The following is a 48,778-nucleotide window of genomic DNA, read 5'->3' as shown; positions in this document are numbered from 1 at the left end:
ATGGAAGCATCTTATCACGGCTGCATTCGTCAGATTTGGTAACCACATGCGGCGCAAGGCGTGAGAAGGTCCTTCGCTGTGCTCAGGATGACACATAATCCCTTTATGACTTCCGTAACCACCTCCAACCTCATCGACGGCAAGCAGACCGCCGAGGACATCAAAGCCGAAATTGCCATCGAAGTGGCTGCCCGCAAAGCCGCAGGCCATAAGGTGCCGCACCTCGCGGCCATCCTCGTGGGCCACGACGGTGGCTCCGAAACCTACGTGCGCAACAAGGTGCTGGCCTGCGAACGGGTCGGCTTCGCCTCCACGCTGCTGCGCTACGAGGACGACATCACCGAAGCCGATTTGCTGGCCAAAGTCGACGAGCTGAACCGCGACCCGGAGATTGACGGCTTCATCGTGCAGCTCCCGCTGCCGGCCCACATCAACCCCGAAAAGGTCATCGAAGCCATCCGTCCGGAGAAGGATGTCGACGGTTTTCACCCCATGAACATCGGCCGGATGGTGGCCGGTTTGCCGGCCCTGCTGCCCGCCACACCGTCAGGAATCGTGGAGTTGCTGAGCCGCCAGGGCATCAAAACCAGCGGCAAGCACGCTGTGGTTATCGGCCGTTCCAATATCGTTGGTACGCCGGTTAGCATATTGTTGGCCAAGAATTTGGATACGGCTAACTGCACGGTTACTTTATGCCATTCGCGCACTCAGAATCTGGCCGAAATCTGCCGGACGGCCGACATCGTGGTCGCCGCCATCGGCCGTCCCGAGTTCGTGACCGCCGACATGGTGCGGCCCGGCGCGGTGGTAATTGACGTTGGCACAACCCGCGTACCTGACGCCTCCAAGAAGAGCGGTTACACCCTGAAAGGCGACGTGAATTTTGCCGAGGTAGCACCCTTAGCTTCGGCCATTACGCCGGTGCCCGGCGGTGTCGGCCCCATGACCATCGCCATGCTATTGCTGAACACGCTACGGGCGGCGAAGGGCGAAATATACCCGCACCCAGCCGGCTGATTTTTAGGAATATTTGGTTATACTTAGCTCATACCGTACTTTTAAAGTCCGGCCTTGGGAACGGCGTGTCCTATGGTTGGTGTTCAGGCTGCTTCGCTTCCTGAGGCTTTTTTGTGATGATACCCGTGACGTTACTTACCCCCGAATTAATTGCATCTTCCGATGATGTGACGGCTGCCCCCGCCGGTACCTTTTTGCCCGTAATGGAGCAGTTCTATACCATTCAGGGCGAAGGGTATAACACCGGCCGCGCGGCCTATTTCATCCGGTTGGGCGGCTGCGATGTGGGCTGCGTGTGGTGCGACGTGAAAGAGTCGTGGGATGCCGACGCGCACCCTCGCCAATCTGTAGCCCAATTGGTAGAAGCCGTGCTGGCCTATCCCGGCCGCGACGTAGTCATCACCGGCGGCGAGCCGCTGATGCACAACCTAGGCCCGCTCACGGCCGCTTTGCAGGCCGCCGGCTGCCGCACTTGGCTCGAAACCTCGGGCGCACACCCACTCTCCGGTACCTGGGATTGGGTGTGCCTATCGCCCAAAAAATTCAAAGCCCCGCTGCCCGAAGTGCTGGCGGCCGCCCACGAATTGAAGGTGGTCGTCTTTAACGGGCACGATTTTGACTGGGCCGAAGAGCATGCGGCATTGGTTCCGGCTACTACGCGCTTATACTTGCAACCCGAGTGGAGCCGTGCCGCGCGCATGACGCCCGAGTTGGTAGACTACGTGAAGCAGCACCCGCGCTGGCAGGTGTCGCTCCAAACCCACAAATACCTCGACATTCCCTAGCTTACCGTATGCGTTGCAGTTCAGTGTTGGGGGCCCTGCGCCTCGGAATGATGTGTCTGCTGGGGCTGGCCTCTGCCGAAACGGCCTGGGCCCAGCTACCGCCCAAAGTGCAGACGCCCACCAACACCAAGGCCCGCAGCCTGCTCGAAAAAGCGCAGCAGCAAACCAAGGACCGGGATTTTATCAAGGCCGTTGAGACGCTGAACCAGCTCAACCAGAAGTTTCCCTCCTTCGGCGAAGCCTTCCTGCTGAAGGGCTCCCTGCTGAAGGCGATGGGCGACAACCGCGGCGCGCTGGCCGCCTACCGCGACGGCTTGGCCAAAGTTGCCGTCGAGCCCGTTCACGCCTCCGAATACCAGTTGCTGGGCGACCTAGCCCTGAGCTACGGCGAATATCAAACTGCCCTCGATGCTTACCAAAAGCTGATGAAGGTGGCCCCCAAAACCCAGAAAAACCTGGCCAAATCGCAGCGGCAGCTTCTCACCTGCGAGTTTGCCATTGATGCCATGAAGCACCCGGTGGGTGAAGCACCGGTGCCGCTGCCCGCCCCGCTGAACAGCTTCAAATTTCAATACTTTCCGGCCCTCACGGCCGACAATCGATTCCTGCTCTTCACGGGCCGGCCAGCGGCCAGCAGCGGCGAAGACCTGTACATAAGCCGCCAGAACAAGGACGGCTCTATGGGCGAGCCAGTGCCAATTTCGCCGGCCATCAATTCCAGCTACAACGAAGGCGCGGGCTCGATTTCGGGCGATGGCAAAACGCTGGTTTTCGCTTCCTGCGACCGGCCTAAGGCTATTGGCAACTGCGACTTATACATCTCGCGGCGCACCGGCAACAACTGGAGCCCACCCGTAAACCTGGGCCTCAACGTCAACTCCACGGAGTGGGATTCGCAGCCCTCGCTCTCGGCCGATGGCCGCACGCTGTACTTCACTTCGACCCGGCGCGGTGGTCAGGGCCAGGAAGACATCTATGTAACCACCTTGCAGCCCGACGGCAACTGGAGCCCCGCCCAAAACGTGGGTAAGCCGGTGAACACGGCTGGCAAGGACATGGCTCCGTTCATCCACGCCAGCGGCACCACGCTTTACTACGTCACCGATGGCCTGGTCGGCATGGGCGGGCTCGATGTATTCCGGTGCGAAAAGCAGCCGGGTGGCAACTGGAGCGAGCCCCGCAACCTGGGTTACCCGCTCAATACCTTCGAAAACGAAGCCTCGCTGTTCATCAGCTCCGATAACCAGAAGGGCTTTTGCTCACGCAGCCGCGCTTCGGAGGAGCCGCCCGGGGGCTACCGGCTATCGCGCGAGCGGCCGGTTGAACTGTTTGGGTTTACAGTGCCGCCGCCCGTGAAAGCCCGCGAAACCAGCACCTACACCCAGGGCCGTGTGTTCGATGCCAACACCAAAAAGCCGCTCAAGGCCGAGGTGAAGCTTTATGACCTGGATACCGACGTGCTCACGCAATTCGTGACTTCTGACCCCGAATACGGCGATTATACAGTGGTACTCAACGAAGGCCATCACTACGCCATGTACGCGGCGGCCGACAAATACCTGCTTAAAAGCCTCAGCTTCGACTATTCCAGCCAGCGTCCGTTCAACCCCACGGCATTGGATATCTACCTGGAGCCCGTGCGCTCTGGGCGCAGCGTGGTGCTGAACAACCTGTTTTTCGACACCAATAAGTACGATTTGAAGCCGCAGTCCCGCACTGAACTCAACCGCCTTATTGAGTTCCTGCGGCAGTACCGCGACGTGCAGATTGAAGTATCTGGCTACACCGACAACGTGGGCGCTCCCGATGCCAATTTGCAGCTCTCGCAGCGTCGCGCCCAGGCGGTGGTTGAATACCTGTCCGGCCACGGCATTTCCGTTACCCGGCTGCGCTCCAAAGGCTACGGCGAAGGTCACCCTTTGGCGGCTAATGATACCGAAGGGCACCGCCAACTCAACCGCCGCATCGAGCTGCATATTCTGTAATAGCTGGACTGCTCCATTTTTGGCAGCAGAGCCATAATGATTGATTGCGGGCTGCTGGCTTTTTAGCCGGGAGCCCGTTTTCGTTGATGGACTGGGCGATTCCCTCAGATTTGCCTTGAGCGAATAGCAGGTAGAAAAAATGGTAGTCTGCTCGGTTCAACAACCTAAAGGTGGTTGTGCGAATTAGTAAAAGGCAGCAAAATTGATTATGTTAGGCACTTTGCAGTATCAGTAATGCCCTGTAATCGGTTGCCGCAACTGCATCGACTGGCGTTTCGGGCACTTAAATCAATAATTGAGAGAATAGCTCATGAGAGCCTTTTTACTTAAAGCAAGGCTTTAAGTGAGGCGAAATATAATTGCACTCGCCAGGAAAAATATATGGTTCGCCCACTGGCGGACTTTTTTTTTGCCTCAGCAGCCAATTTTTTTAATTAAATCAAATATTTATAAATCAGTTGTTTATGCAACGATGCAAAAACCTTGAAATTAAAAAAGTGACAGAAAAAATATTTTTCGTTCAAATTAATTATTTGTCTATGTTTGATGAGCCCAATTGCACTCCAGCAGGGCACTTGACTTATCTCATCACCCATAACCCCACATCCATGAAAAATTTGTTTCTGGCTACTTGCTTTGCTGCGGGTGTTACTGTTGCCCCGGTGGCCGTGGCCGGCCCCGGCGACGGCGCTTACTCGCACGCTATGATGGCGCGGGCCACCACGCTCACCCGGGCGCTGGCGCAACACGTGCATTTCAACGAGGCCCAGTACCTCGCCGTGAAGCAGCTGCATCTGAATATGCTCACCGAGCGGCGCGACTTGGAAATCATCCTCAACGGTGCCAGTGCCGAAGAGCGTGATACCCAGCTTGCCCAGGCCCAGCAGCGTTACGAAACGGAGCTAGCTGGCATCCTGCAGCCCCAGCAGCTGATTGCGTATCAGAACCTTCGCACCAACTTTACCGCGCACCGCCTGAAATAGGGGAGGGCAACCTTCCCGGCCGGACACGAAAAAGCCCGCTCCATAGAGCGGGCTTTTTGTTTTTTAGTCTAATTGAGCAGCGGCGACTAGCGGGCGTCGATTGCCGTGTAGTCGCGCTCCAGCTCGCCGGTGTAAATCTGGCGGGGACGGCCGATGGGCTCTTTGTTCTCGCGCATCTCTTTCCACTGGGCAATCCAGCCGGGGAGGCGGCCCAAGGCGAACATTACCGTGAACATCTCGGTGGGGATGCCCAGGGCTTTGTAGATGATGCCCGAGTAGAAGTCCACGTTCGGGTACAGCTTGCGCTCGATGAAGTACTGGTCGGTGAGGGCGGCTTGCTCCAACTCCTGCGCTATTTTCAGCAGCGGGCTGTCCTGCATGCCGAGGGCTTGCAGCACTTCGTCGGCGGCTACTTTGATGATTTTGGCGCGCGGGTCGAAGTTCTTGTACACGCGGTGGCCGAAGCCCATGAGGCGGAACGGGTCGTTCTTGTCCTTTGCCTTGTTGATGAACTTGCTGGTGTCGCCGCCGTCTTTTTCGATGGCTTCCAGCATTTCGATAACTTCCTGGTTGGCACCGCCGTGCAGGGGGCCCCACAGGGCGTTGATGCCGGCCGAAACCGAGCCGTAGAGGCTGGCGTTGGCCGAGCCCACGAGGCGCACGGTGCTGGTGGAGCAGTTCTGCTCGTGGTCGGCGTGCAGGATGAGGAGCTTGTTGAGGGCGCTAACCACTACGGGGTTGATTTCATACTTCTCGGTGGGGAAGCTGAACATCATGTAGAGGAAGTTGGCGCAATAGTCCATGTCGTTGCGCGGGTAGTTCAACGGATGGCCCATGTTGTTCTTATAGGTCCAAGCCGCGATGGTCGGCATCTTCGCCAGCAGGCGAATGATGTTGAGTTCCATCTCCTCGGGGCTGAGGTCGGGCGACACACTCTGCGGATAGAAGCCGGTGAGGGCGCAGATGAGCGACGACAGGATGGCCATGGGGTGCGTAGCCGACGGAAAACCGTCGAAAATCTTCCGCATGTCCTCGTGCACCAGCGTGTGCTTGGTGATTTGGCCGCTGAAGTGGCTCAGCTCGGCCTCGGTGGGCAGGGTGCCGTAAATCAGCAGGTAGGCTACTTCCAGGAAGCTCGACTTTTCGGCCAGCTGCTCAATGGGATAGCCGCGGTAGCGGAGGATGCCTTCCTCACCGTCGAGAAAGGTGATGGCGCTTTTGGTGGCGCCGGTGTTTTTATAACCCGAATCGAGGGTGACGTAGCCGGTCTGGTCGCGCAGCTTACCGATGTCAAATGCCTTTTCGTGTTCGGTGCCTTCGATTACGGGCAAGGTGATGGACTTGCCGTCGAGGATGAGTTCAGCAGTTTCTGCCATGGGCGGGAGGGGTGTGAGGGAAATAGAGTGCGAAACTAAGCCATAGGCCGTAAGCCGGGAAATTTTAACCAGACTTTAACCCGGGGTATTACAATCCAAGGCGCACTAAGTTTGGTAAAAACGGCTTAAAAAGCTAAAATACGCCGCTTGGCAACGTTTGCGTCGATTTACCCGAGAAGTTGAGAATGCAGTTTTAAGGACGGGTTATTTGCCGATGCAGAACTGGGTGAAAATGCTCGTGAGCAAATCTTCGGAGGAAATTTCACCGGTGATTTCACCCAGCGCGGATAGGGCGTGGCGGAGGTCGGCGGCCAAAAGCTCAGTGCCGAAGCCGGTATCGAGGCCGGTTTGGACGGCGGCGAGGTGGGCAGCGGCGGTTTCGAGGGCGCGGGCGTGGCGCACGTTGGTCACGATGGTGGCGGAGGCGTTGTTTTTGAGCGCCGAGCCACGCACTTGCTTTACTAAAGCCGTTTGTAGGGCTTCGATGCCTTGATTCTGGCCGGCAGCCAGTAGTACCAACGGAATTTCGTTGGCGTTGCTGGTGGGATTGTCCCGAAACTCAGTTTCAAAAGCGGCAATAGATTCAGCGGAAGCTAGGTCCGTCTTATTGCCCACGGCCAGCACGGGAAGCTTTAGCCCAGTGGTCAGCGCCAGGATTTCGGCACGTACTTCCGCTGGCGTCAGTTCGGCTAAATCGAACAAATAGAGCAATAATGAAGCCTTGCGCACCCGCTCCCGTGTACGGGCCACGCCAATGGCTTCCACTTCATCGGCGGTATCCTCGCGTAGGCCGGCCGTGTCCACGAAGCGGAAACGGAGGCCGTCGATGCTCACTTCATCCTCGATAAAGTCGCGGGTGGTGCCGGGAATGGCCGATACTATGGCGCGCTCCTCGCGCAATAGGGCATTGAGCAGGGTGGACTTGCCGGCATTGGGCCGGCCGGCGATGACGGTGGTGATGCCGTTTTTGATGACGTTGCCCAGCTCAAAGGAGCGGAGCAGGCCCCGCACCACGCCGCGCACCTCGGCCAGCAGCGCGGCCAGGCCGGTGCGGTCGGCAAACTCCACGTCTTCCTCGCCGAAATCCAGCTCCAATTCCAGCAGCGCCGCGAATTTGATGAGACGGGTGCGGAGCTCTCGCAATTCCTGTGAGAAGCCACCGCGTAGCTGGTTTAGCGCTACTCTATGACTCAACGCGGAGTCGGCGGCGATGAGGTCGGCCACGGCTTCGGCCTGGGCCAGGTCCATCGCGCCGCTCAGGAAAGCGCGCTTGGTGAACTCGCCGGCTTCGGCCAGGCGCGCGCCGTGGCGAAGGAGCAGGGCCAGCACCTGGCGCACCACGTAGTCGGAGCCGTGGCAACTGATTTCGACCACGTCTTCGCGGGTGAATGACTTCGGAGCGCGGAAGAGGCCGACCACCACTTCGTCGAGAATTTCGCCGCTGTTGGGGTCGCGCAGGGTGCCGTAGTGCAGGGTGTTGCCGGCGGCTTCGGCGAAGCTTTTTTTGGAGAATACGGACGCGGTGATGGCCACGGCGGCGGGGCCGGAAAGCCGGATAACAGCCAGCGCGCCCGCGCCCGGCGGGGTTGAAAGCGCGACGATAGTATCGGAGAAAAGTGTGGTCATGCCGTTACAAACAAGTTGCGGCTCACTTCGGCCGAGATGAGGGCGGTGCGCTCACGGTTTATTCTGAGCTCGAAGGAATTATCAAAAGCTACCTTGTCCAGGACTTCAACTAACGCGCCCAGCTGCAAACCTACTTTGTCGAGGTATTGGAGGAAGGGCGCGGAAGTGTTTTTGACGGCCGCCAGGGTGCCGGATTCGCCGGTGCAGAGGTCGGCCAGCAGGCGGTGAGCCGGGCGGCGGATGGCCCCGTCCTCGGCGGGAATGGGGTCGCCGTGCGGGTCGAGCGCCGGGTGGCCCAGGAAGGCATCGAGCCGACGCATGAGCAGCGGCGACTGCACGTGCTCCAACTCCTCGGCCACCTCGTGCACTTCATCCCAGTTGAAACCGAGCTGCTGCACTAGGAAAACCTCCCACAGCCGGTGCTTGCGAATGGTGAGCAGCGCCAGGCGCTGGCCTTCGGCAGTTAGCCGCACGCCGCGGTATTTCTCGTAGTTCAGCAGGCCTTTTTCGGCCAGGCGGCGCAGCATGTCCGTCACGGAGGCCGCGCGGGTATCCAGAGCGGCGGCGATGCGGTTGGTGCTCACGCCGGCGGTGTCGGGCTCAGCCTCAGCCAGCTTGAAAATGGCTTTGAGGTAATTCTCCTCGGTATGGCTGGGCAGTTTGGCGGATGGGAGACTGGAGGGAGATTCGCTCATTCAGAACAGGGGTGGAACAGGAGGGCCAGTGCAAAGCTGCATGTAAAAATGCGCGCTTCACACCGGCCCAAACTGCTCAACCTAAAAGTTAGCTACTTAAAATTTCAACAGCGCCGAGGCCCAGGTGAAACCCGAGCCGAAAGCGGCCAGACACACGAGGTCACCGCGCTTGATTTTGCCTTCCTGCACGGCTTCGCTGAAGGCCAGGGGCACCGAGGCAGCGGTGGTGTTGCCGTAGCGCTGGATGTTGCTGAACACCTTGTCGTCGCCGAGGCCCATTTTCTGCTGCACGTACTGGGTGATGCGCAGGTTGGCCTGGTGCGGGATGAGCATGTCGATGTCGGAGGGCTGCATGCCGTTCTGGTCCAGCGCCTCCTTTATGACCTGCGGGAAACGTACCACGGCGTGCTTGAATACGTTCTGGCCGTTCATGTAGGGGTAGAGCTCGGCTTTGTTGGCCATGATGTACTCCACGCGGTTGTCGCGGTTCGAGCTGGGCTCTTTCACGATGAGCTCCTCGGCGTGCTCGCCCTGGGCGTGCAGGTGGGTGCTGAGGATGGCGTGCTCGGGCGAAGTGCTGGGGCGAAGGACCATCGCACCCGCGCCATCGCCGAAAATGACGGAAACGCCGCGGCCTTCGGGCGACTTATCGAGGCCGGAGGAGTGGATTTCGGAGCCTACTACCAGCACCGTGTCGTACATGCCGGTGCGGATGAACTGGTCGGCCACGGAGAGGGCGTAGATGAAGCCCGAACACTGATTGCGCACGTCGAGGGCGGGGCAGTTGTTGGTCATGCCCAGCTCGCGCTGCATGAGCACGCCGGAGCCGGGGAAGAAGTAGTCGGGGGAGAGCGTGGCAAACACAATCATTTGCACGTCATTGGGCTGCAGACCGGCCATTTCCAGGGCCTTGCGGGCGGCGTTGGCGCCCATGTTGGCGGTGGTATCGGTGCCTTCCTCAAACCAGCGGCGCTCCTGAATGCCGGTGCGCTCCTGAATCCAGGCATCGGAGGTGTTCATCATCGGCTCCAGCTCGGCGTTTTTAACCACGCGGCTCGGAACGTAGTGGCCGACCCCGGCGATGAATGAGTGACGTAAAGTTGCCATGGATGGGAGAGGGAAAAGTGGGCTAGGGGAGTGAGAACCGCCGCAGGGGCCGGAATAAAATCGATGAAGTAACTACGTGCTACGGGCAAATTGGGGCGCAAAGGTGGCAGGTTAAATCACAGTATCCAGCAAATGCCACAATTTTTTGCCTTCGCCGTCCCAGAGTACGTCGGTGGGAATGCCGTGGGGATAGAAGGAGTGTCTTTGCAGCCGGACTACCAACGCGGCGGCATCAATTGGCTGTCCGAAGTCAACCGACAGCCCCGCGCTGTAGGCATCCAGCACTTCCTGCCACAGCGGATTGGGCGAGGCCAGAACCGGCAGCCCGTGGGCCAGGTACTCAAACAGCTTGGTAGGCCGGCAGCGTTCCGAGCTGGGGTGCGGCCGGTAGGCCAGCAGGCCCAGGTGGCTTTGGCCGATTTCCGCCACGATGTCGGCGTGGGCCACCGGCTGCACGCCGCCGATGAGCGTGAGCCAGTCAGAATTCCGGGCGGCTGTTTCCTGTAGCTGCCGCAGCAGCTCGGGTTGCTGGCAGAAGCCGATGATGGTGAGCCGCACCCCGCCGGGCCACGCGGCGCGGAGCTGTTCGGCCAGGGCAATGGCTTCCCACACGCCATTGAGCTCCGAAATAGTGCCGGAGTAGAGCAGGCGTAGCGGTTCGGTGGGGGACGGCAGCTTTATCGGTTGCTGGCGTAGTATTTCGCCTAACTGGGGCTGGTACTTGTTTTCGAGCACGACCACGCGGGACGGCGGCAATTCATTCAGAAACGGCAGCTCGTCCGCGTAGCTAGCTTCGGCCAGAATGACGCCCGCCGCCCGCCGCACCGTCCGCGCCTCCACCCAGCGCAGCCCGGCGGCCAGCCAGCGCCGCGTGAAACCTTGGTACACCCGCTGTGTCGAAACGTTGAGGGCGTAGTTTTCGCGGATGTCGTATACGAACTTGCGTCCCTTCTTCAGCCAATGCCAGAGCAGCGTGAGCGGCAACAGTTCCGGGGCGTGGACGATAACCAAATCAGGCTTCAACCGGCGCAGTAGCTGCCAGTAGCGCAATTGCGTCGCCAGGCGCTCCAGGCTCAGCCGGGAGCCCTTGAAAATGCCGTGTTGGAAAACGCCGGGCGCGGCTAGAGAAACTGACGGCCCCGCCGCGTTGCGTCCCGCTACGTGAACCTGAACCTGCGGCCGGCCCGCGAGGGTTTCGGCAAACTTGCCCCGCATACGGGTATCGTCCACCGGCTTCAATACCGAAGCCAGCAAAACCACCAAATGAGAAGAACCGGAGCCAAGCACGGCCCAAAGATGGTAGTTTTGCAGCTTCTAAAGTAACTGCGGCCCCAACGGGGCGCTTTTCATATCTCTTCTTCGCCTTCTCAAATGGCTGACCTGCAAACCCAAATCGAAGCCGCCTGGGCCGACCGCGCCCTGCTCCAAACGCCCGAAACCAAAGCCGCCATCGAGCACGTCATCGAAGAGCTGGATAAAGGCCGCCTGCGCGTGGCCACCCCGCCCGCCGAAGACGGCGGCGAATGGACCATCAACGAATGGGTGAAAAAGGCCGTGATTCTGTACTTCCCCATCCGCCAGATGAGTACGCAGGAAGTGGGCCCCTTCGAGTACCACGACAAAATGCTGCTCAAAACCGACTACGCCGGCCAGCAGGTGCGCGTGGTGCCACCCGCCGTGGCCCGCTACGGTGCGTTTCTGGCCCCCGGCGTCATCCTCATGCCCAGCTACACCAACATCGGCGCCTACGTGGGCGAGGGCACAATGGTGGACACCTGGGCCACCGTGGGCAGCTGCGCGCAGGTGGGTAAAGGCGTGCACTTGAGCGGCGGCGTAGGCCTCGGCGGCGTGCTGGAACCCGTGCAGGCGGCCCCCGTCATCATCGAAGACGGCGCGTTCATCGGCTCGCGCAGCATCCTGGTCGAAGGCTGCCGCATCGGCAAAGAGGCAGTGATTGGCGCGGGCGTCACCATCACCGGCAGCACCAAAATCATCGACGTAACCGGCCCCGAACCTAAGGAGTACCGTGGCTATGTGCCGCCGCGCTCAGTGGTTATTCCTGGCTCCATCGCCAAGCAGTTTCCGGCCGGCGAATACCAGGTGCCCTGCGCCCTCATCATTGGCCAGCGCAAGCCCAGCACGGATTTGAAAACGTCGCTGAATGACGCGCTGCGCGATTTTGGGGTGAGTGTATGATTTTGGGGTGAGTGTATAATGTAGGGGCGGGGCTTGTCCCCGCCCGGACGTTTGTACCGCCTGAACGATTCCGTTCAACGTCCGGGCGGGGGCAAGCCCCGCCCCTACAAAAAAGGCCGCTTCCCACGAAGCGGCCTTTTTTATTCCTAAGATTCCTCGCTGCGCTCGGAATGACGGTTACACCCCCGCCTTCAACTTCTCGCCGAACAAGGCCTTCACCTTGTCCACCTTCGGCCGGGCCACAAACTGGCAGTAGGGCTCATGGCCGTGCAGGTTGAAATAGTTCTGGTGGTAGTCCTCGGCGGGGTAGAAGGTGGGGGCGGGCAGAATCTCCGTCACCACGGGGTTGGGGAAGGCGTGGTTGTCGTTGAGCTTTTTTTTATACTCCTCCGCGAGTTGCTTTTGCTCCTCGTTGTGGTAGTAGATGCCCGAGCGGTACTGCGTGCCCACGTCGTTGCCCTGGCGGTTGAGGGTGGTGGGGTCGTGGGTTTTCCAGAAGATTTCGAGCAGCTCCTTATAGCTGATAACGGCCGGGTCGAAGGTGATGTCGATAACCTCGTTGTGGCCCGTGAGGCCACTGCACACTTCCTTATAAGTCGGGTTGGCGATGCGGCCCCCGGCGTAGCCGGACACCACTTTCTCCACGCCCTTCAGGTTTTGAAATACGGCCTCGACGCACCAGAAGCAGCCGGCGCCAAATGTTGCTTTTTGCATGGGTAGGATATTGATTCGTTGTGTTTGATAACAACGCGGTAGACGTAGCGGAGGTTATTTCCTTACAGCTTACCAAAGGGTGGGCCGGGGCCGTACCGAGGTACGATGCCCTTGCTGACCATCCGAAAGTGCGTCGTACCTCGGTCCGATGCACTTTCGCATTACCCGGAATGGCCTCGGACCACGGTAGGGTCCACTTCCGGTATTGCAAAAAAGCCTCGTACCTCGGTACGGTCGGCTTTGGGGATTGCGGAAGGGCATCGTACCTCGGTACGGTCCACTTCGGGCAAACAAAAAGCGGCCCATACCGAGGTACGGGCCGCTTTAGCAATTTCAAAACCAGGCCAGCCGGCTTCTATTTCCGGAACCGCTCCGCCACCACCAACTCCTTCGAGCCGGCCGTGTGCTGGTAGAAGCCCTCGCCCGATTTCACGCCCAGGCGGCCGGCCATCACCATGTTCACCAGCAGGGGGCAGGGGGCGTATTTGGGGTTGCCCAGGCCCTCGTGCAGTACCTTGAGGATGGCCAGGCACACATCCAAGCCAATAAAATCGGCCAGCTGGAGCGGCCCCATCGGGTGGGCCATGCCCAGCTTCATCACTGTGTCAATCTCCTCCACGCCCGCCACGCCCTCAAACAGCGTGATGATTGCCTCGTTAATCATCGGCATCAGAATGCGGTTGGCCACGAAGCCGGGGTAGTCGTTCACCTCCGTGGGCGTTTTGCCCAGCTGGCGCGAGAGGTCCATCACCTGCTGCGTCACCGCATCGGAAGTAGCGTAGCCCCGAATCACCTCCACCAGCTTCATCACCGGCACGGGGTTCATGAAGTGCATGCCAATCACCTGCTGGGGCCGCTTGGTCACGGCCGCGATTTTGGTGATAGAAATCGACGACGTATTCGAAGCCAAAATGGCATCGGCGGGCGCGTACTGGTCCAGGTCGCGGAAGATTTGCAGCTTGAGGTCCACGTTTTCGGTGGCCGCTTCCACCACCAGGCCCACGCCGGCCACGCCGTCGGCGATGGAGGTAAACGTCTTCAGGCGGCCCAGGGTGGCCGTTTTATCCTCTTCGCTCAGGGTGGCTTTGGCCACTTGGCGGTCGAGGTTTTTGGTGATGGTGCCCAGGGCACGGTCCAGCGCCGGCTGGTTGATATCAATCAGGGAAACCGAAAAACCGTGCTGGGCAAATACGTGGGCAATGCCATTGCCCATGGTGCCGGAGCCAATAACGGCGACGTTCATAAGTAGCGGAAAAAGAGTGGGTGGGAAGAGAATAACGGCCTATCAAGCCGCCGTCACAAAGCTACGGTAGCATTGGTAAGCGGCGTTTTTGTTTGCGGGAAATGAAATATTTTTTCGTTTAGGATATCTTTTTAATAAACACCCCGTACAAAGCCCCAGAGACACTTCTCTAACATTTTTTCACCTCCCCTTCATTCTTCTTAACACCTCCAAGCCATGGGCAACCTTCTGTATATCATCGCCGTCATTTTGGTCCTCATCTGGGCAGTAAGCTTCTTCGGCGGCTTCTTCACGGGCGGCATCATTCACGTCCTGCTGGTTATTGCCATCATCGCCATCCTGCTGCGTGTCATTAGCGGCCGAAGCGCTGTCTAGCGCACCCCGCAAGGGTTAACTTAAAACCACAAAAAAGCCGCGCTGGTACATCCAGCGCGGCTTTTTTGTGGTTGTTCGGTTCCGCTATTTCCCAATGTTGAATAGCAGGCTGAAGCGCAGATTGAAACCGGGATAGAGCGAAAAAACGGAGTTGCCGAAATTGTACAGGCCCAATACATCAACGGCCGCATTCTCGCCCAAATACGAGCGGTAGCCAATGCCTGCCAGCGGCGAGCTCACGGTGCGGTTAATTTTTGCCAGATAACCATTGCCATCATAGCCCGCCAATTGTGCGTTGGTTACCTCATATTCGCCGTGAATAAAGAATTCTTTGTACACGATGTACTGCGCAAAAACCTTAAAGCCCAGGCTGCTGCTCGAAAGGCTATTGGCCCCAGCGGCCGTCAGGGAGCCGTTTGGGGTAGGGTAAGTGAAGCCGTAGGTCCGATAAAAGTTGTCGGGCGAAAGCGAGTAGTTGTTGTAGGCATATGAAATGCCCGGGCCGATGGCAAACTTATCCGTAATCCGAAAGCCAATGGCGGGGGCCAGGCTGGCGTTGAAATTGCTGATTCCATCCACCGAACTGTAGCCCAGGCCCAGGTTGGTGTACAGGAATTTCCTCGTTGGTGGCTTGTCTTCCGCGCCGCCGGCTTTGGTGTTCTTCCGGTTGGGGAAATCCAGGCCCGACGGCGCATCGGGTGTCGACTGCACCGGGGCGTTGTACGTCGGCTCGGGAGTGGGTTCAGGGGCCGGGGTGGCGGGCACCGGCGTGGGCTCCACGGGCCGGGGCGGGGCCGGCTGCGGTGCGGGCGGGGCCGTGTTCAGCACGGGCTTGTCTTGGGCCTGCGCCCGGAAAGTGGGCAGCCCAGCCGCCGCAACCAACAGCAGTACCGGAAGCAAATGACGTTTCATGCGAAGGATATATGAAGGAGGAAGGAGAGAGTTGACGCAGTCTGCAATCAACGAAAGCGGCCGGAAAATTATTCATTTTCCGGCCGCCATTCGTCGATTACTTAAGCCACTTGGTACATTTTCTGGCGCTGGGCTTTCAGCGTTTCATCGGCCAGGTATTCCTCGTAGTTCATGCGCCGGTCGATGATGCCGTCGGGCGTGAGTTCAATGATGCGGTTGGCCACGGTTTCAATGAACTGCAAGTCGTGCGAGGCAAAGATGAGCGAGCCCGTGAACTCCTTCAGGCCGTTGTTCAGGGCCTGAATGCTTTCCAGGTCCAGGTGGTTCGTCGGGTCGTCCAGCACCAGCACGTTGCCGCTTTCCAGCATCATTTTCGAGAGCATGCAGCGCACTTTCTCGCCGCCGCTCAGCACGTTGGGCTTCTTCTGCGATTCCTCGCCCGAAAACAGCATCCGGCCCAGCCAGCCGCGCACGAAGCTCTCGTCCTTCTCCACCGAGTACTGCCGCAGCCAGTCCACCAGGTTCATGTTATCGGCCTGGAAGAAGGAGCTGTTTTCCTTCGGGAAATAGCTTGGCGTAATGGTGGTGCCCCACTTATACTCGCCCTTGTCGGGCGTAGCCTCGCCAAAAATAATATCGAACAGGAGGGAAGCCGCCCGGTCGTCGCGGCCCACAATGGCCACCTTATCGCCCTTATCAAGCGTGAAAGTCACATTTTTCAGCACCGACTGGCCGTCCACTTTCTTGCTCACGCCTTCCACGGCCAGCAGCTGGTTGCCGGCTTCGCGCTCCGGCTTGAAGGCGATGTAGGGGTAGCGGCGCGACGAAGGCTTGATTTCCTCCAGCGTCAGCTTTTGCAGCAGCTTCTGGCGGCTGGTGGCCTGCTTCGATTTCGAGGCGTTGGCCGAGAAGCGGCGCACAAACTCTTCGAGCTCCTTGCGCTTGTCTTCCGTTTTCTTGTTCACGTCCTGGCGCTGGCGCAGGGCCAGCTGGCTGCTCTCGTACCAGAACGAGTAGTTGCCGGGGTACATCGTGATTTTCGAGAAGTCCAAATCAGCCATGTAGTTACACACGGCGTCGAGGAAGTGGCGGTCGTGGCTCACCACAATCACCGTGTTCTGGAACGAGTCGAGGAAGTTTTCCAGCCAGAGCACGCTCTCCGCGTCCAGGTTGTTGGTCGGTTCGTCGAGCAGCAGCACGTCGGGGTTGCCAAAAAGGGCCTGAGCCAACAGCACGCGCACTTTTTCGCTCGCACCGAGGTCCGACATCAGCGCGTAGTGCTTGTCCTCCGTGATACCGAGGCCAGAGAGAAGCTCAGCAGCTTCGTAGTCCGCGTTCCAGCCCTCCAGGTCGGCAAACTCGCCTTCCAGCACGGCGGCGCGCTCGCCGTCGGCATCCGTGAAATCAGCCTTGGCGTAGAGCGCATCCTTCTCCTGCATCACCGCAAACAGGCGCTGGTGGCCCTGAATCACGGTTTGGAGCACGGGCTGGTTGTCGTAGGCAAACTGGTTCTGCTTCAGCACGGCCAGGCGCTGGCCGGCGGGCATTTCCACCGAGCCGGTGTTCGGCTCCAATTCGCCCGACAGGATTTTCAGGAACGTGGATTTGCCCGCGCCGTTGGCCCCAATGAGGCCGTAGCAGTTGCCCGGCAGAAATTTAACGGTAACGTCTTCAAACAGCACGCGCTTCCCGTAGCGCAGGCTCACATTGGTGGTCGAAATCATTCAGTCAGAAAATAGTAACTCACAAAAACCGCGCATTTGGCGCGCGGCAGCCCGGCAAAATTACGCAACAGGACCCCCGCTGGAATCGTTGCGAAAAAAGTAGTTGACAAGCCTGCCGAAAATAACTAACTAGCAGGGCAATTAGTGCCCGGAGCCACCCACCACGTCGCCTCCCGCACCCCGACCATTTTGGATACAACCCTCGGCTACCGGGGCAAGTATAGCTAGCGTAGCAGTAGTTGCCGGCGAGCCGGCCGAGTCTTCACCTTTTACCACTTACGGGCATGGCAGACAATCAATTGACTTCCGAAAGCAATGGCTTCCGCATGGGCGCGCTCACGGCCGCCGTGCTGGTAGCCTACACCGGCATTGCCGCTTTAGCCGGATTCCTGGGTAAAATCGAAGCTGGCACGCTCGATATCTTTATTCTGGCGGGGGGCGTGGTGCTAGCCATTCGCCGCCTCCGGCAGGCCAAGGGGCGGCATATGACCTATTTTCAGGGCTTTGGCACCGGCATCATTGCGGCCCTGGTGGCCTCATTGCTGCTGGGCGCTTTCTTCTGGCTGTTGGGCGGCGTTAGCCAGGCCGCCATTCGGCAAATCCAGGCGCGGGACTTGTTCGGGGCCGACCTCGGCGTGCTCATCAGCGGCCTGGGCATCATCCTTCTGGGCACAATGACCGGCGTGGTAACGGCGCTCATTGCCATGCAGTATTATAAAGTGCCTGAACATCAGCCGATAATGGGTGTGGAGTAGCTGGCTTTTATGTGGATTTGAAACATGAAAAGGCCCTTTTAAGGGCCTTTTTTTTGAGCTCAACAGCATTACATTTTTCGGATTTTATAAGAAAAATTAGACAAAACAGAAACTAAATAATAACTTGCAACTGTTTGAGAAAAACTCAGCTCGTGGTTGCTGACAAAAAGATGTTTTTTATGTCCAAGTATTCTCTCATAATCGTTTTTGCACTGGCTTCTTTTTCAGCCCGTGCTCAGATGTCGGACCGGCTCTCCGAACACCCAAGTGCAAGAATTACCGTAGTCCGGAAATCCTCCGCCGAACAAGCCGCCGTAGCCGAAACCCGGGAGATGACCAATCGGCTTCATCTCAACGAGGGCCAGTTTCTGAAGCTGTTGCCCCTGAATCGGACCAAGCTGGCCGGCCTGCACAGCATCGACCAGCAATACAAAGCCGATGAGGCCACCCGCGCCGCCAAAGCCGCCGAGCTGGAAGCGCAGTTTGAGCAGGAGTGCAGCCGCATTCTCACGCCTTCGCAGCTCAGCCAGCTCCAGCAGCAAAACGGCCAGCCCAACAACACCCCTGCCAACACCGGCAACGGCCTCGGTTAAAATTTCCACCGCTAATACAAGAAAGGCCCGCCAATATTTTGGCGGGCCTTTTTTTGTCTAAACAGCTTCATTTTGTTGACAGCGGGTCGGTCAGCACTTCGGTGACGGTGCCCAGCGGGCCGAAGCGCAGGCTGATGCAGGCTGCGCCCGAGCGGGCATGGCCGGGATTGCACTGCGAGCCGGGCTCTAGGTAGTAGTAGTACACTTTTTCGGTGCCGGCCCGCAGCTCTTCCTCATCGGGCGGGCCGAGCAGGGCGTTCACGTCATCGGCGCGCGCTTCGTAGAGCTGCTCTTTGGCTTTGGTGAGGGCGGGTAGGGCCGCGCGGCGCTGGTTTTTGCAGGCGTAAGGGTCAGCGCGCCAGGCGGTGGCATCGAAGCCGGGCACCTGGGGCAGGGCGTGCCCGCAGCCAAATAAGAGGGCGCTGCCAAGGGCCACACCGGCCAGCTGCTTAAAAAAAGGAGAAAAAAAAGCGGCTGACATCAGAAAAAAGCGAAATAAACGTTTGGGGATGGTAGGGACTTAGCGAAACTAAGCACTATTTTTGGCTTGGCTGTGTATAGGGGCTTGTATAAAAATTATTCAAATCTCATATAGCTTTAATTATTTGATGACCAGAAAGTTTTTTTCCACTATTGCGGTATTGGGTCTGTTTGCGGCTGCCAACCCGGCGGCGGCCCAGAGCCAAAAGGCGGTTGTAGGGGCACTGCCGGTACCAGCCCGGCGGGCCTACTACCAGGTAGCCTTTATGCAGCAGGCCGTGGCAATGTATGCCAAAATGGGCCTGGGTGCATCCGGATTGTCATTGCCGGTGTTTCGGGAAGGGCTGGCGGGCTACTACAACCTGCGCTCATCGGGCAACTACGCGGCGGCCCCGCCGGTGCTCACCCTGATTGACTTTAGCCAATCCAGCCAGCAAAAGCGGCTGTGGGTTATCAACGTAGAAAAATGCAAAGTGCTGTTTCATACGCTGGTGGCCCACGGCAAAGCCAGCGGGGAGGACCGGCCGCTGGCGTTTTCCAACAAGGACGGCTCAGAGATGAGCAGCCTGGGGTTTTATCGCACGGCTCCAACTACTTACGTAGGCAAACACGGCCTGTCGCTGAAAATTGAAGGCATGGACCCAGGCTTCAATTCCAACGCCGAAAGCCGGGCCGTGGTGGTGCACGGGGCCGAGTACGTGTGCGAGGATTTTGTGAAAGCCCACGGCCGCCTGGGGCGCAGCCAAGGTTGCCCGGCGCTGCCAGTGGCTGAGACGGAAGCCATTGTGAAAACCATTCGGGGCGGGAGCGTGATATACCTGCACGGGCCGGCGGGCGCGGGCTACCGCTCGCAGTGGCTGAACGTGGACACGGCGGCTTCGGCATTTGCCAGCCAGCGCGGCGGCACTGGGCGAATGCAATAATTAAATAACCAGAAGTTGAAAGGTGCGTTTAAAGCGCATCGGGCGCAGCCCGTAGCAGTGAGCTATGGCTGCGCCCGTTTCTTTTTCACCCTTTTTCTTCCCCCTGTCATGCGCTTAAATCTCCGTTTCATCATTGCCATCATTGTGGCGGCGGTGTCTCTGTTCGGCTACTATTTCAATACCTCTAAGAATGAGGTGACCGGCGAAACCCAACACGTTAACATGAGCGCCGACCAGGAAATTGCCCTGGGCGTGCAGGCGGCCCCCGAAATGGCCGCCCAGTACGGCGGCGAAAGCCCCGATGCCCGCGCCACGGCCGCCGTGCAGGCGGTGGGCCAGAAAATCATCAGCAGCACGAAGGCGGGTCAGACGCCTTACAAGTTCCAGTTTCACCTGCTGGCTGATGACCATACCATCAATGCCTTCGCGCTGCCCGGTGGGCAGGTGTTCATTACCCAGGGTTTGCTGAAAAACCTGACCTCGGAAGGGCAGCTGGCGGGCGTATTGGCGCACGAAATTGGCCATGTGGTGGGCCGGCACTCGGCGGCGCAGGTGGCTAAATCGAACCTGACGCAGGGCCTGGCCGGGGCTGCCACCATTGCCTCGTATGACCCCAACAGCCCCGGCAGCTCAGTGGCTAAAGCGGCTGTAGCCGCCGCCATTGCCAAGGTTATCAGCCTGCGTTTCGGCCGCAACGACGAGCTGGAGGCCGATAAGCTGGCCGTGGATTTCACGCCTAAAGCTGGCTACGACCCTCGTGCCATGATAAAAGTGATGGAAATGCTGCAAAGCCAGGAAGGCCGCAGCAGCACGCCCGAATTCCTGAGCACGCACCCCGACCCAGGCAACCGGATTGGCGAGCTGCAAAAGGAAATTGCGGCCGAATACCCGCAGGGCGTACCGGCCGGGTTGAAGCAGTAGCGGCCGTTTGTCATTGCGAGTGGAGCGCAGCGCAACGCGGCAACCGAAGGTCAGCGTAGCTAATCCGTCCTCTCATAAGCGACTAGCCTTGTGATGTGACAACGCCTTTTTTAACAACAGAAAGCCCCGATACTTCGCAGTATTGGGGCTTTCTGCTAAAAGAAAGTGTCTGGTTTTGACAGGACGGATTAGCTACGCTGACCTTCGGTTGCCGCGTTCCGCTGCGCTCCACTCGCAATGACAGACGGCTAGAAGTTAGGCGGCGTCAGGTTTTTGAAGTGGCCATTGAGCCGCACCCGGTCCTTGAGGCGCTCGGTTTCGAGCACGACGGGCAGGATGGTGTCGAGGTGCTCGCGGACCATTTCCTGGCGCTCCTGCTCGCTGGTGGTGGCCAGGAGCTGGTATTCCTGCTCGGTGCTGAAGCCGATGTGGTGGGCCACGTCGAAGATGCAGTAGTCGGGGGCCAGCTCCAGCAGCAGCTTGCGCAGGCCGAGGGCTTCGTAGAGCTGGCGGACCTGCTTGGTGATGATTTCGCGCAGTACCGGGTCGGGCACGTCGTCCTGCACCACGTCTTCGACGAGGCCACCGGCGTAGAGCTTGCCGGGGGCCTGGCGGTAAAATTTGTTGATGCGAAACACGCCCACGGCCTTGGTGCGGATGTCGAGCTCGCCGCTGGCGTAGGTTTGCTCCACGCTGATGAGGCGCATTTCGGTGCCTAGCTCGCTCAGGGAATTGTCGAGGTAGGGCGGGATGCCGAAAGTGGTATTTTGCTCAATGCACTCGCGCACCAGCTGCCGATAGCGGGGCTCGAAGATGTGCAGGTTCAGTTTTTCGCCCGGAAAAACGACCAGATTTAGTGGGAACAGCGGAATCAGGCGGGCCATGGGCAGCGGAACGAAAAGGGATGTAACTACCGGCTTAACAACGGGAGGCAGCAGTTGGGTTTTGGGCGGCCGGATGGCACCCGTGGCGGGTGAAGCCGGCGGCAAGGTAGGCGCGAAAGCCAAAACCCCGCCGGCCCCGCTACTTTTGCGCTCCATGCCATCTGCCAAGCTGATTCCCGACGTTTCCATACTGCTCAAAAGAACCGGCCGCCTGCTGCTGCAAGTGGCGGCCGCGCTGTTTCTGACTTCCATTGCCTGGGTGCTGATTTACCGTTGGGTATCGCCCCCAGCCACCTGGCTGATGCTGGACCGCCGCGCCCACGCGCCGGTGGGCCTGGGCTACTACGGCATTCAGGAGGAGCCCCGGCACATTCGCTACCGGTTCCGCAGCCTCGACGAAGTGGCGCCCAGCGTGCCCCTGGCCTTGGTGGCGGCCGAAGACCAGCGCTTCCTCATCCACCACGGCTTCGACCTGGATGCGCTGACCAACGCCGCCAAACGCAACTGGAACGGCGACGGCAAGCACATCGTGGGCGGCAGCACCATCTCGCAACAGGTGGCCAAAAATGTGTTTCTGTGGCAGGGCCGCAGCTACATACGCAAGGCCGCCGAGGCGTATTTCACGGTACTCATTGAGACACTCTGGAGCAAGCGCCGCATCATGGAAATGTACCTCAGCGTGGCCGAGATGGGGGATTGTACCTTCGGCGTGGAGGCCGCCAGCCAGCGCTACTTTGGCAAGCCCGCCAGCCAGGTGAGCCCGGCTGAGGCGGCGCTATTGGCCGGGGTGCTGCCCAATCCGCTCCGCTTCCGGGCCTCGAACCCCGGGCCGGTGGCGCGGGCCAAGCAACTGCGGGTGCTGCGGAATATGCGCCGGCTGGGCGGCACCCGCTACGTGGCCGAGATGCTGAAGTAGAGACGCGACCCATCGCGTCTCGGCGGTCGCGCCGCCTGGGTGTCGTTTCAATCAACCGTTCAACGCCGAGACGCGATGGGTCGCGTCTCTACAATCGTTCAAATTATGCGGCAGACTTTGTACCTAATATGCCTGTGCTGCCTGAGCCTTGCCGGCTGCACCACGGCACGTTCAGCAGCCACCGATAACCCCACCGCGGCCCGCCGGGCCATCGTGCAGGTGCTCACGACCCAAACGGCGGCCTGGAACCGGGGCGACATTCCCGGTTTCATGCAGGGCTACTGGAAGTCCGATTCGCTGGTGTTCATCGGGCGGAAGGGGCCGACTTATGGCTGGCAGCCCACGCTAGCCAACTATCAAAAGAATTACCCTGACGCGGCCGCTATGGGCCAACTGGATTTCAGCGGGCTGCGCGTGACGCTGGTGGCCCCCACGGCGGCGCAGGTGGTGGGGCGCTGGCACCTGGCGCGGCCGGCGGCGCTGGGCGATTTGCAGGGGTATTTCCTGCTGGTGCTGCGGCAGGTGGAAGGCAAGTGGGTGGTGGTGGCCGACCACACCAACAGCAGCCAGTAGCGCGACCCTGTCGTCTGTCATCCTGAGCTTGCGAAGGACCTTCTCACCATTGAATAATTTTGCCGTAATCGAAACGATGGCAAGCGTGATAAGGTCCTTCGCAAGCTCAGGATGACAGAATAAAAAAAGCCCGCTCCAAACCGGAACGGGCTTTTTCGATGGAAATAACAGCGTTTGCCTATATTTTGTCGCGGCGGGCCGTCACGGCGGCCACGAAGGTATCGAGCGTGGCAATGCCGTCGGTAAGGGTATCGCGGTCCAACTCTTTTTCGAGCAGGGCGGTGGTTCCGTAGTTCTCCACTTTGCTGGTGAGGTTGTTGGCGCGGGTTTCGTAGCGGTTGAGCATGTTCTGGTTGCGGCGCTTGTCGTCGCCGTCGGCCAGGGCGGCTACTACGGGCGTGAGGCCGGCAATCAGGGCCTGGGTGGCAGTTAGCTCGGTGGTAGCGCTGGTAGAATCGTCCCAGTTGTCGAGCTGAAACTGGAGGTTGTTGAGGCGGTTCGCCAGGCCGGTGCGCTCGCGCTGTTTGGTGGCGAGCAGGGCGTCGCACTCGGCGATGGTAGTGAGCAGATTTACGGAAAAAGCCATAAGTGTAAACAGTGAAAAGGGTAGTTGAAACTGCCGGCTCGCTCCCGCGCTCCGTTGGCCCCTAAACCACTATCAACCAATCTATATTGTGCAGTAAATCACACAATCTTTTCATGACGTTTCCGTTGCGGCCAGCTCCTGCGCGGCCGCCTCAGCTTCGGCCCGCAGCCCGGCAATGCGTACCCGCAGCCGGGCCTGGGCGGTGCTCCCGCTACGGTCCAACTCGGTGCGGGCTTCAGCCACGAAGCCTGCCAGCCACGCCGGGGCTGCGGTGCCCGCCGGGGCCAGCGCGGCCGTGAGCACGGGCAGGGTCGCCAGCCGCCTTCTGGCCCAAGTGGCGCGGGGCGGTATCTGGCTTAGCTCGTAGGTGAGCTGGTCGGCGCGGTGCTGGCAGGCGCGCTGGTGCTTTTGTAGGGCGGCGGTGTCGGGGGCTTCGGGGGCGGGCTCGGCCTGGGTGCTTTGCCGGGCCAGCGTGAGGGCGGCCTGGGGCAGAGCGGCGGGGAGGGGCAGGGGGCGCAGGCCGCGCTCAACCTGGGATATTACTTCTCTGCTCAAATTGAAGTAATTGCCCAATTCAGTTTGGCTGAGGCCAAAAAATGCGCGCAATTGAGCCAATAACACGGTAGGGGTGGGCATTGTGTAAGAGTTGTGTTGCTTCCGGTTTTTAGGTAACGTTAAAAAGCGGAAGCAATTATGGGCCGGCTTTGCTTCCGCTTTTTGGCAAGAGGTGGAAAGCGGAAGCAAAAGGGCTGCTCATTAAAAGAAATACAGCCGACGGCACGCTTTTTTTGCCTAGCTTGCGCCCCCCTTTATCCACACAATTCACTGGCTGCCGCTGCGCAAGCTGCTGAATCTAATCAGGCTGCTCTCAGCCCCCCAAACTACCATGAGTGACACGCTCGAAGTCCAGATTATGCCCACCACCGGCTCGTTGTATCAACGAGGGTTCGACATCGACACGATGGAAGTGGAGCCGGGCGAGACGTTTAAAATCAATAACAAATACCAGGGGACCGTCAGCTGCGAGGAAGAGGAATACATATTCTGGGACAGGGACGAATTCACTAACCGGAAGGAGCAGGCCGACCCCAACGATACCTACCTGCTGCGCCCCGGCAGCTACCTGTTCCATGAAGACGGCATCACCATCGAAAAACTCAAATAGACCCCTGGTATGATTCACGTAATGGTAGTGCCCGAAACCGAAGAGTTCAAAGACTTCGTGAAACACGATGACTTGATTTTCATCAACCTGAATTTGGGCGTGCCCAACTTTGCGGGCTGGCAGGCGCGGTACGCCGCTCCCTATTGGATATCGGGCGAGCGCGGTGTAAAAAGAATTTATCACATTAAATCGGTCACCAACGACGGGCAGAGCACCGTACTCGCGCTGGGCAACTCTTTCGTGCTGGACGAAGCCTGGGACGAGATGGAGCAGGCCCGCCGCTTTGCCTACTTCCCGCTGAAAAACTTCGGCTTTGTGGAAGTGCAGGAGGGCGTGCTGATGAAGTATAAAGTCTAACGGCCGAACTTGTGACAATGGATAGGCAGCGGGCGCAGGCTCGCCGCAGGAATGAATAAATAAAAATGGCCAAGACCAAGAAAGAAACCGCCGAGGAGCCGCTGGAAAAGCAACTCTGGAAAACCGCCGACAAGCTCCGCAAAAACATTGATGCCGCCGAGTACAAGCACATTGTGCTGGGCCTCATCTTCCTCAAATACATTTCCGATTCCTTCGAGGAGCACTACGCCAAACTGCTGGCCGGCGAGGGCGAATACGCCGGGGCCGACCCCGAAGACAAGGACGAATACAAGGCTGAAAACGTGTTTTTCGTGCCCGAGTATGCCCGCTGGCAGTTCCTGCAAAACCACGCCAAGGCCAGCCAGATTCTCATCAAAGACACTGAAGGCAAGGACATCACCGTGGGCATTGGCGGGGCAGTGGACAATGCCATGGACTGGATTGAAAAAGATAACGCCCCGCTGAAGGGCGTGCTGCCCAAGGTATTTGCCCGCCAGAACCTGGACCCCACCAGCCTGGGCGAGTTAATTGACCTGGTGGGCAACATTGCGCTGGGCGACGCTAAGGCCCGCAGCGCCGACGTGCTGGGCCGCGTCTTCGAATATTTCCTGGGCGAGTTTGCGCTGGCCGAGGGCAAGAAGGGCGGGCAGTTCTACACCCCGCGCAGCGTGGTAGAACTGCTAGTGGAAATGCTGGAGCCCTACGAGGGCCGCGTGTACGACCCCTGCTGCGGCTCGGGCGGCATGTTTGTGCACTCCGAGAAGTTCGTGACCGGGCACCAGGGGCGCCTGAACGACATTTCCATCTACGGGTAGGAAAGCAACCAGACCACCTGGCGGCTGGCCAAGATGAACCTGGCCATCCGGGGCATCGACAGCTCGCAGGTGAAGTGGAACAGCGAGGGCTCCTTCCTTAACGACGCGCACCGCGACCTGAAGGCCGACTACATCATCGCCAACCCGCCCTTCAACGTGAGCGACTGGGGCGGCGAGCTGCTGCGCGCCGACGGCCGCTGGAAGTACGGCGTGCCGCCCGCCGGCAACGCCAACTTCGGCTGGATGCAGCACTTCATCCACCACCTGGCCCCCACGGGGCAGGCGGGCGTGGTGCTGGCCAAGGGGGCGCTCACCTCCAAAAGCTCGGGCGAGGGCGACATTCGCCGGGCGCTGGTGGAGGCCGGCCTCATCGACTGCATCGTGAACCTGCCGGCCAAGCTGTTTCTGAACACCCAGATTCCGGCCGGCCTGTGGTTTATGAACCGCAACCGCCGGGGCGATGCCCGCTTCCGCGACCGCAGCGGCGAGATTCTCTTCATCGACGCCCGCAACCTGGGCTTCTTGGTGAACCGCCGCACCCGCGAGCTGAGCGACGACGACATCAAACGAATTGCCGACACCTACCACCAGTGGCGCACCACCGGCGGCAGCTACGAGGACGTGCCCGGCTTCTGCATGGCCGCCCCCCTGGCGCGGGTGCAGGAGCTGGACTACGTGCTGACCCCCGGCCGCTACGTGGGCCTGCCCGACGACGACGACGAGTTTGACTTCACCGAGCGCTTCACCACGCTACGGGCGGAACTGGAGGCGCAGCTAAGCGAGGAAAGCGTGCTGAACAAGCTGATTGCGGATAACCTGGCGAAGATTTTAACGGCGTAGAGATATGAGCGGGCAGACGGAAATAATGTGGGGGGAAGTAGCAGAAATCGCTAGCGCCAATGAGTGGAAAGATACACTGCTAGATGAGGTCGCTGATATTATCCCTGGCTTTGCGTTCAAAAGCCAAGAATTTGGTAGTCGTGGCGAGGTCGTAATCAAGATAAAAGACATAAACCAAGGCTTTGTTGATTTTAACAACACAGACAGAGTTGTTACTTTAAATTACGCTAAAGGCAAGCTTGATAAATATCGTATTTCTTTCGGCGATTACGTGGTTGCAATGACGGGTGCGACTATTGGGAAAGTTGGACGAGTTAAGCTTAATAAAACGGCGTTGATAAATCAGCGCGTTGCTAAAATCAAGTCAAAACCGGGTATTAGCAATGATTTTGTTTACTACTGTCTTTCTGGGGAGGACTTTCAATTGTTCATTCAGAATAATATCGACAGTAATAGCGCCCAAGAAAATATCAGTGGAGGTAGCATAGGACGGTATCCAATATTACTGCCACCGTTGGCGGAACAACGAGCCATTGCCGGTGTCTTATGCAGCCTAGATGACAAAATAGACCTGCTGCATCGGCAAAATGCCACCTTGGAAGCCTTGGCGGAAACGCTGTTTCGGCAGTGGTTTGTGGAGGAGGCAAAGGATGAGTGGGAAGAGCGCAAAGTGGGAGACATTGCTACTCATCTTAAAGTGGGCATAAATCCTGTTGCTAATCCCACGGTGATGTACCACCAATACAGTTTGCCAGCCTATGATAATGGGCAAGTTCCAACTCGGGAATTGGGACTAGAAATATTGAGCAATAAGTACGAGGTTTCACCCAACACCATTTTGATTTCAAAGTTGAATCCTCGCTTTCCCAGAATATGGGCAATCGGTAATAGTATAGAGGATAATTCGGTCTGTTCAACTGAATTTCAGGTTTTCAAACCTAAAAAGCAGAGCCTGTATGCGTACTTCTATTTCCTTATTAAATCGGAAGATGTTGTTGGCGAAATGACAATGGCTGCTTCTGGTACAAGCGGAAGCCACCAGCGAATAAGACCAGAAGACATTCTGAATATTAAAGTGAGAATCCCATCTATTGAAAAGGCTGAAGAATTCTCCTCGATAACCCAAGGATTTATTGATAAAGCCGATAAAGACCGGCGCGTGATTCAAACCCTTTCCACCCTGCGCGACACGCTGCTCCCTAAGCTGATGAGCGGGGAGGTGCGCGTCGCCTACTAACCCCCATTCCCGCCCCTCTACCCATGGCGAAACTCACCGAAAACGCAATCGAAGAATACGCCATCGAGCTGCTGGAGCAGCTAGGGTATCAGTACGGCTACGGGCCGGCGCTGGCCCCCGGCGAGCCCACCGCCGAGCGGGCCAGCTGGGCCGATGTGCTGCTGCTGGAGCGGCTGCGCACCGCCATCGCGCGCCTCAACCCCACCGTGCCGGCCGAGGCCCGCGAAGATGCCCTGCGGCAGGTGCGCGACATTGCCTCGCCCGAGCTGCTGGCCAACAACGAAACGTTTCACCGCCTGCTCACCGAGGGCGTGAAAGTGGGCCGGCAGCAGGACGGGCAGGAGCGGGGCGAGGTGGTGTGGCTGGTCGATTTCCAGCACCCCGACCGCAACGAGTTCCTGGCCGTGAACCAGCTCACGATAGTGGAAAACGGCCACACCAAGCGCCCCGACCTGGTGCTGTTCGTGAACGGCCTGCCGCTGGTGGTGCTGGAGCTGAAAAATGCCGCCGACGAGAAAGCCACCCTCCAGACCGCCTACAAGCAGCTCGAAACCTACAAGGCCCTCATTCCGGGCCTGTTCACCTACAACGGCCTGCTGGTCATCTCCGACGGCCACGAAGCCCGGGCCGGCTCGCTGTCGGCGGGCCTGAGCCGCTACATGGCCTGGAAGTCGGCCGACGGCCTGGCCGAAGCCTCGCCGCTGGTGGGCCAGCTCGAAACCCTGATTCGGGGCATGCTGGGCCCGGCCACGCTGCTGGATTTGCTGCGCCACTTCGTGGTGTTCGAGAAGTCGAAAAAGGAAGACCCCAAGACGGGGGTAATTGCCATTACCACGGTGAAGAAGGTGGCGGCCTACCACCAGTACTATGCGGTGAACGCGGCGGTGGCTTCCACCCTGCGGGCGGCCGGGCACACGCCGGAGACAGGCGAATTAACAGAACGTCATGCTGAGCGCAGCCGAAGCATCTCGCGTGCAGCAGTAAATCAATCGAGCGACGAAGCGGTAGAGATGCTTCGACAAGCTCAGCATGACGTTCAGAAAGCCCCCGACGCCCAGGAAGACCCTGTCCGCTACGGCCTGCCCACCGTGAAAGCCCAGCCCTTCGGCGACCAGAAGGCCGGTGTGGTGTGGCACACCCAGGGCAGCGGCAAAAGCCTGAGCATGGTGTTCTACACCGGCAAAATCGTGCTGGCCCTCGACAACCCCACCGTGCTGGTCATCACCGACCGCAACGACCTCGACGACCAGCTGTTCGATACCTTCGCCGGCTCGACGCAGCTGCTGCGCCAGGAGCCCCGGCAGGTGGAAGACCGACAGGAGCTGAAAACCCTGCTGCGCGTGGGCTCGGGCGGGGTGGTGTTCACCACCATCCAGAAGTTTCAGCCCGAGGAAGGCAACGTGTACGAGGAGTTGTCGGCGCGGCGCAACATCGTCGTCATTGCCGACGAGGCCCACCGCACGCAGTACGGCTTCAAGGCCAAAACCGTGGACGTGAAAAACGAGGCCGGCGACGTGGTGGGCAAAAAAGTGGTGTACGGCTTTGCCAAGTACCTGCGCGACGCCCTGCCCAACGCCACCTACCTGGGCTTCACGGGTACGCCGGTCGAGAAAACCGACGTGAACACCCCGGCTGTGTTCGGCAACTACATCGACATCTACGACATCGCCCAGGCCGTGGAAGACGGTGCCACAGTGCGCATCTACTACGAAAGCCGCCTGGCCAAAGTGAGCCTGAGCGAGGAAGGCAAAAAGCTGGTGGCCGACCTCGACAAAAGCCTGGACCAGGAAGGGCTGAGCGACCCCCAGAAGGCCAAAGCCAAGTGGACGCAGCTCGAATCCCTGATTGGCAGCGAGCAGCGCATCGGCAGAATCGCGGCCGACATCGTGGCCCACTTCGAGCAGCGGCAGGAAGTATTTGAGGGTAAGGGGATGATAGTGGCCATGTCGCGGCGCATCGCGGCCGAGCTGTACGCGGCCATTGTGGCCCTGCGGCCCGACTGGCACACCGACGACCTGACAACAGGACGCCTGAAAGTGGTGATGACCTCGGCCTCGTCGGACGGGCCCGACATTGCGAAGCACCACACCCACAAGGCCCAGCGCCGCGCCCTGGCCGAGCGCATGAAAGACCCCGCCGACCCGCTGCAACTAGTGATAGTGCGCGACATGTGGCTTACGGGCTTCGACGCCCCGAGCATGCACACGCTCTACATCGATAAGCCTATGCAGGGCCACAACCTGATGCAGGCCATTGCCCGCGTCAACCGCGTGTACAAGGACAAACCCGGCGGACTGGTGGTGGACTACCTGGGCATCGCCTCCGACCTAAAAAAGGCGCTGGCCTTCTATTCCGATGCCGGCGGCAAAGGCGACCCGGCCGAAACCCAAATACAGGCCGTGGCCCTGATGGCGGAGAAGCTGGAAGTGGTGCAAGCCATGTACCATGGCTTTGCTTACGACCACTACTACGACGCCGGCACCGCTCAAAAGCTGTCGATGATATTGGCCGCCGAGGACCACGTCCTGGGGCTGCCCGATGGGAAGAAGCGCTACATCTACGAGGTAACGGCGCTGTCGCAAGCATTTGCCATTGCCATTCCGCACGAGCTGGCCATGGCTGTGAAGGAAGAAATCGGCTTTTTTCAGGCCGTGAAGGCCCGGCTGGCTAAATTCACCACCGGCAGCTCGGGCCGCAGCGACGAAGACATCGAAACCACCATCCGGCAGGTGATTGACAAGGCGCTGGTGTCGGAGCAGGTAATTGACGTGTTCGACGCGGCCGGCATCAAGAAGCCCGATATTTCCATCCTCTCGGAGGAATTCCTGCTGGAGCTGAAGGGCATGCAGCACAAGAATATTGCGCTGGAAGTGCTGCAGAAGCTGTTGCGCGACGAGATAAAAGCCCGCGCCAAATACAACCTGGTGAAAAGCAAGTCGCTGATGGAAATGCTGGAAAGCGCCATCAAGCGCTACCACGCCAAGATTATCACCGCTGCCGAGGTTATCGACTACCTCATCAAGTTGGGCCGGGAAGAAGTAGCCGGCATGGACAGCGAAGCCGCCGCCATGGGCCTCACCGACTATGAGTACGCCTTCTACTCGGCCGTGGCCAACAACGACAGCGCCCAGGAGTTGATGCAAAAAGACAAGCTGCGCGAACTGGCCGTGGTGCTCACCGAGCGGGTGCGCAGCAATGCCTCTATCGACTGGACCATCAAGGAAAGCGTGCGGGCCAAGCTGAAAGTCATTGTGAAGCGCACCCTGCGCCAGTTCGGCTACCCGCCCGATATGGAGCTGCTGGCGACGGAAACGGTGCTGAAGCAGGCGGAGTTGATTGCGAATGAACTGACAAAGAAGTAGGAATATCTCGGTATAAGCCAGTGTGAGGTGAAGAAGTATTTACATTTGATATGTTAAAAATTCACTCTCTTGCTTCCTCGTGCCTAAACCTAACTCTACCCAGCACGTCCTAAATTTCGATGGCCCGAAGTGGCCGCCGCAACACCTCCTTCCCATTAACTGGTTGCCCAGGCAGCAGCGGGTAGGGCCTTGGTTTTTGCGCGACCTGAAGGCTTCGACCGAATATGGCATCATTACGGGCTTCACTTCACTGAGCGAGCTGGTAACCCTGTTCGGAGGGAATAAGCATCAGTTGCCGCCATTTCAGGCGGTGCGGGTGATGCTGGGTTTTGAGCAGGAACCCAGGGCCCGCGATAAAAAAGGGTGGCCGGTGCACCAGCCGCTGGCCAATGAAATCCGGGATTACTGGCTGCGGCGCGGCATTTCCATTGTGCACGGCGGCGCCATTCTGCGCACCATTGCCCTGCTGGAAGCGCCACAAGGTTGGCTGCAAATGCGGCTGTTGGATGGACTGCACGCCAAGCTCTACGTGGGCAACACCCACGCCATGCTGGGGTCGAGCAATTTCAGCCCCTACGGCCTGGGCATGAACCGGCAGATTGAAGCCAACGTGCGCTATAAGCGCCAAAGTCGCAGCCGCGCTATTGCCAAACGTTATGAGTACGTGCGGCAGCTAGGGCAAAATTTCTGGGACGAGGGCGTTGATTATAATGCCCGAGCAGTAGAACTGCTCAAGTCCCTGTTGCAAGTCGTGACTTGGCCCGAAGCCCTGGCCCGTGCCATTGCCGAAATTCTGGAGGGCGACTCGCTATTTGAAGCCGGTGGCCTGCTGGCCGATGCGCCCAGGCTGTGGCCGCACCAGCGGCAAGGCGTAGCGCAGGCGCTTTACGTGCTCGACCATCTCGGCAACGTGCTAGTGGCTGACCCCACCGGCTCGGGCAAAACCAAGTTGGTCGGCACCTTACTGGTGGCTTTGGAACGACGCAAACAAGCCCGGCAGCCCCGGCCGCTCAATCTGGCTGTGGTTGCGCCGCCATCCATCTTGGATGACTGGCAGGATTGCTGCCTGAAACTGGGCCGGGCCGGGGTAGAACGCATTTCAGGCGGACAACTCAGTAAGAAGGAAGGTGCACCCGACCCGTACCGCATCCGCGAAAAGCTGCAATTGGTCGATGTGTTGGTGCTGGATGAAGCACACCGCTACCTCAATGCGCGCAGCCTGCGCACCCAGCAGCTAGTGCAGCACAGCTACCAGCATTTGCTCCTGACCACGGCTACGCCCCTGAACCGGCATGCTACCGACTTGCTTCGGCTAATCGAATTGCTGGACGTAGATAACCTGTCCGATAACGACTTGCTCACGCTGGAACGGCTGCGTGGCAAGCCCCTGCGCAGGTTCGATGAAGCTGATGTGGAACAGCTGCGCCAGTTTGTGGGCCAGTTTCTGTTGCGTCGTACTCGCTACGAATTAACCAGCCAGATAAAACGCCAGCCAAAAGAGTATGAGCGGCCGGTCCCGTTGCGTGGCTGCAATTATCCTGATCACAAGCCGCATCCTTATAAAACCGAGGAAACCTCCGCAGACCAGAAAATTGCTGAGCGAATGCGTGAGGTAGCCGAGCAATTAGTTGGTATTCGCTATTTGCTTGACCTGAACCCCAAGCAAAGCCATTACCTGACCGACGAAGAAAAGCGTCGGTACCTGGAGAAGCGAGTGGAGTTAGCGCCATATCTGGCCCGGTTCACTTTGCGCCAGGCATTACGTTCTTCCAATGCGGCTTTATATGAGCACTTAGCCGGTGCTCAAGCTGCGGCTGATGCTTTTGGCCTTGTAGAATTGCCTGCCACCAGGCTTAAAACACAGGGAGTAATTCAGCAATTGGAAGCTGTGCTGAGTGCTGGCAGCTTACCTAAACGTGACCCGGAAAAGCTGCCAACCGCGCTAATCCCCCAGCCCTGGCTGCACGACGCGGCTGCATGGCAGGTTCATTGCGCAGCTGAAATTGCTATTTACCGGGAGCTATTGGAATTACTCAGTCAACTTACGGAGTCGCGTGAGCGCGGCAAGGTGCAACTCATTGCCAAATTATTGGGCGAGGGTAATCATAAGCTGGTGCTGGCATTCGACCATTCGCTCATTACACTGGAGCGGTTGCGGATGCTTTTTGAGGAGCAGCAACTGACAGGCCTCGAAAGTTTCACGGTAACCGGTGCCCAACAAAAAGCCCGTAGGCGGCTGGAAGGGGATTTTAAGCTGGGTTCATCCGCCAGTGGGATAGTTGCCTTTTGCTCAGATGTGGTATCAGAGTCGCTCAACTTGCAGCAAACCTCGGACCTTGTCCAACTCGATATGCCCACGGTATTGCGCGTGGCTGAGCAGCGCCTGGGACGACTAGACCGCCTCGATAGTCCTCACGAAACCATTGCTTCTTACTGGCCTAAAGACAGCCCGGCCTTCTCGCTAAAAGCGGACGAACACCTGATTCAAGCCCTGCGACATGCTGGTCAATTAATCGGCAACAACCTAGTGCTACCTGATGAGCATTTGGCGGATTATGTTGATAAGCTGGAGCACAATAGCATTACCAAATCGTTGAATCCCTTTCGTCAGGCTGGGCGCGACGAAGCTCGTTGGACCGGCTTGCAGGACGCGCTGCAACCAGTGCGCGAGCTTAAAACAGGACCTAATCAACTGGTACCCCAAGCGACGTATGAAAAAATATGGACTTCCCGCGAGTCTGTAAAGTGCCGGGTGAGTTACGTTGCTGCTGAGCAGGCATGGGCCTTTTTCGCGCTACGCAGTAGCACTACCCGCAGTGGCAACTGGTATATGTTGGTTGACGATGAGTCACCCGAGTCGGATTTAGGCCGCATTTGTCAAGCCTTGCAGCTACGTTTAGCTGGTCAGCCGGCCAAATCGTTGGCTTGGGAAGACGGCGATAATTACCTGAACCATTTCCTGCAAAAACTGCAAGCTGCCGAACGGCAGCTTTTGCCCAACCGTGCCCGGCGAGCTCTGGAAGTAGGCGAAGCCATTGTGCGGGTGCACCTGAAAAGTATTGGAAAGGACAAGGCATCAACCTCTGACCCTCGCGCCGTTTTATTGCGCCAAGTCCTGAGTTTATTTCAGCCAGCAAAAACGCTGAGTGGACCAGAATCCAGCCGCGACGAAGTCATGGTTGACTTCGGGAAGCTGGCGGCTCATTGGCTGCAGTTGTTATTACCTCATGTAAGAAAATTGCGTCAGGCCAATAAGAACCATCGGCACATAATCAGCCTCAAAACCTTGAAAAAGCACGGTGCTGAAATACTGTTACCGATTGAGGTACTTCAGCATTTATTGGATGAAGCCGGAGTATTGCCGACTGTAGATTATCGCATTGCTGCTTGCATTATTGGAGTAGCCAAGCAATCTGAATTAGTGGATTAGAAATTTTACACTACCAGCCCCAGCGTGGCCGCGTGCGCGGCGGCCGTCGCATAATCTGCTACCAGTAGCATGGGCACGTCTTCGCGGTCCAGCTCCTCGATAATTGGCCCGACCAGGGCGGCCCGTTCCGGCACCTGCACGTCGCGGATGTAGATGGCGCGGATGCGGCCGGGGTGGCGGCGCACCACTTCGCGGTAGATGCGGGCGTCTTCCTGGCCGCTGTCGCCGAGCAGGACGAAGGGGAGCGTGGGGTAGGTGGTGAGCAGGTCGTCGATTTCGTGCAGCTTGTGGGCGAAGTGGATGGCGGCCGAGCCCGTGACGCCGGGCGGGGGCGTGGTTTTGGGGCGGGCAATGCTGAGGTCGCGCAGCAGGAGCGGGCCGGTGGGGATGTCGTGCAGCTTCAGGAATTCCGCGAGCAGGTCGTAGAGGTTCCAAGGGCTGCTGCTGACGAAGAAAAACGGGTTGTCGGGCCGGCCGGTGCGGCCGTGCTGGAGGCGGCGGTAGAACTCGGCCACGCCCTCAAAGGGCTGTTTCGACTGGGCATTGCTGAACAGCACGCGGCCCAGCATCTTGAAAATATTGGTGGCGCTGGTTTCAAATACCGTGTCGTCGAGGTCGGAAATCACGCCGAACTCGGCACTGGCGGGTGGCACCAGCACGGCGGCTTCGGTGGCAATAGCTTTAGTGGGCGGCCGGAGGAAGGAGGGCAGCCGGGCTACGCGCACTGGCACCGGGTACCAGAGGTAGGCCACGGGCGCGGGCAGTTGGTGCGGCTCGATAACGAGGGTGAAATAGCCTTCGTCGTCGGTGGTGACGAGGTGCTGGCTGCCGTCGGGCAGCTCGGCGATGAGGTCGGCCCCGGCCACTTCGCGGCTGTTGAAGCGGCGCACCATGCTGCGGAAATTGCGCCAGCCGGAGTCGGTGGCGGTGGCGGCGGTCAGGCCGGGGTCGGCCAGCAGGCGGCCTTTGATGTAGAACTTTTCGGCCGTGCCGTAGCTGCGGTAAGCATCGATTTGCAGGGGGCGCAACCAGCCGCGGCGGGCCGAGAAACGGGTGTAGAGGTGGTCGCTCCACTCGGAGAGATTGGAAAGAGCAGCAGGCAGCTTCATGGGGCAAACCTACGGCTGAGGGATGGCAATGGCTGATGTAGGGCGGACTTTTAGTCTGCGAGAGAAGGGTGTTGAAGTGATGTGCAGTCGTTTGAACTCGCGGACTAAAAGTCCGCGCTACAGTGGTACGGCCTCTGCTGGCCTTTTTCCGTAAAACCCCGACGCCCAAATTCAAGGCTACTTCTACTCTATCCATGCCCACCACCGCCACCGCTCACCCCAAAACCCGTAAAAAGTCGCTTCCGCCCCAGGATGAGGCGCATATCGTGTACAAAGACCCCGCCCGGCAGGCCGAAATGGCCGGGCTGCGCTACGCCACCGACCAGGGTCCCGGCCTGACCCGCAAGCCCACGCGCACCGGAAACTTCGTGTACCACGACCCCAAAGGCCAGAAAATAACCGACCCAAAAACGCTGGCTCGTATTAGCAGCTTCGTGATTCCGCCGGCCTGGACGGAGGTGTGGATTTCGCCCTCGGCCACCACGCATTTGCAGGTAACGGGCAAAGACAACCTCGGCCGCAAGCAGTACCGCTACCACCCGGCTTGGGACGAAGTGCGCAGCCTCACCAAGTTTTCGCGCCTGCGCACCTTCGGCGAAAAGCTGGGGCCCTTGCGCGAGCAACTCCGCAAAGACCTGCGCCGCGCCGCCCTCGACCGCGAAAAAGTGGTGGCCCTGGTGCTCACGCTCATGGACCAGTCGTTTATCCGCGTCGGCAATAAGGAGTACGCGAAGAAAAACGGCAAATCGAAACCCAGCTACGGCCTGAGCACCTTGCAGGACAAGCACGTGGCCATCGAAGGGGCCAAGGTCAATTTCAGCTTCGTGGGCAAAAAAGGCGTGCCGCACGACGTGACCCTGCACGATGCCAAACTGGCCCGGCTGGTGCGCAAGTGCAAGGAAATTCCGGGCCAGCACTTGTTCCAGTTTTACTCTGCCGATGGGCAGCGCCACGCCCTAGAATCGGGCGATGTGAACGACTACCTGCACCGCCACACCGGCTTGCAGCTCTCGGCCAAGGACTTCCGCACTTGGGGCGGCACCGTGAAAATGGTGAGCTGCCTGGAGGCCGTGCTGAACGAAGAGCCGCAGCTGGCCCCCGAAAAAGTCATCAAAAAAGCCGTGAAGGAAGTGGCTACCGGCCTGGGCAACACGCCCACGGTGTGCTCAAAATATTACATCCACCCGCAGGTGGTGGAGCTGTTCAAATCGGGCCAGCTGATTGAGTTCTTGCGCAAGCACGACGCCGAAACCCACGCTGATGACCCGCTAACACCAGTGGAGCGGCTGGTGCTGAAGATGCTGGCGCAAGCCTGAAAAGGAGGTAGGGTGCGGGGCTTGCCCCCGCCCGTCGTTGAACGATTGATGTTCGACGACGGGCGGGGGCAAGCCCCGCACCCTATCTCATGCAGCTTCTTATTCCTCCGGCAGCTTGTCGTAAGCCCGTTTAACGGGCGCACTTTCCTGTGAGAATCGGATACCCTGGCCACCGTTGCCCGCGCGAAACTCATCATTGCCCGCGCCGCCGTAAATGCGAATAGCAGGCTTGCTGGCCGCATTCGCGCCATGGTTCTCAACCGTGAAAACATCATCACCCGCCAATCCTTCCAGTTGAATAAGCCGCGTCTCAGCCGGCAAAAAGGCACGGTGCAACAGCGGTACACTCATAGCACCGGCCGCCAGTGACCGGACCGTTACCACCGTCGAATCGGCATAGCGCTCGATGATGAACTGCTCGGCTTGAGCCGTGCCGCCGATGCGCGGGCGCCTGGCTAATCCAAGATAAAAGCCATCAGCCAAAGTCGGTAGGGCGGCGCGGCGGGCCTGCAGGGAAGCGATGGTGCGCGGGCCTTCCAAGGCGAAGGCAGCCGGGGGCAGGTGGTGAACCGCTCGGGTAATGAGCGTGTCGGACAGGCGCTGCTGCATGGCCATGGCGGCGGCCCGGAACTGGGCGCGGCTCAGACCATTGAGAATGCGTTGGTCGAGGTAGTGGCCGGAGGACATCAGGCCCGATGGATTTTTATAGCGCGGGCCAAACGTGGCCCAGTGGCGCAGAAATACGTGGCCGATGAGCCAGCCCAATGCGCCATCATCGAGGCGATAGAGGACCATGTCGCGGTCCTTGGGCAGTGGCACGAGGGCGGCGGGGCCGGCCTCGGTAGGGCGGGTCACGGCCCAGCTCCACTGGCCGGGGTGGCGGTCCCAATCGCCCAGCCAGCCATCCAGCAGACGGGCTCGGAGCAGGTCGGTGGGGGCAAAGCGCTGCTCGGGGCTGGCGAAAGCGGCGGCAAAAGCCTTGGTGCTATTTATAATGGCGGCGGGCGGCGGGGTGGTGGGGGCGGCTTTTTCCTCCAGGTAAGCCAGCTGGCCCCGGAAGTGCCGCAGCGAATCGGTCTGAAAAGCCGGGTCGTCGGCTCGAACGTAGAACAGGCGCGGGGAGGCGTGGGGCACGCCGGCGGCGGCGGCCAGCGGCGGCACCACCAGCGCGGCGTAGGGGTTGGTGGAGGAAATATTATCGCGCAGCACATTCACCAGGAAGGTGCCCCGCACCAGCTCCGGTGTGGCCCGAATGGGGTCTTTGTCAACGGTGCGCACCACGTAGGCGCGGCCATCGGCGCTCGACAGACTCAGGCTGGTGCTGTTGAAGCCGCCTCCCACTTTGCCGGGCGTGAGGCCGCCGGGGTGGGCGGTGGCCAGGTGCAGCACCGGCGCGGCTACCGGGGCCGCCCAGGTGGGGCGGTGGTGCCGGCCCACCAGCGCGTTATACAACCCGCCGTGCCGGGCGTATTGCCGGCCGGCGGTGGCCCGGTGCACGCTATCGGCTGTGGCGGGCGGGGGGGCGGTGGCATCGAGCCGGGCATCGGGCTGAAAAAACTGCCTGCGCACGCAGCCGGTGCCGAGCAGCCCAGCCAGTGCGCCTACCATCAATGTATAAAAGCGCAAACGGACGGGTATCAAAAGCAAGCGGCGTAATAGGGTTGGGCTTTGAACGGCTGGGGGCTGAAAAAGGCTGGCCGATTTTGGGAGGCGTCCCGATTAATCATCGTTTAGCCGGTTGAAGGCGCGGTGTTTCTTTCTGGGCAGGCTGGGGCGGAGGCTGCCGGCGGCCGTCACGTCGGAGGCTTCATCGAAGAGCTTGAGCCGCCGGCTGCTGCCTTGCAGTAGCAGCTGGTCGTGGCCCTCGCCGCCGTAGAGCAGCACGGGCATGGGCCGGTGGGTGGCGGCGGTGGTTACTTCAAACACGTCGTCGCCGCCCAGGCCGTCGAGGCTCAGCTCCTGGGTTTCGGCAGTGAAATACGTGCGCCGGAACCGGAGTGAGTCGCCAGCCGAGAGCTGGCTGAGGGCTTTGCAAAAGATGCGGACGGTGGTGGAGTCGGCGTAGCGGTGCACCACGAATCGCTCGGCCTCGGCCGTGCCGCCCAGCGTGGGCTCATGGGCCAGGGTGAGGTAATATTCATCGGCGGCCTGCGGCAGGGTTTCGCGCCGGGCCCTGAGGGTGGTGCCGAGGCGCGTGCCTTCCAGCGCGTACACGGCGGGCGGCAGGCGGTGCAGGGCGCGGTCGATAACGGAGTCGGGCAGGCGGCGCTGCAAGTCGTGGGCGGTGCGCTGGAAGTCGGCCCGCGTCATGGCCGAGAGGCCGCGCTGGTCGATAAACTTCGCTTGATACACCAGGCCGGCCATGTTGTTGTACTCGTTGCGAAACGTCTGGAACTGCGGCGCGATGAACGGCCGGGCCGCCAGCCAGGGAATCACCCCGTCATCGAACCGAAAATACACCTGGTCGCGGTCCTTCGGAATGCCGACGTAGCGCACGCGGCCCCCGGTTTCTTTGAACTGGGCCCAGGTCCACTGCGCCTCGTGCCGGTCCCAGTCGCCGAGCCACACATCGAGCAGGCGGGCGCGCAGGAAGGCGGGCTGGTCGATGAAGTAGGAGGGGTGGTGGTACACCTTTTTCAGCATGGCCTCGCCACCGTCAAAATCGATGGCATTGGCCAGGTCGGGCGTGCGGGCGTCGGGGTTGTTATACTTTTCTTCGAGCAGCGCCAGCTTGCCCTGAAACCGGGCGGAGGACTCGCCCAGGCCGGTTTCATCGGGCCGCACGTACACTAGGCGCGGGCGGGTGTGGGGCACACCGGCCGCCTGCGCCAGCGGCGGCACGGTGAGGGCTCCGTAGGGAATGGCCGCCGAAGTGGCATCGCGCACCACGTTGAGCACGAAGGTGTGGCGCAGCACCAGCGGCAGGGTTTTGTAGGGCTCTTTGTCGAGGGCGCGCAGGGCGTATTCGCGCTGCTGTCGTCCCTCTAGGGTCATGCTGATGCTTTGGTAGCCACCGCCGGCCTTGCCCGCCGTGAGGCCGCCGGGGGCGGCGGTGGCCAGGTTCAGCACCGGCACTTTGACGGGGGCGGCCCACACGCGGCGGTAGTGGCGGCCCAGAAAAAACTGGTAGAACCCCGAGTGGCGGTTGTATTGGCGGCCGGCGGTGGCCAGCACCGAATCGGCGGAGGCCGGCAGGGCGGCGGTGCTGCCGGGGCCCACGCGGGCATCGGGCTGGAAATAATTGTGGCGGGCGCAGCCGCCGGCGGCCAGTCCCAGGCCCAGCAGCACCAACAGGCGCGGGCAAAAGCTGGGGCAGCGAACAAAAGGATAAGGCATTCGGTGAAGGCGGCAAGCGCGAATGAGCCTTTAACGCAACTTCCCCGTAAAGGTGGGCAGCGGCTAGCCTCAACTATGCGTTGGACGGCTTCTTTTGCCGGGAAATACTTGCTTTTTAGCCCCGATGAGTGCTCCGCGTTTTGGAAAATTGCTGCTTATGCCGGGCTTAACTACTGAATGGGGACCGTGGGCGCGGGGCTGCTGCGCCGGCGCGGCGGCCATGGTGTTGGGGGGCTGCGCCGAGCACAAAGCCTCAGGCGCGGCAGCGCCGCAATGGAGCGCCGACTCGGCCACGGTGCGGCTGGCGGCCGGGCCGCAATATGCCCGTGGTGCCGTTTGGAAGTTCTTTTTTGGCAAGCACTACCGCAGCGTGTGGGCTACTCCGGTCACGGTGCCGGTGCTGCGGCTGGCCACCGCCGTACCCGGCGGCCTGGTGCCCCTGCAGGCCGGCGGCAGCTACCAGAGCCACACCCTGCGCCTGTGTGCGCCCGATGGCCGCGAGTACGTGCTGCGCTCCGTGGACAAGGACATGAGCGCCGCGCTCAGCCCCGGCTGGAAACGCAACCTGCTGCGCGGCCTGCTCAAGGACCAGACCAGCGCCACGCAGCCCTTTGGGGCCTACCCGGCCGCCTACCTGGCCGAGGCGGCCGGGGTGCTGCACGCCAACCCCCGGCTGGTATTCGTGGGGGCGGATGCCGGCCTGGGCAAGTTCAAAGCCAGCTACGCCAATGCGCTGTACCTGCTTGAGGAGCGGGCCGACGGCGACCAGCGCCTGGTGGCCAGCTTCGGCCACGCGCCGCAGGTGGTGAATTCGCACCACATGCTGGCGGCGTTGCGGCGCTGGCCCAGCGCCCACGTTTCCGCCCGGGCCTTCCTGCGCGCCCGCCTGCTCGATATGCTGGTGGGCGACTGGAGTCGCCGCGAAGACCAGTGGCGCTGGGCCACGTTTCCGCAGGCCGGCCGGCTGGCCTTCCGGCCTGTGCCGCGCGACCGTGACCAGGCATTTTTCCTGTTTGATGATGGCCTGGTGACGCGGTTGGTGTCATGGTTTGCGCCTAAGTACCAGACGTTCCGGGCCACCATCCGGCTGGAAAACGTGGACGGCCTCACCACCACCGCCCGCGCTCTCGACCGCACGCTGCTCACCAGCCTCAGTGCGAATGATTTTCGGGAGGTGGCTGATTCTGTGCGGGCCAGCCTGAGCGATGCCGTGTTGGTTCAGGCATTCAACTCCGGCCCGGCCGAAATGCGGGCCAGCCTGGCGGCGAAATTCGTGCCCATGCTGCGCACCCGGCGCGAGCAGCTGCCCGCCGTGGCCCAGCAGTATTACGCGCTACTAAATAAGCAGGCCTGGCTGATTGGCACCGACCAGGCCGAACGATTTATCCTGAGCGAAGTGGGCGGCAGCCTGCGCGTGCAGCTGCTGGCCCAGCGTCCCGGCCAGCCCGATAGCCTTGTGACAGACCGCACCTTCAACCGAAAAATCACCCCCCAGCTTGACCTGTACGGCCTGGGCGGCGACGACGTATTTGAGCTGCGCGGGGCGTTGCCGCAGGGCATTGCCGTGCGTTTATACGATGGGGCGGGCCGCAACCGGGTAATCACCACAAAGGGCGCTACGCCGGGCAATGTTACGTGGTACACCGGCCCTGGCGAGCGGATTACCGCGCATCCGGCCGGGGTGCAGGTGGAAGCCGACCCAACCCCCGAGCTTACGGCCAACGGCCGCGCCTGGCTGCACCGCTACAATCTGCGCGATTAACCCGGCCCCGTCAATAGTTCGCCCAGCGGCTCCCGACCATCAATGGTGCCCTCGCTGCTCAGCACCTGGAAGCGGGCGAACAGTTCCTCGGCGTACCAGTTTTCGCGGCGCGTGAGCTTGATGACTTCGCGGTGTTTGGCGTCCTTATAAGCGTATTCCTGCATGGCCCTGGCCGATTCCCACACGCTGAACGTGGCCTGCCGCACCAGCGGCAATTCGCCCAGCCCGATGGCGGCCCGCACGCCCACCGCGTGGGCCAGCGCCGCGCTGGTGGGCTCCACAAATTTCCAGAAGCGCGGGATTTTGCGCCAATGGATGCTGGCGCGGGTGAGCACGGCCACGGGCGTTTCGGCAAGGGCTGAACCGGCGTTGCTGCTGTAATCAAACGGGTTTTTGCCATCCCACAGGCCCTGGGATTTGATGGGGGCGAGGCGCACGGTCCATTGCTCGGCGCTGCGCTGCTGGTAGGCGGCCCACACTGGATTTCGGCTGAAGAAGGCCTCGGCAAAGGCCACATCTTCCCACACGGCCATAAAGCCGTAGCGGTCGAAATTGGGCCACGCGCCGAAACCGTTGGACGCCCCACTGCCTAGCAGCTTGAAAAACCGGAGGCCCGGCACCCGTTGCAGCTGCGGGGGGGCGGTGCCCATTTGGGCCAGCGCCCAGCGTCGGTGGCCGGGTTTCAGGGTGAAAACGGTGAGGGTAGTAAGGTGCATTCGGGAGATGAGCGGGCAAGCCGCCGGGCAGCGGGCTGCAAGCAACAAAAAAAGGCCGGAATTGCTTCCGGCCTTTCAGAATCAGGATTTCAAAACCTACTTCACCTGCACCTGGGCGTGCTGGTTCACGTCGTCGTCCTTGCTGCGCTCGCCCGTTACCACGGCCCGCACGTAGGCGTAGGCCTGCACCAGCAGGCTGCTGGGCGAATCCCAGTATTCGGCCTTTTCAATGTCAACTTTGAGGACATTGATGCGTGGGTCTTCCTTGCCTTTGGGGAACCAGCCGCGCATGGGCTCGCTCCAGAGCTCGGCAATTTTGGCTTCGTCGCGGTAGGCATTTGCGCGGCCCGATACCGAGGCGTACACATTGCTGCTCGGGTCGGAGTAGCTCAGGTTCACCTGGCTGTCTTTTTTGATTTCGTAAACTTTAGCCGACTCGGAGTCGGTGAGGAAGTAGAGGGCACCGTCTTCGCCGGGCTTGATGGTGGCCATGGGCCGGCTGTGCAGGCTGCCGTGCTCGTCGGTGGTGGTGAGCATGGCCATGCGCACTTCCTTGATTTTTTCGAATAACTGGGTCAGGTCGTGGGTTACGGGCGACTTATCGGACATGGGGAAGAGAATTGGGGAGGTGAAAGAATAGGCCGGACCAAAACATGTGGGCGGCGAATTGGCTTACGGCAGCCAGCCGGCCGGGGTTGAATAATCTCGTTCGGGAAGTGGTTATTAGCGGAACGTCATGCAGAGCGCAGCGAAGCATCTTTACCGTAGAAGTAACCCAATTGATGCAGATTACTGTTGCGGTAAAGATGCTTCGCTGCGCTCTGCATGACGAGCATCACCCTCCCCCTCAAATGAATTTTCTGGCCCATCTTTTCCTCTCCGGCTCGCCCGATTCGGTCACCTATTCCGATATCCTGCTGGGCAACTTCATTGCCGACTCGGTGCCCGGCCGGCAGCTCGAAAAATACCCGCCTGCCGTGCAAACCGGCATCCGCCTGCACCGTGCCATCGACACCTTCACCGACCAGCATCCCGTGGTGCGCCGCAGCACCCAGCGCCTGCGCGCCGCCGGCTACGGCAAGTACGCCGGCGTGATTTCGGATATGTTCCTGGACCATTTCCTGGCCCATAATTTCCCGGAATATTCGTCCGAAAGCCTGCCCGATTTTACCCGCCGCGTATACGCTTTACTGAATTCCCGCGAAGCTGAAATGCCGCCCCGCGTGCAGCAGATGCTGTTCTACATGGTGCAACATAACTGGCTGCTGGGCTACGCCGAAATCGAAGGCATCCGCCGCGCCCTTAGTGGCCTGAGCCGCCGCGCCTCGGCTGGCTCCGGCATGGAAACGGCCGCTACAGAGCTGGTGGCGAACTATGCAGAATATGAGGCGGATTTTCGGGCGTTTTTTCCGGAGTTGCAGGCGTATGTGGAACTGTCATTGCGAACGTAGCTGTCATTGCGAGCGCAGCGAAGCAATCCGTCCTGTACAATGTGATGAGCCCTAAAATGTGACAAGCCCCGGTACTGTGCAGTGCCGGGGCTTGTCGCTTAAGAATGGTTCTGGTTTTGTCAGGACGGATTGCTTCGCTGCGCTCGCAATGACAGGAAAGCCTTAGTGGTGGTGGCCGCCTTCGCCGTGCACGTGGCCGTGGGCCAGCTCCTCGGTGGTGGCGTCGCGCACGTCCTGCACCTTGCCGTGGAAGTGCATTACCATGCCGGCCAGGGGGTGGTTGAAGTCCATATGCACGGCGGTGTCGCCGATGCTTATTACCTTGGCCTGCATGTGGTTGCCTTCGTTGTCGGCCATGGGCAGGAAGTTGCCGGGCTGGAGCATTTCCTCGTCCAGCTTGCCATCGATGAGGAAAACTTCTTTGGGGATTTCGACCAGTGCCTGCTCGTCGTAGTCGCCGTAGGCCTGCTCGGGGGTGAGGCTGAACTGGAACTCATCGCCGGGGTTTTTGCCATCGAGCTGGGCTTCAAACTCTTCGGGCAGGCCGCTGTGGCCGAACAGGAAGACCATAGGCGCATCGGCCTCGGCCGATTCGACCAATACTTTTTCCTGGTTTTCGTCGGTCACACTGAGGTCGTAGGTGATGGTGACGACTTTTTTATCGCTGATTGCAGCCATGAGCAGGGAGGGCGGGCCGGTTAGGGCGGCCGCGGGATTTGGAGGGTGGTAAGAAAAATTTTCGGCAAGATAGGTACGCAAGCCCAGCAGAAAAGGCCGGCCACGGTGGCAGTTTGCCCAAGCGAAGCCGAAATGATAGCGCAACCCATGGCCCGGGCAGCCGTTAAGAATCAGCCCGATTGGGCCTGCTAATGCCCTTTTTTTCCATTCTTTCTACACCCAAATCCATGCGCAAGCTATTTTCGCTGCTGTTTGGCGGCGCGCTATTGGCTGGTTGCCAGTCGAACCCACCGAAAACCCAGGACGAAGCCGTGAGCAAAGAAGCGGTGGTGCAAACCGACGCTTCGGCCCAAAAAGCTGCCGCCCCGGCCGATACCATGGGGCTGCCGGCCGGCTCAATCCCCACCATCGGCAGCCCGAAGCTGCTTTTCACCCTCGACGACGCGCACAACACGCCCGACGGCTTGGCGCTGGCCCCCAACGGCCACCTCATTCTCTCGGTGCCCAACCTGGCCGACACCAGCCATCCGGCTTCGCTGATGGAGATTGACGGCACCACCATCAAACCATTTGCCACCAACCTGCCCGTGGAGCCAACTACCAAAAAGGCCGCGCCCATGGACCTGGCTTTCGGCCCCGATGGTAACCTCTACTACGCCGAAAACCAGTACGAAAACAGCAAGGATTTTAAATCGCGCCTGATGAAGGTGACGATGAAAAACGGCAAGCCCGGGGCCATTACCACGGCCGTCGACAACTTCGCGCTGGCCAATGCGGTGGTCTGGAAAGGCAACACGATTTACGTGACCGACAGCCAGTGGGACCTGCCCGACAACGACAAGGGCAGCGCCATTTTGAAGTTTTCCTTGGCCGAACTGAACAAGGGCACCGTGCACCTCAAGCCCAAAACCAAGGACCCGCACGTGCTGGCTATGTTCTCGACGACGGTGAACGAAACCGGCGTGGACAACGGGGCTGATGGCCTGGACTACGACAGCAAGGGTAATTTTTACACCGGCTCCTTTGGCGACGGCAAGCTTTACAAAGTGTCGCTGAACCCGGACGGCAGCTTGGCCAAGCAGGAAACCCTGACGTTGAGCTGCAAGCAGATTCCGTGCGTAGATGGCCTCATCATTGACCGTGCTACGGACCTGATGTACCTGTGCAACTCCCGCGAAAATTCCATTGAAACGGTGGACCTGCGCAACGGCAACAAGGTGACCACGCTGGCCCAGAACCCCGACACCGACGGCAGCGGCGGCAAGCTCGACCAGCCCGCCGAAGTGCTGCTGAAAGGCAAGCGCTTATACATTTCCAACTTCGACCACCCGGTGAAACACTTCGCCAACACCAAGTCGGATGCCCCGCACACCATGTCGGTTATTGACCTGAACTAACGCCGCTTAGCTACCCGACGGATGAAGTTTTGATGACGCTAATTGCTTCATTAACAAAATTTTGGCATTATTCAACAATGCGTGCCGGGGTGGGTTTTAGACGTGTTCTTTTGTACAAATAAATCTATCAATTCAACCAATAAATTGCATCATGGCTAAGAGTCCCCCCAAGTTCGATACCCCGAATTCTCCCCAGCCCGCCGACCTCAGTGGCGGCGACAAAATCACCACCTCGTCGGGCCGCCCGATTGATGACACCCAGAACTCCATCACCGTGGGCCCGCGCGGGCCGGTGCTACAGGAAGACTACAGCGCGTTTGAGCGCCTGGCCCATTTCAACCGCGAGCGGGTGCCCGAGCGCGTGGTGCACGCCAAGGGCGTGGGCGCGCAGGGCAAGTTCACGGTCACGCACGACATCACGCAGTACACGCGCGCCAAGCTGTTCAGCAAGGTGGGCAATGAGTGCGACATGCTGGTGCGCTTCAGCACGGTAGCCGGCGAGCGCGGCTCGGCCGATACGGCCCGCGACCCGCGCGGCTTCTCGCTGAAATTCTACACCGAAGGCGGCAACTGGGACATGGTGGGCAACAACACGCCGGTGTTCTTCGTGAAGGACGGCCAGAAGTTTCCCGACTTCATCCACAGCCAGAAGCGCGACCCCTACACCAATCTGCGCAGCAAAACCATCATGTGGGATTTCTGGAGCCTGATGCCCGAAAGCTTGCACCAAGTGCTCATTCTGATGAGCGACCGGGGCACGCCCTACGGCGTGCGCCACATGCACGGCTACTCGTCGCACACGTTCTCCATGATTAACAAGGACAACGTGCGCACTTGGGTGAAATACCACTTCCTCACCCAGCAGGGCATCAAGAACTTCACCGATGCCGAAGCCAACGAAATGGCCGGCCTCGACCCCGATTTCGCCCAGCACGACCTCGTGGATGCCATCACACAGGGCAATTTCCCGAAGTGGAAGATGTTCATCCAGACCATGCCCGAGGAGCAGGCCGCTACCTATAAGTGGAACTCGTTCGACATCACCAAAGTGTGGCCCCACGCCGATTTCCCGCTACAGGAAGTGGGCGTGATGGAGCTGAACCGCATTCCCGAGAACTACCACGCCTTCGTGGAGCAGGCCTCGTACTCGCCCGCCAACATCGTGGACGGGATGGGTTTCTCGCCCGATAAGATGCTGCAAACCCGCATCCTGAGCTACCCCGATGCCCACCGCTACCGCGTGGGCGTAAACTACGACCAGCTGCCGGCCAACCGCTCGCCCTTCGCCACAAGCCACTACCAGCGCGACGGCCATATGGCCCTAGGCAACAACGGCGGCCCGGGCGTGAACTACTACCCCAACTCCTTCGGAGGCCCCACCGAGGACAAGAGCGTGAGCGACTACGCCTACCCCGTGGAGGCGACCAAAGCCGCCCGCTTCGACCGCAACGCGCCCGGCGACGACGACCATTTCACCCAGCCCGGCAACCTGTTCCGCCTCATGGATGCCAAGGCCCAGGAAGACACGATTAAGAACATCGTGGGCCATATGTCCGGCATCGAAGGTCCCAAAAAGGATGAAATCATCGCCCGCCAGCTCGGCCATTGGTTCAAGGCCGACCAAAAACTCGGAGCCGGCATCGCCGCCGGCCTGGGCGTGAAAGTAGACGGGCAAAAATCCAACGGCCAAGACCATAAGCAGTATGCGCCGCCCGCACCGCTGGACAAGGTGCCGCACGGGGCGAAGTAAGGAATTCGATTCAATTGAGAAAGGCCCGCTGGAATATTCCGGCGGGCCTTTTTGTGTGAAATTTATGTTGAGCACTACTTCCGCACAATCTTGAGCGTGCGATGAGAAGCATGATGGCTGATGCTTAACACATATACGCCGGATGCCGGAGCTGCCGCCTCGGGCAGCTGCAACACGTTGCTGCCGGCCACAAGCGTGGCCGAGCGAGTGAGCAGCGCCCGCCCCACGGCATCGTGCAGCACGATGGTAACCGGGCCGGCCTCGGCGGTGCGCAACAATAGGTTTAGCTCCGGGCCGAAGGGCTGGGGGTAGGCCTGCACGGCAAAGCCAACGGTGGCAGGAACCTGCACGGTGCGGACGGGCGAGTAGCTGGCGGTGCCGTCCTTATCAATCTGGCGCAGGCGGTAATACACTAACTCGGCGGCGTAGCGGGTCACCCAGAGCAGGCCGGCGGGGTCCTGCACCAGCTCATGGATGAGCAGGCGGCCCAGCAGCGGGTCGCGCTGCCACGTCTGGGCGCGGCCGTGGCAAGGCAAGGAGCGCCCAGCAGCGCAATCAATAGGAAAAGTAAAAATTGACGCACGGGCAACGGGAAAAGCAAGCGCGAAATAACTGCCGCAATGGTACTTACTCAGGAGCTTATGTCGCCGTGGTAGGGCGCGGGGCTTGCCCCCGCCCGTCGTTGAAC

The 48,778-nt window shown here is 59.9% G+C and carries 42 protein-coding genes and 1 pseudogene; 23 read left to right on the top strand and 20 right to left on the bottom strand.

Annotated features, from left to right (window positions below; genetic code table 11):
- The first annotated feature begins 105 nt into the window (after nt 1–105).
- The 4 genes from AAFH49_RS15110 to AAFH49_RS15095 all read left to right on the top strand — a co-directional run bounded on the left by AAFH49_RS15110 (nt 106) and on the right by AAFH49_RS15095 (nt 4,770).
- The gene (locus AAFH49_RS15110) at nt 106–1,017 is read left to right on the top strand and encodes a bifunctional 5,10-methylenetetrahydrofolate dehydrogenase/5,10-methenyltetrahydrofolate cyclohydrolase (RefSeq protein WP_342299450.1); all 912 of its coding nucleotides are present in this window, start codon (nt 106–108) and stop codon (nt 1,015–1,017) included.
- Nucleotides 1,018–1,220: 203 nt separating this feature from the next.
- A complete protein-coding gene (locus AAFH49_RS15105; RefSeq protein WP_342299454.1) occupies nt 1,221–1,802 on the top strand; it encodes a 7-carboxy-7-deazaguanine synthase QueE in 582 nt (193 codons plus the stop codon).
- 8 nt (nt 1,803–1,810) lie between these two features.
- Nucleotides 1,811–3,787 (top strand): OmpA family protein, encoded by a 1,977-nt coding sequence (locus AAFH49_RS15100; protein ID WP_342299448.1) that lies wholly within the window; start codon nt 1,811–1,813, stop codon nt 3,785–3,787.
- Between the two features lie 608 nt (nt 3,788–4,395).
- Nucleotides 4,396–4,770: a hypothetical protein gene (locus AAFH49_RS15095; RefSeq protein ID WP_342299446.1), complete on the top strand. Its 375-nt coding sequence runs from the start codon at nt 4,396–4,398 to the stop codon at nt 4,768–4,770.
- 86 nt (nt 4,771–4,856) lie between these two features.
- Here the strand turns inward: AAFH49_RS15095 and AAFH49_RS15090 are convergent, their stop codons facing one another.
- From AAFH49_RS15090 to AAFH49_RS15070, 5 genes are all read right to left on the bottom strand, one after another.
- A complete protein-coding gene (locus tag AAFH49_RS15090) occupies nt 4,857–6,146 on the bottom strand; it encodes a citrate synthase (protein ID WP_342299445.1) in 1,290 nt (429 codons plus the stop codon).
- A gap of 204 nt (nt 6,147–6,350) precedes the next feature.
- Nucleotides 6,351–7,772: a tRNA uridine-5-carboxymethylaminomethyl(34) synthesis GTPase MnmE gene (mnmE, locus tag AAFH49_RS15085; RefSeq protein WP_342299443.1), complete on the bottom strand. Its 1,422-nt coding sequence runs from the start codon at nt 7,770–7,772 to the stop codon at nt 6,351–6,353.
- The gene (locus tag AAFH49_RS15080) at nt 7,769–8,467 is read right to left on the bottom strand and encodes a metal-dependent transcriptional regulator (protein ID WP_425293337.1); all 699 of its coding nucleotides are present in this window, start codon (nt 8,465–8,467) and stop codon (nt 7,769–7,771) included. Before AAFH49_RS15080 ends, mnmE begins: the two co-directional genes overlap by 4 nt.
- A gap of 96 nt (nt 8,468–8,563) precedes the next feature.
- Nucleotides 8,564–9,574 (bottom strand): 3-oxoacyl-ACP synthase III family protein, encoded by a 1,011-nt coding sequence (locus AAFH49_RS15075; protein WP_342299441.1) that lies wholly within the window; start codon nt 9,572–9,574, stop codon nt 8,564–8,566.
- A 111-nt stretch (nt 9,575–9,685) separates the two neighbouring features.
- Nucleotides 9,686–10,804, bottom strand: a complete 1,119-nt coding sequence (locus AAFH49_RS15070; protein WP_342299440.1) for a glycosyltransferase — start codon at nt 10,802–10,804, stop codon at nt 9,686–9,688.
- A gap of 141 nt (nt 10,805–10,945) precedes the next feature.
- Here AAFH49_RS15070 and AAFH49_RS15065 point away from each other — a divergent pair, with 141 nt between their 5' ends.
- On the top strand, nt 10,946–11,770 hold the full coding sequence (locus tag AAFH49_RS15065; RefSeq protein ID WP_342299438.1) for a 2,3,4,5-tetrahydropyridine-2,6-dicarboxylate N-succinyltransferase: 825 nt from the start codon (nt 10,946–10,948) through the stop codon (nt 11,768–11,770).
- A 177-nt stretch (nt 11,771–11,947) separates the two neighbouring features.
- Here the strand turns inward: AAFH49_RS15065 and msrA are convergent, their stop codons facing one another.
- Both msrA and AAFH49_RS15055 read right to left on the bottom strand, forming a co-directional pair.
- Complete coding sequence (msrA, locus tag AAFH49_RS15060; RefSeq protein WP_305031167.1) at nt 11,948–12,484, bottom strand: peptide-methionine (S)-S-oxide reductase MsrA; 537 nt, start codon at nt 12,482–12,484, stop codon at nt 11,948–11,950.
- A gap of 355 nt (nt 12,485–12,839) precedes the next feature.
- On the bottom strand, nt 12,840–13,727 hold the full coding sequence (locus tag AAFH49_RS15055) for a 3-hydroxybutyryl-CoA dehydrogenase (RefSeq protein ID WP_342299432.1): 888 nt from the start codon (nt 13,725–13,727) through the stop codon (nt 12,840–12,842).
- A 216-nt stretch (nt 13,728–13,943) separates the two neighbouring features.
- Between AAFH49_RS15055 and AAFH49_RS15050 the strand changes: the two genes are divergently transcribed.
- Nucleotides 13,944–14,102, top strand: coding sequence for a lmo0937 family membrane protein (locus tag AAFH49_RS15050; RefSeq protein ID WP_342299431.1), 159 nt, complete (start codon nt 13,944–13,946; stop codon nt 14,100–14,102).
- A gap of 84 nt (nt 14,103–14,186) precedes the next feature.
- Here the strand turns inward: AAFH49_RS15050 and AAFH49_RS15045 are convergent, their stop codons facing one another.
- Nucleotides 14,187–15,014 (bottom strand): hypothetical protein, encoded by an 828-nt coding sequence (locus tag AAFH49_RS15045; RefSeq protein WP_342299430.1) that lies wholly within the window; start codon nt 15,012–15,014, stop codon nt 14,187–14,189.
- A 101-nt stretch (nt 15,015–15,115) separates the two neighbouring features.
- Complete coding sequence (locus tag AAFH49_RS15040; protein WP_342299429.1) at nt 15,116–16,738, bottom strand: ABC-F family ATP-binding cassette domain-containing protein; 1,623 nt, start codon at nt 16,736–16,738, stop codon at nt 15,116–15,118.
- A gap of 284 nt (nt 16,739–17,022) precedes the next feature.
- Between AAFH49_RS15040 and AAFH49_RS15035 the strand changes: the two genes are divergently transcribed.
- Both AAFH49_RS15035 and AAFH49_RS15030 read left to right on the top strand, forming a co-directional pair.
- Nucleotides 17,023–17,493 (top strand): DUF4199 domain-containing protein, encoded by a 471-nt coding sequence (locus AAFH49_RS15035; protein WP_342299428.1) that lies wholly within the window; start codon nt 17,023–17,025, stop codon nt 17,491–17,493.
- A 332-nt stretch (nt 17,494–17,825) separates the two neighbouring features.
- Entirely contained in the window at nt 17,826–18,086 is a 261-nt protein-coding gene (locus AAFH49_RS15030; protein WP_342299426.1) for a hypothetical protein, read from the top strand.
- 67 nt (nt 18,087–18,153) lie between these two features.
- Here the strand turns inward: AAFH49_RS15030 and AAFH49_RS15025 are convergent, their stop codons facing one another.
- Nucleotides 18,154–18,567, bottom strand: a complete 414-nt coding sequence (locus AAFH49_RS15025) for a hypothetical protein (protein WP_342299424.1) — start codon at nt 18,565–18,567, stop codon at nt 18,154–18,156.
- Between the two features lie 127 nt (nt 18,568–18,694).
- Here AAFH49_RS15025 and AAFH49_RS15020 point away from each other — a divergent pair, with 127 nt between their 5' ends.
- The gene (locus AAFH49_RS15020) at nt 18,695–19,489 is read left to right on the top strand and encodes a murein L,D-transpeptidase catalytic domain family protein (protein WP_342299422.1); all 795 of its coding nucleotides are present in this window, start codon (nt 18,695–18,697) and stop codon (nt 19,487–19,489) included.
- A 108-nt stretch (nt 19,490–19,597) separates the two neighbouring features.
- Complete coding sequence (locus AAFH49_RS15015) at nt 19,598–20,410, top strand: M48 family metalloprotease (protein ID WP_342299421.1); 813 nt, start codon at nt 19,598–19,600, stop codon at nt 20,408–20,410.
- Between the two features lie 248 nt (nt 20,411–20,658).
- Here AAFH49_RS15015 and AAFH49_RS15010 read toward each other — a convergent pair whose 3' ends face one another.
- On the bottom strand, nt 20,659–21,294 hold the full coding sequence (locus AAFH49_RS15010) for an LON peptidase substrate-binding domain-containing protein (protein WP_342299420.1): 636 nt from the start codon (nt 21,292–21,294) through the stop codon (nt 20,659–20,661).
- A 154-nt stretch (nt 21,295–21,448) separates the two neighbouring features.
- Between AAFH49_RS15010 and mtgA the strand changes: the two genes are divergently transcribed.
- On the top strand, nt 21,449–22,210 hold the full coding sequence (mtgA, locus tag AAFH49_RS15005) for a monofunctional biosynthetic peptidoglycan transglycosylase (protein ID WP_342299418.1): 762 nt from the start codon (nt 21,449–21,451) through the stop codon (nt 22,208–22,210).
- A gap of 105 nt (nt 22,211–22,315) precedes the next feature.
- The gene (locus tag AAFH49_RS15000) at nt 22,316–22,783 is read left to right on the top strand and encodes a YybH family protein (protein WP_342299416.1); all 468 of its coding nucleotides are present in this window, start codon (nt 22,316–22,318) and stop codon (nt 22,781–22,783) included.
- Nucleotides 22,784–22,961: 178 nt separating this feature from the next.
- Here AAFH49_RS15000 and AAFH49_RS14995 read toward each other — a convergent pair whose 3' ends face one another.
- Nucleotides 22,962–23,369 carry a hypothetical protein gene (locus tag AAFH49_RS14995; RefSeq protein ID WP_342299414.1) on the bottom strand — a complete coding sequence of 136 codons (408 nt, stop codon included), beginning with the start codon at nt 23,367–23,369 and terminating at the stop codon, nt 22,962–22,964.
- A gap of 111 nt (nt 23,370–23,480) precedes the next feature.
- Nucleotides 23,481–24,005 carry a hypothetical protein gene (locus tag AAFH49_RS14990; RefSeq protein ID WP_342299412.1) on the bottom strand — a complete coding sequence of 175 codons (525 nt, stop codon included), beginning with the start codon at nt 24,003–24,005 and terminating at the stop codon, nt 23,481–23,483.
- Nucleotides 24,006–24,255: 250 nt separating this feature from the next.
- Here AAFH49_RS14990 and AAFH49_RS14985 point away from each other — a divergent pair, with 250 nt between their 5' ends.
- From AAFH49_RS14985 to AAFH49_RS14960, 6 genes and pseudogenes are all read left to right on the top strand, one after another.
- Nucleotides 24,256–24,534 carry a hypothetical protein gene (locus tag AAFH49_RS14985; RefSeq protein ID WP_342299409.1) on the top strand — a complete coding sequence of 93 codons (279 nt, stop codon included), beginning with the start codon at nt 24,256–24,258 and terminating at the stop codon, nt 24,532–24,534.
- A 9-nt stretch (nt 24,535–24,543) separates the two neighbouring features.
- Nucleotides 24,544–24,891: a hypothetical protein gene (locus tag AAFH49_RS14980; protein WP_342299408.1), complete on the top strand. Its 348-nt coding sequence runs from the start codon at nt 24,544–24,546 to the stop codon at nt 24,889–24,891.
- Nucleotides 24,892–24,956: 65 nt separating this feature from the next.
- A pseudogene (locus AAFH49_RS14975) lies at nt 24,957–26,546 on the top strand (type I restriction-modification system subunit M).
- A 4-nt stretch (nt 26,547–26,550) separates the two neighbouring features.
- Entirely contained in the window at nt 26,551–27,783 is a 1,233-nt protein-coding gene (locus AAFH49_RS14970; RefSeq protein ID WP_342299406.1) for a restriction endonuclease subunit S, read from the top strand.
- A 23-nt stretch (nt 27,784–27,806) separates the two neighbouring features.
- Nucleotides 27,807–31,145, top strand: a complete 3,339-nt coding sequence (locus AAFH49_RS14965) for a type I restriction endonuclease subunit R (RefSeq protein WP_342299404.1) — start codon at nt 27,807–27,809, stop codon at nt 31,143–31,145.
- 79 nt (nt 31,146–31,224) lie between these two features.
- On the top strand, nt 31,225–34,575 hold the full coding sequence (locus AAFH49_RS14960; RefSeq protein WP_342299402.1) for an SNF2-related protein: 3,351 nt from the start codon (nt 31,225–31,227) through the stop codon (nt 34,573–34,575).
- Nucleotides 34,576–34,580: 5 nt separating this feature from the next.
- Here AAFH49_RS14960 and AAFH49_RS14955 read toward each other — a convergent pair whose 3' ends face one another.
- Nucleotides 34,581–35,684, bottom strand: coding sequence for an App1 family protein phosphatidate phosphatase (locus AAFH49_RS14955; RefSeq protein ID WP_342299400.1), 1,104 nt, complete (start codon nt 35,682–35,684; stop codon nt 34,581–34,583).
- 194 nt (nt 35,685–35,878) lie between these two features.
- Between AAFH49_RS14955 and AAFH49_RS14950 the strand changes: the two genes are divergently transcribed.
- Nucleotides 35,879–37,000 (top strand): DNA topoisomerase IB, encoded by a 1,122-nt coding sequence (locus tag AAFH49_RS14950; RefSeq protein WP_342299398.1) that lies wholly within the window; start codon nt 35,879–35,881, stop codon nt 36,998–37,000.
- A 99-nt stretch (nt 37,001–37,099) separates the two neighbouring features.
- Here AAFH49_RS14950 and AAFH49_RS14945 read toward each other — a convergent pair whose 3' ends face one another.
- Both AAFH49_RS14945 and AAFH49_RS14940 read right to left on the bottom strand, forming a co-directional pair.
- Complete coding sequence (locus AAFH49_RS14945; protein WP_342299396.1) at nt 37,100–38,641, bottom strand: hypothetical protein; 1,542 nt, start codon at nt 38,639–38,641, stop codon at nt 37,100–37,102.
- 78 nt (nt 38,642–38,719) lie between these two features.
- Nucleotides 38,720–40,336 carry a hypothetical protein gene (locus tag AAFH49_RS14940; RefSeq protein ID WP_342299394.1) on the bottom strand — a complete coding sequence of 539 codons (1,617 nt, stop codon included), beginning with the start codon at nt 40,334–40,336 and terminating at the stop codon, nt 38,720–38,722.
- A 157-nt stretch (nt 40,337–40,493) separates the two neighbouring features.
- Between AAFH49_RS14940 and AAFH49_RS14935 the strand changes: the two genes are divergently transcribed.
- On the top strand, nt 40,494–42,098 hold the full coding sequence (locus AAFH49_RS14935) for a hypothetical protein (protein ID WP_342299391.1): 1,605 nt from the start codon (nt 40,494–40,496) through the stop codon (nt 42,096–42,098).
- Here the strand turns inward: AAFH49_RS14935 and AAFH49_RS14930 are convergent.
- Both AAFH49_RS14930 and AAFH49_RS14925 read right to left on the bottom strand, forming a co-directional pair.
- Nucleotides 42,095–42,814, bottom strand: coding sequence for a spheroidene monooxygenase (locus AAFH49_RS14930; RefSeq protein ID WP_342299390.1), 720 nt, complete (start codon nt 42,812–42,814; stop codon nt 42,095–42,097). The genes AAFH49_RS14935 and AAFH49_RS14930 overlap by 4 nt on opposite strands.
- A gap of 96 nt (nt 42,815–42,910) precedes the next feature.
- On the bottom strand, nt 42,911–43,423 hold the full coding sequence (locus AAFH49_RS14925) for a pyridoxamine 5'-phosphate oxidase family protein (protein ID WP_342299388.1): 513 nt from the start codon (nt 43,421–43,423) through the stop codon (nt 42,911–42,913).
- Nucleotides 43,424–43,665: 242 nt separating this feature from the next.
- On the opposite strand from AAFH49_RS14925, the gene AAFH49_RS14920 reads away from it, so the two are divergent.
- Nucleotides 43,666–44,265: an acyl carrier protein phosphodiesterase gene (locus tag AAFH49_RS14920; protein WP_342299386.1), complete on the top strand. Its 600-nt coding sequence runs from the start codon at nt 43,666–43,668 to the stop codon at nt 44,263–44,265.
- Between the two features lie 162 nt (nt 44,266–44,427).
- Here AAFH49_RS14920 and AAFH49_RS14915 read toward each other — a convergent pair whose 3' ends face one another.
- Nucleotides 44,428–44,943: an FKBP-type peptidyl-prolyl cis-trans isomerase gene (locus AAFH49_RS14915; RefSeq protein ID WP_342299384.1), complete on the bottom strand. Its 516-nt coding sequence runs from the start codon at nt 44,941–44,943 to the stop codon at nt 44,428–44,430.
- Between the two features lie 227 nt (nt 44,944–45,170).
- Between AAFH49_RS14915 and AAFH49_RS14910 the strand changes: the two genes are divergently transcribed.
- Both AAFH49_RS14910 and AAFH49_RS14905 read left to right on the top strand, forming a co-directional pair.
- Nucleotides 45,171–46,340 carry an SMP-30/gluconolactonase/LRE family protein gene (locus tag AAFH49_RS14910; RefSeq protein WP_342299382.1) on the top strand — a complete coding sequence of 390 codons (1,170 nt, stop codon included), beginning with the start codon at nt 45,171–45,173 and terminating at the stop codon, nt 46,338–46,340.
- A 151-nt stretch (nt 46,341–46,491) separates the two neighbouring features.
- A complete protein-coding gene (locus tag AAFH49_RS14905) occupies nt 46,492–48,090 on the top strand; it encodes a catalase (protein ID WP_342299381.1) in 1,599 nt (532 codons plus the stop codon).
- Between the two features lie 74 nt (nt 48,091–48,164).
- On the opposite strand, the gene AAFH49_RS14900 is transcribed toward AAFH49_RS14905, so the two are convergent.
- Nucleotides 48,165–48,626 (bottom strand): T9SS type A sorting domain-containing protein, encoded by a 462-nt coding sequence (locus AAFH49_RS14900; RefSeq protein WP_342299379.1) that lies wholly within the window; start codon nt 48,624–48,626, stop codon nt 48,165–48,167.
- Between the last annotated feature and the right edge of the window lie 152 nt (nt 48,627–48,778).

The sequence above is a fragment of the Hymenobacter segetis genome, from assembly GCF_038448715.1.
Lineage (GTDB): Bacteria > Bacteroidota > Bacteroidia > Cytophagales > Hymenobacteraceae > Hymenobacter > Hymenobacter segetis.
The sequence above is the reverse complement of the archived record's forward strand: the minus strand, read 5'-3'. Positions and strand labels throughout refer to the sequence as shown.

Excerpts from the sequence above, each read along its gene's own strand:
- AAFH49_RS14910 (WP_342299382.1), top strand. The coding sequence starts at position 45,171 with ATGCGCAAGCTATTTTCGCTGCTGTTTGGCGGCGCGCTATTGGCTGGT.
- AAFH49_RS15000 (WP_342299416.1), top strand. The coding sequence starts at position 22,316 with ATGCGGCAGACTTTGTACCTAATATGCCTGTGCTGCCTGAGCCTTGCC.
- AAFH49_RS15045 (WP_342299430.1), bottom strand. The coding sequence starts at position 15,014 with ATGAAACGTCATTTGCTTCCGGTACTGCTGTTGGTTGCGGCGGCTGGG.
- AAFH49_RS15025 (WP_342299424.1), bottom strand. The coding sequence starts at position 18,567 with ATGTCAGCCGCTTTTTTTTCTCCTTTTTTTAAGCAGCTGGCCGGTGTG.
- AAFH49_RS15015 (WP_342299421.1), top strand. The coding sequence starts at position 19,598 with ATGCGCTTAAATCTCCGTTTCATCATTGCCATCATTGTGGCGGCGGTG.
- AAFH49_RS14915 (WP_342299384.1), bottom strand. The coding sequence starts at position 44,943 with ATGGCTGCAATCAGCGATAAAAAAGTCGTCACCATCACCTACGACCTC.
- AAFH49_RS15110 (WP_342299450.1), top strand. The coding sequence starts at position 106 with ATGACTTCCGTAACCACCTCCAACCTCATCGACGGCAAGCAGACCGCC.
- AAFH49_RS15035 (WP_342299428.1), top strand. The coding sequence starts at position 17,023 with ATGGCAGACAATCAATTGACTTCCGAAAGCAATGGCTTCCGCATGGGC.
- AAFH49_RS15020 (WP_342299422.1), top strand. The coding sequence starts at position 18,695 with ATGACCAGAAAGTTTTTTTCCACTATTGCGGTATTGGGTCTGTTTGCG.
- AAFH49_RS14985 (WP_342299409.1), top strand. The coding sequence starts at position 24,256 with ATGAGTGACACGCTCGAAGTCCAGATTATGCCCACCACCGGCTCGTTG.
- AAFH49_RS15075 (WP_342299441.1), bottom strand. The coding sequence starts at position 9,574 with ATGGCAACTTTACGTCACTCATTCATCGCCGGGGTCGGCCACTACGTT.
- AAFH49_RS14970 (WP_342299406.1), top strand. The coding sequence starts at position 26,551 with ATGAGCGGGCAGACGGAAATAATGTGGGGGGAAGTAGCAGAAATCGCT.
- AAFH49_RS14930 (WP_342299390.1), bottom strand. The coding sequence starts at position 42,814 with ATGCACCTTACTACCCTCACCGTTTTCACCCTGAAACCCGGCCACCGA.
- AAFH49_RS14925 (WP_342299388.1), bottom strand. The coding sequence starts at position 43,423 with ATGTCCGATAAGTCGCCCGTAACCCACGACCTGACCCAGTTATTCGAA.
- AAFH49_RS15055 (WP_342299432.1), bottom strand. The coding sequence starts at position 13,727 with ATGAACGTCGCCGTTATTGGCTCCGGCACCATGGGCAATGGCATTGCC.
- AAFH49_RS14905 (WP_342299381.1), top strand. The coding sequence starts at position 46,492 with ATGGCTAAGAGTCCCCCCAAGTTCGATACCCCGAATTCTCCCCAGCCC.
- AAFH49_RS15030 (WP_342299426.1), top strand. The coding sequence starts at position 17,826 with ATGACCAATCGGCTTCATCTCAACGAGGGCCAGTTTCTGAAGCTGTTG.
- AAFH49_RS14980 (WP_342299408.1), top strand. The coding sequence starts at position 24,544 with ATGATTCACGTAATGGTAGTGCCCGAAACCGAAGAGTTCAAAGACTTC.
- AAFH49_RS15100 (WP_342299448.1), top strand. The coding sequence starts at position 1,811 with ATGCGTTGCAGTTCAGTGTTGGGGGCCCTGCGCCTCGGAATGATGTGT.
- AAFH49_RS14965 (WP_342299404.1), top strand. The coding sequence starts at position 27,807 with ATGGCGAAACTCACCGAAAACGCAATCGAAGAATACGCCATCGAGCTG.
- mtgA (WP_342299418.1), top strand. The coding sequence starts at position 21,449 with ATGCCATCTGCCAAGCTGATTCCCGACGTTTCCATACTGCTCAAAAGA.
- AAFH49_RS14920 (WP_342299386.1), top strand. The coding sequence starts at position 43,666 with ATGAATTTTCTGGCCCATCTTTTCCTCTCCGGCTCGCCCGATTCGGTC.
- AAFH49_RS14935 (WP_342299391.1), top strand. The coding sequence starts at position 40,494 with ATGCCGGGCTTAACTACTGAATGGGGACCGTGGGCGCGGGGCTGCTGC.
- AAFH49_RS15095 (WP_342299446.1), top strand. The coding sequence starts at position 4,396 with ATGAAAAATTTGTTTCTGGCTACTTGCTTTGCTGCGGGTGTTACTGTT.
- AAFH49_RS15065 (WP_342299438.1), top strand. The coding sequence starts at position 10,946 with ATGGCTGACCTGCAAACCCAAATCGAAGCCGCCTGGGCCGACCGCGCC.
- mnmE (WP_342299443.1), bottom strand. The coding sequence starts at position 7,772 with ATGACCACACTTTTCTCCGATACTATCGTCGCGCTTTCAACCCCGCCG.
- AAFH49_RS15050 (WP_342299431.1), top strand. The coding sequence starts at position 13,944 with ATGGGCAACCTTCTGTATATCATCGCCGTCATTTTGGTCCTCATCTGG.
- AAFH49_RS15010 (WP_342299420.1), bottom strand. The coding sequence starts at position 21,294 with ATGGCCCGCCTGATTCCGCTGTTCCCACTAAATCTGGTCGTTTTTCCG.
- AAFH49_RS15105 (WP_342299454.1), top strand. The coding sequence starts at position 1,221 with ATGGAGCAGTTCTATACCATTCAGGGCGAAGGGTATAACACCGGCCGC.
- AAFH49_RS14940 (WP_342299394.1), bottom strand. The coding sequence starts at position 40,336 with ATGCCTTATCCTTTTGTTCGCTGCCCCAGCTTTTGCCCGCGCCTGTTG.
- AAFH49_RS15090 (WP_342299445.1), bottom strand. The coding sequence starts at position 6,146 with ATGGCAGAAACTGCTGAACTCATCCTCGACGGCAAGTCCATCACCTTG.
- AAFH49_RS14955 (WP_342299400.1), bottom strand. The coding sequence starts at position 35,684 with ATGAAGCTGCCTGCTGCTCTTTCCAATCTCTCCGAGTGGAGCGACCAC.
- msrA (WP_305031167.1), bottom strand. The coding sequence starts at position 12,484 with ATGCAAAAAGCAACATTTGGCGCCGGCTGCTTCTGGTGCGTCGAGGCC.
- AAFH49_RS15080 (WP_425293337.1), bottom strand. The coding sequence starts at position 8,467 with ATGAGCGAATCTCCCTCCAGTCTCCCATCCGCCAAACTGCCCAGCCAT.
- AAFH49_RS14995 (WP_342299414.1), bottom strand. The coding sequence starts at position 23,369 with ATGGCTTTTTCCGTAAATCTGCTCACTACCATCGCCGAGTGCGACGCC.
- AAFH49_RS15040 (WP_342299429.1), bottom strand. The coding sequence starts at position 16,738 with ATGATTTCGACCACCAATGTGAGCCTGCGCTACGGGAAGCGCGTGCTG.
- AAFH49_RS14950 (WP_342299398.1), top strand. The coding sequence starts at position 35,879 with ATGCCCACCACCGCCACCGCTCACCCCAAAACCCGTAAAAAGTCGCTT.
- AAFH49_RS14990 (WP_342299412.1), bottom strand. The coding sequence starts at position 24,005 with ATGCCCACCCCTACCGTGTTATTGGCTCAATTGCGCGCATTTTTTGGC.